The organism is Pseudoalteromonas phenolica, from assembly GCF_044788725.1.
Lineage (GTDB): Bacteria > Pseudomonadota > Gammaproteobacteria > Enterobacterales > Alteromonadaceae > Pseudoalteromonas > Pseudoalteromonas phenolica_C.
The window spans coordinates 288,358-346,028 of record NZ_CP173162.1; the positions used below are offsets into that span (position 1 = coordinate 288,358).

Consider the following 57,671-nt stretch of genomic DNA (forward strand, 5'->3'; position numbering starts at 1 on the left):
GCATAACGAAGAGCAAGTGATCGCGACGCTTGAAAGTGTAGAACCAGAGTATGTATTACTTGATATGAAGCTACAAACCTTATCAGGTTTGCACTTTATCAAACAGATAAAAGCGTTTAACAACAGCATCAAGCTTGTACTCTTAACTGGATTTGCCAGCATTGCGACGGCAGTTGAGGCCGTAAAGTTAGGCGCAGATGATTACTTAACTAAACCTGCAGATACGCTATTGATAGCTCAGACTTTGCTTGGTAAAGAAAATATTGAACAAGAAGAACTACCGAAAGAGCGAATGTCAGCTGAGCGTTTGGAATGGGAGCATATCCAGCAAGTATTGAAAGCTAATGAAGGAAATGTTTCAGAAACTGCGAGGCAATTAAATATGCATAGGCGAACTTTGCAGCGTAAATTACAGAAGAAGCCTGTACAAAAATAGCCGTTTATTGCCAGATTAAGGTTTCTTAACTAAATTTGAAATTACGAATGGTTTAGTGCTTCATTACTATGCAGTTGGCAGAACTTAATTATTGGGCAATTTTACTTGCTGCTTTATCCTCATTTATGCTGGGTGGTCTTTGGTATTCTCCTGTCTTATTTGGCAAGGTTTGGTTAGAAGGATGTGGTCTTACTGACTTAGACTTACAAAATAGTGATCCAAAACTAATCTATGGGTTAGCTTTTATATTGTCGCTGATTGCAGCATTTGTTCTCGCTTTTTTGTTAGGGCCTGATCCTGAGTTAATTTATTCAACTACTGTTGGTTTTGCAGTCGGTCTTGGCTTAGCTGCGAGCTCATTAGGTATTTCTTATATCTTTGAACAGCGGCCACTGAGTCTGTTTTTAGTTAACGGGGGATACCATACTTTTCAGTTTATTCTCATGGCTGTAATCTTGAGTGTTACTGGTTAATATTGAAAAGACTGATCGGATTTCATTACTTATCGTCAGGGCGGACATTTGCCCTGTTTTCATTTTGTCCTCTCATTTAACTTAGATACGTTTTGCTGTTTCAATGAGTGAAAGTAACCCTTCCCATGGAATGGGCCAGTATTCTCGGGTTAGCTAATCTTTTTATTGCTTAAAATCTAAAAGCTTTGAAGCAATTGATAGTGGATACAAAACGTGATTGATATTCTTTTTGATGTTATTGGTATGACTGGAACGGCGCTAGTAGTAGGCGCTTTTTTTATGTTGCAATTAGGCAAAGCAGAACCAACGGGTATTGTTTATAATTTAATGAACCTTTCAGGTGCAATACTTTTGTTGATCAGTTTATGCTACAACTTTAATCTTGCGAGTTTTGTGATTGAATTATTCTGGATTGCTGCATCTTTAATCGGTTTATATAAGTATTTCAAAGGAAAACGAATTCAAGCTGCTTAATAGTGGCAAAATAAAATTTAAAACTTGCACAGTCTGTTAACATTAGTATTATTAAAACTATGTAAATAGGCTGTGCATGGAACTGCACTTAGCTGCTCTAACATTGAAATAATGAGCCAAGCTATGAAAATAATAATATCCACCATTTCTTTATTATCTTTCTTGTATTCAGGATATACGTTTTCGAGTACAGAAAATGAAGATCTTTTTGACTTATCATTTGAGCAGTTATTAGACGTTAATATTTCTCTTGCCACTAAAACAGATGAAACCCGTTCGTCTGTCCCATCGAGTATTACCGTATTCAATCAAAAACACATTTCTTTACTTGGCGTTTCAAATGCTTATGAATTAATGAATTTCGTACCTGGTTTTCAATCTACTCGAGGTGACTGGGTTGGTGCGGTGCCAAAAGAACATACTCGAGGTATCTATCTCGACAGTGGTAATGTGTTGGTAATGATCAATGGCCAACGATTAAATGATCCTTCATTTGGTAAAGCTTCAGTCTATATGCCATTTATTCCTGTTGAGATGATAGAGCGAGTTGAGTTTATCCGTGGACCGGGCTCTGCACTCTATGGCAGTAATGCGTTTCTTGGTGTAATGAATGTCGTGACAACAACGAATCGTTCGCAAATTAGTGCGGCGATTGGCGAACATGGTGAAGTACAAGCAGGTTTATCATTCAACAAAAAGATCAGTGATGGATTAAAGTTTTATAGTAACTTTTCTTTTAATAAACGTGATGGTGAGCGATATTCATTTGGCACTAAAGATCCACTTGAAGCATATTTTGCTGAAGTAGGGTTTGAATGGCAAAAACTAAATGTCAATATGAGAAAGAACGTCACAGAGCTGGATGAGTTTATTAATCTAGCCGGGGCTTCAGAAGGTAATCATCACCACAGTGAAAATACAGCTTTGCACACAACCTATGAGTGGCTTAATGACGAGTATTGGCAGCTTACAACTTCGCTAGATTATATTCGCCACGAAATTGAAAGTAAGGGGCTAATTGTTTCTGCTGAAAATTCAGGCTTAGTAGGGGACTTTTTTGTTGGACCAGCTTGGTCAACAAGAGACCTAGCGGTAAAGGTTGATGGAAGTTATATATTTAGTCCGAATTTACAGGTTAATTTTGGCGCTGAGTATTCAGAAGAAGAGCAATTTAAAGCCGGGGTCATCAGTAGCTATTATGATTACAAAAGTGGTAATACGATTGTTCAAAATGAATTCTATTTAGGCGAAACTCGTAAAATTGAATCACACCCACCATTTAGTAATTTATTAGCCTCTTTCGATTCTTATGCTTTATATGCGCAAGCAAAGTACAAAGCAGCAAACAATTTAACGATGTTTGTTGGGGCGCGTTTTGATGAAGTGAAAAGTATTGATAGTAAATTATCTCCTAGATTGGCGCTTATTTATGACCTAAATGAAAAACATACTTTAAAGTTGCAATATGGTGAATCTTTTAGAACACCCGTTAGTAACGAACTTTACTCAAATGACGATGTTACTGTTGGTAACCCAGATCTGAAATCTGAGTATGTTAAAACGACAGAGCTGGTTTGGCATACTGAAAATGAAAATTGGCAAATGGATGTAGTATTTTTCAATAACGAATTGAAAGATTTCATAAATTTAGTGGCAACTGACCAGGCCCAAACCCGCTTTACGTTTGACAATGTATTTGAAGCAAGTATGCAAGGGGTTGAAGTCAATAGTAATTTTAACTTAACAGAAAGTACTTGGTTTGAAGCCGGTTTTACGCAATTATTTGATGAACCAATCAATCCGAGCTTTAAACGATTTGCTGCGGCTGCCATTACTCACCAATTTGATGTAATGCAGTTGAGTGTGAATACAATTTGGCGCGATGAGGTATTTGTTGAATCTGAAGACCAAACAGTTTCAGCAAATTTTAAACAGTCAGATTACTTCTTGCTAGGACTAACCGCCAGCTGGAATATTGATAGTGATAGCTCGATAATTCTCAAGGCTCAAAATTTACTCGATAAGCAATACAAAGTGTTTGATCCAAGAATGACAGACGGCATTGTGCCGACTCAATCAAGAAAGTTATTACTTCAGTATCGTCAAACATTCTAAATAATAAAATTTCAAAAAAAGCGCCGATATATCGGCGCTTTTTTGTTTTTAGCCTAATAATACCAATCCGCAATAACACTTAATCATTTTGAGGGATTAAACCTGATGATAGCTGCGTTAAAAATTTCTCATTTAGAACAACTAAATAATGAAATATTTGCCTAGCTACCAACAAGGTTTTCTTGCCTCAAAATAGACCACTTAGTTAAGCTGATTGGTATAAAAAGCTTTTAAATTCTCTCTAATATCCTTCAGTTGTACTTCTCATTAAATAATCGAATTCAAATAGAGCTGATCATATTTGATCTATATCAAAAATAAACACTACAAATAATGCAAATAAAAATAATTCTTGAATGCATTTGCTTGGTTCGTTAATATTTGCTGAATAATAAACTATAAACTGATAATTAAAGGGATAAGAGTGAAAAACTTTAAGAAATTTGCGCTTACGCTAGTTTGTACAGCAGTATTATCTGCATGTAATGGTGATGATGGTAAAGACGGCGTTGCAGGTGCAGTTGGTCCTCAAGGGGAGCAAGGTGTTGCAGGTCAAAATGGTGTTGCAAATTATGTAACAGCGGAAGATGTTGTTAAAACTAACGCACAGCATGCCTATGCTGTTTTTGCAGACTCTCTGGTTGCAGCAAAAACAATGCAAAAAGCGATTGATGAATTTGTTGCTGATCCGAGCGAAGCAAACTTCACTGCTGCAAAACAAGCTTGGCTTTTTGCACGTGAACCATATGGTCAGACTGAAGTTTATCGTTTCCGTGAAGGCCCAATCGACGCACTTACAGAAGTTGATGGTCAACCTGCATTAGTTGATGGCGAAGGCCCAGAAGGCGCAATTAATGCTTGGCCTTTAGCAGAAGCGTTAATCGACTACACAATTGATATGGACGGTCATCAGTCGCGTGGTACTGCTGCGGTTTATCAAGCCGGTGGTAATATCATTTCAGATCAAGAAAACTTCCCAGAAATTACTAAGCAGTTATTACAAGATAAGTTTGAATTAGATGGTGAAGAAGCCAATGTAACGTCGGGTTATCACGCCATTGAATTCTTATTATGGGGTCAAGATTTAAACCAAGATCTTACCTATACATCAACGCGTGACTACACAGCAGGTCACCGTAAAGCTTCTGATTTTTATACTGTTGACAATATGCCAACAGATTCAAATGGTGCAACTTGTACATCTGGCGAGCAAGGTGCAATTGACGCAATTTGTGCACGTCGTGGTCAATACTTAAAAGTAGCCGCTGAGTTATTAGTTGATGACCTGCAAGCAGTGACTGAAGCGTGGACTCCTGGCACAGGCTTCCATTATTTAGAGTATGTAAAACCTGAAAATGCAAAGAAGAACTTAGGTGCAATGCTTGAGAGTATGGGGCGTTTGAGTTTCGGTGAACTTGCAGGTGAACGTATGAGTATCGCTGTTCGCACCGATAGCCAAGAAGACGAACACTCTTGCTTTTCAGATAACACACACCGTGATATCTACCTAAATGCCAAAGGTGTGCAAAACCACTATTTAGGCAAATATACACGTATTAATGGTGAAGAGTTAGTAGGCGCAAGTATTCATGACCTATTAGTAAAAGAGGGAAAACCTGAGCTTGCTAACGAACTACGCGCTGCCTTTGAAGCGTCAATGGCAAGTGCCTCGGTTATTGATACGAATGCCAAGTTAGGTGTGTCATTTGACGTTCAAATTCAAAATGAAGACCGTAAAAAAGAAGTGTATGCGACTATCTCTGCACTTGCGACACAAACAGATCTGATCCAAAAAGCCATCGATGAGCTTGGCGTTTCAGCTGAAGACTTAAAACAAGATACAGAAGAAGATATCTAACTTAGTATGGCTGGCCTTTGGGTCGGCCTTTTCAGTTTCTGGTTACAGTAGTAAGCAGTTCAGGGGCACTGAATGAATAATAAAAAATCAATGCTAGCTTTAATCATCGCGCTTATTTCTCTGCAAGGCTGTGGTGGTGGAAGTAGCACGCAAGATACAAACTCTCCAACAAATTCAAACAATAGTGGCGACAATAATTCCGAAGGCAATCAAGGCAGTAAAGATAATCTGGCTTTTCCTGATCTCACCTTAAATGATGGCCTACCTGATTTACGCAAAGATACACCTGACGAGTATGAGCATTTAGCAGCAGGGGAAGCGTCGGTTAATACGTTCAATGAAGACGCATTTAGCCAAGCACTGCCTGAAATCGTTGATACGCCTAGACTTGATGCCGTATTCAAAGCGGGCGACCATGTTTTTCGCTCTAATCATGATGGGCAAGGCCCTATTTTTAACAACACAACTTGCCAAGGGTGTCACATCAAAGATGGTAGAGGCCTTGTGCCTAAATCTGCTAATGAGCCGATGATCAGCATGTTTTTGAGAGTAGGCGATAGTAAGGGCAATGTTGACCCGATTTATGGCGATCAAATTCAAGTTTTTGGCACCATAGATAATCAAACGGATGTATTAGCAAAACACAATGGAGCCATAGAAGAAGGGCTTGCTTATGGCGAGGCTTACACTTGGGTCGAATATGAAGAAGTGACCGGACAATTCGCAGATGGTGAAAATTACTCCTTAAGAAAACCCGTTTATAAAGTAAAAGACCTTGCATATGGTGAGTTTAATCAAGATGTACAGTTTTCTGCCCGCGTATCTCCCCATGTTTATGGTTCAGGTTTATTAGAGAGTATTCCAGCACAGAATATTTTAGCTTATGCCGATCCTGATGATACAAATAATGATGGCATATCTGGTAAAGCAGCCTACACAACTCACCCGATCAGTAATGAAAAGATGCTCGCACGTTTCGGTCAAAAAGCGGTAACAGCATCTGTATTACAGCAAATTTCTGGTGCATACCGAGGTGATATGGGGGTGACGAATACGGTTGCAACAGGCGAGCCTTGTACTGAAGCGCAATCTGCGTGCCTTGATCAAGCTGAAAAAGAACAAAACAAGCACCACGATGGCGTTGATTTAAATAACGTCGATTTGGCTCAAGTCGAGTTTTATAACCGTACACTAGCAGTACCAAATCGCCGTGGTTTTGATACTGAGAATAACCTTTGGAATGATGATGTATTAAAAGGTAGAAGCCAGTTTTTTGCTGCAAATTGCCACACTTGCCATGTGCCAAGGCATAAAACGAGTGAGGCGAAAGGGAGCTTGCTTGGTGATGTAGACCTAGTAACGATTACTCCTGAATCAAGAACTAACATTGACTCCTTAGAAGGTTTGGTTATTTATCCTTATACCGATTTACTTCTCCATGACATGGGCGGCAGTTGCAAAGTAACTCGTGAGTTGGCAAGTGGTGAAGCGTGTGAGAGCGGTGAAAGTTGCTATTACGTGCAGCGATGTGAGGGTCTTGCTGATGGCCGCCCTGAAGGTGATGCATCTGGCACTGAATGGAAAACGCCAGCTTTATGGGGGTTAGGTTTAGTGCAAACGGTGACGCCAAAAGCAACATTTTTGCATGATGGCCGTGCACGCACCTTATCTGAAGCGATCCTTTGGCATGGCGGTGAAGCCGAATCAGCAAAGCGAGCTTATTTAAAAATGGATAAACCAGCACGTGATGCGCTATTGGCTTTCTTGAATTCACTATGATGCTAAATCTACAAAAAAGCAGTTTGCTAACTGCCGCTCTTATTAGTTTGTCTATGTCTGTAACTGCATCACAAGCAAACGAGCAAGCGGCTAAGCCTGGCGGAGATGCAACAGGGCGATTGAATTATCGCTCTTTTATTGAACCCGCTAAAAATCTACCTCGCATGGAGCAGTTGGATTTTTGGGATGGCTTTTCTTTTTTTCGAGATCCTTGGGTTGCTTCACCTTCGATTACCAGAGACAGAGATGGGCTCGGGCCGCTGTTTAACGCGCGCTCATGCAAAACTTGCCATGCCGATGGTGGACGAGGCAGACCGTCAAAACATGGAGAGATAGCAGAGCCTGCATTGCTGTTTAGGTTTTTACAGGCAAATGCAAGCAAAGGAGATAGCCGATATGGCGGGCAACTTCAGCCTCTGGCAATTCGTTTATCTCATGAAAAGCTTACTAAGCCAGTTCAAGGTGAGGCACAAGTACGCGTATTTTATGAAGAAATAACAGGTCACTACGATGACGGTGAAACTTACACGCTCAGAAAGGCTCGTTACGAAATTGAAAACCTCGCCTACGGACCACTTTATAAAGGCACTTATCTATCAGCCCGCTATGCACCAGCTGTATATGGTATGGGCTTATTAGATGCAATTCAGGATGAAGACTTGCTTAACCTTGAAGATATTAACGACGCTAACAATGATGGTATTAGCGGTAAATATAATCAGGTCATAGATGCGGTAAGTGGTGAAAAGCGCATAGGTCGGTTTGGCTTTAAAGGATTACATAGCACACTGGAACAACAAGTGGCAGGCGCGTTTATTAATGATATTGGTATTACAAACCCTATCTTCAGCGATGAAACCTGTTTAGTTCACCAAGTCGCTTGTAAACAAGCGGCAAGTGTCGACCCTGAACATGTGCTGGACATTCCAAAAAAGCTGCATGATTTAACCGTGTATATGAGTCAACTAATTGCTCCCCCACCTGCTAGAGATTTACAAAGTAGTAAGTCAAAGCAAGGACAAACTCTATTTTACAAATTACGGTGCCAGCAATGTCATACCCCCAGTTTTATTACAGATACCTCTTACGAGGTAAAAGCGTTGGCAGGGCAAACTATTTGGCCTTATACCGATTTAGCCTTACACGATATGGGCGAGGGTTTGGCAGATAAAGGAGTTGAAAACCTTGCATCAGGGAGTGAATGGCGAACCCCGCCTCTTTGGGGGATAGGTTTACAGCATAGAGTTCAGGGCTTTTCTGCATTTTTACACGATGGTCGTGCACGCACTATAGAGGAAGCGGTGCTTTGGCATGGCGGTGAAGCTCAACCGCATCAACGAAAATTCAAATCCTTAACGAAGCAGCAACGAGCAGCGTTGTTGTACTTCTTAAAACAAATTTAATTCGGATAAACAATGAAAACAATCAACACTTTAATGCCTACAACAATTGCAGTCGTGCTAAGCCTTTTATTATCAGGTTGTGGTGGTGGCGGCTCTAACGAGCAAACACCTACGACGTCGCCAACAACAGATCAAGGAAGTGGGTCAACAGATAACTCGAATACTTTGACCGAAGCACAAGCGCTTGAAAAAATTACAACAGTGTTAGTTGATGATGTGATCTTACCGAGTTATCAACTCATGTTGACTGAAAGCGAAGCCCTGCAAAATACAACCAGTGAAGTGTGTGAGAAATCAGAATTTACAGAAGCAGACTTAACTCGTTTGCAAAACGCTTGGAACAAAGCCAATAGTGCTTGGCAGGTAGCACGTACCATTAAGTTTGGGCCTATATCTGACACCTATATTTACTCACAAATCCAATATATGCCAATCGAAGCAACTAAATTAGCCAATGATGTTGAGTCGATTTTGATTGAGGGAGAAACATTTACAGATGGCTTTCCAAGTTCAAAGCACCAACTCCAAGGTTTGCCTGCATTTGAATATGTTGTCTTTAATCAAGATGAAGCTAACGCATTTCTTTCATCTCAAAACCAAGGGCAACGCTGTGCATATTTAAATGTGATAGCAAGTAACACTGTCACACTGATGGATGAAGTAGTTACACAGTGGCAAGGTAAGTATGGCGAACAATTCAAAGCTGGAACAGGGAGTTTTAGCGGACATAAAGGCGCTATCGAAAAGTATTTAACATTTTGGTTTGAATACCTTGAGATTATCAATGATGAAAAACTAAAAGCGACACTAGATACATCATCACCTGGTAACCCAGAATTATTAGAAAGTCCGTTTGCCCATGTGTCTGTGAATAACATTAAAACTAACATCACCGCTTTAGAGCAGCAGTTTAATGGTGCAACTGAGTTTGGTTTTGATGACTTATTGGTTGAGTTATATGACCGAGAAGACGTCAAAAATGAAATTACTTTACACTTCAAAGCGGTTCATTCGGCCCTTGATGCACTCGAAAACGCAACTCTGGCTGATTTAATCGCAACTGAGGCTGGCAGAGCAAAACTGACTGCTGTTCGTACTTCGATCACAGAGCTGCGTGCGTTAATGGCATCTGATTTTGTACAAGTAACCGACTTAGCGCCTGGTTTTAATACCAACGATGGTGACTAATAGGGTGGCGTTATGAATCGACGTAGTTTTATAAAGGGCGCAATAGCATTAAGTGCATGTTCGACACTAATGCCATGGTTGTCGGCGTGTTCTGTATCGCCGAAAACCCTGTTTGCGAGTGCGTTCACAGATAAAGCAAACCGACATTACGTTGGTTGGTTTGACGAGCAGGGTCATTTACATGGACGAGTTGAAATTGCTGAGCGCGCACATGATTTAGCCTATATCAAATCGCAAAATAGAATAATCGCCTTTGCTCGAAGACCCGGCGTTAAGTTGCACGTTATTGATGTCGCATCGAAGCTGGTAGTTAAAGAAATTGACGCTCAGCCTAAGCATCACTTTTTTGGTCATGGTGTATTAAATGCTGATGAAAGCTTACTGTTCACCACTGAAAACTACTTTGATGAACATATGACAGAACGAGATGGTTTAATCACCGTTCGAGATACCAAAGACTTTTCTATTGTTAGGCAGTTTTCAAGTCATGGCGTAGGACCACATCAACTTGCGATGTTAAGTGACAATCAAACTTTGGTGATTGCTAATGGCGGCATTCATACTCATCCTGCTAAATCGAGAGCAAAGCTAAACCTAGATACCATGCAGCCGAACTTAAGTTATATAAGTACGCTAAATGGTGAACTTGTTGAAAAACATCAGTTACGCGACAAGCATTTAAGTATTAGACATTTGTGCGTGGCTAATGATGATACAGTTTACTTTGGTTGTCAGTATCAAGGTGCTGTATATCAGGTGAATCCGCTTATTTATGGTCATAGGATCGGTGAACAGATCCAGCCGATGCAAGCAAACGATAGTGAATGGATGCGTTTTAAACAGTACATTGCGAGTCTTTCAGTTAATGACCAAAATGAGCTGGCTGTTACATCTCCTCGCGGGGGCGTGGTGAGTATTTGGGATAGAAGTACGCGAGAATTAAAGTCTTTATTAACGCTGGATGATACTGCTGGCGTTGCGAGTAGCAAAAATACTTTTATAGCAACAACAGGGCGGGGTAATTTAGTTGGTGTGGACAAAGGGTTAAGTGCGATTAATCAACATGAGATCCGGTGGGATAATCACTTGATCAGTTTTATGGCTTAAAATTTTAAACCACTGAAAATTTAATTTTAAGCACAGGTAAAATTTGCTGCGTTTTCAGTTATTAACGACTGAAAGCGCATTTTCTCTTTTAGATCCCTCTTTTTTAGAGTTGTATCTTGTCGTTCCAAACCCTCTCATTCATACTCACTCCTTAATTTCGAAGTAATCTGCGCTCTGAATAGTAAATTTATCTCTAGCGGTTACTTTCAATACAAACGGCATTGAATGTATTTACAAACAAAATAACGAAAATAATAAAGTAATGTACGAATATGATTTCAGATAACAATAAAACACTTTTCCACTATATTTATTTATTACTCGGACCAGCCATTTTCTTATCAACCATTTTAATTGATACGCCATCCGGTATGCCTGACGTAGCTTGGAAAACAGCAGGTTTAGCCCTGTGGTTGGGTGTGTGGTGGGTGAGTGAGGTTGTGCCTATTCCTGTAACCTCATTAGTGCCCATTATTGCTGTGCCATTGGCGGGTATTAACGATATAAAATCAGTGACGAGTGTGTACTCTCATCCGCTTATTTTTCTATTTTTAGGTGGCTTTTTAATTTCTATTGCGATGGAAAAGTGGCATTTACACAAACGAATTGCCCTGATCACCATGCTGAAAAGTGGTAATAATCCAAAATTCCAGATTTTAGCCATGATGATGGTCAGTGGCTTTTTATCAATGTGGATCAATAACACAGCAACAACCTTAATGATGTTGCCGATTGCCTTGTCAGTTATCTATGTTTTACGAGAAAACAATAGTAGTTGTGACAATTACGGTAAGGCGCTGCTATTGGCAATTGCTTACAGTGCGAGTATAGGTGGTGTAGGAACCATTATTGGGACTGCGCCAAATGCACTGATGGCCGCTTATCTGTGGGAAAATCATCAAATCAAAATCGGCTTTGCTCAGTGGATGATGTTTGCTGTGCCATTCGTATTTACTATGATTGTCATTTGTTGGTATTGGCTGACTCGATTTGCTTTTAACGTGAAGCAAGTCGGCAATAATGCTCAGCTAAACACACTGTTTCAAAAACAAGTAGATGATCTGGGTAGCATGACACTCGCCGAGAAGAACGTTCTGTTTGTGTTTGTTTTTGCTGCGGTGAGCTGGGTGTTAAGACCTTATTTAGCAACTTGGACAGGGTTAAATATCACAGATACAGGTATTGCCATTATTGCGGCGTTACTGCTTTTTGTTTTACCAGCCAAGAAAGACAATAAAACCAAGGTGATGGACTGGGACGCAGCGCAAGCTGTACCTTGGGGTATTTTACTGTTATTCGGTGGGGGTCTTGCCCTTGCCGCTCAAATTAAAAGCTCTGGCCTAGCGCAATATATTGCGGATATGTTGGCTGGCGCATCTGCAATCCCGCTTATTTTAGGTGTGTTAGTGGTCGCGACATTAATTTGTTTTTTAACTGAGATCACATCTAATACCGCCACAGCCGCAGGCTTCTTGCCTTTACTTGGCCCTGTTGCAGAGCAAATTGCAGGCACACCACTGATTTGGGTGATACCAGCAGCAATTGCTGCAAGTTGCGCATTTATGATGCCAGTAGCAACACCGCCAAATGCCATTGTGTTTGGTTCTGGGGAGATAAAGATAAAAGACATGGTTAAAGCTGGCTTTATGATGAATATCATTGCAGTCTTGCTCATAACCTTGTTAACTATGACCCTCGGCTCTTGGGTATTTGGTTACTAAAACAGGCAGACTTTTGCAGCAAAAACTATCGACCAAACTATTTGTTTATTTTTTAGGTTTAATTATCGGGTTGTGCGCCATCTATCATGTTGGCGTGCAATACGATCTTAAACAGACTCGTCAAAACAGCACTGAAAACCTAGAAAAGCTTCATCAATATTTCACCTCAGAACTTGCACGTTTTACTTCAATTCCAAATTTAGTGCGACAAAACACGCATATGTTAAATTTGCTTGATGAAAAAACGACACATGATTTAAAGCCACTAAATGAATACCTTGCAGACATTCAGATTGCCAGTGGCGCATCTGATGTGTATGTCTTGAATGAGCAAGGGTGGGTGACTGCCAGTAGTAACTGGCAAACATCGCATAGTTACATAGGGAGTAACTTTGCTTTTCGAAAATACTTTTATGAGGCAGTTGAAAGCGGCAATGCGATAGATTTTGCTGTAGGGCTTCGCTCAGGTGCTCGAGGCATTTATATTTCTCAAGTAATAGAGCAAAAAGGTGAGGTCAAAGGCGTTATTGTCGTTAAGGTTAACGCCAGTCATTTTGAAGAGGTTCGTGACAGCCTAGATACGGGACATCAGCATAGTTTTATCTTGATGGATAAATCAGGCATTGTATTGATGTCCGATCAAGAAAAATGGCGATTAATCTCAACGCAACCTTTAAGCCAAACTGACATTGCTGAATTTGATGCTTCACGTCAGTTCTCAGGGCGTGAGATCAACGCGCAGCCTTGGCGCTTTGACGAGCAAGCAGAGCAGTTACAAATTTCGACAGAGGGGCGTTTAGCAAAACACTTTGTGTATGCCAAAAAGTCACTTGATCCACTTAATGCGTCATTGTATTTACTGTCAGCCATTGATGATGTGACAGCCAATCAATGGAGCCGCTTGGCACTGAGTTCAGTGTTATTGCTGGCATTGTTTATAATTTTTGAAGTCATTTTAGTTAAGCTGGCAGGCTACAAGCAGTTACTCTTTACTCAAAGAAGTTTAGAGGCGCAAATTAATGCCCGCTCTGAGCAGTTACTTGAAACACAGCAAGCCTTGCTGCGCGCCGCGAAACTGGCAACCATAGGTCAACTCAGTGCCGGAATTAACCATGAGATCAGTCAGCCACTTACGGCTATGAGTGCCTATTTGGCCAGTAGCAAGCGATTATTGCTCAAAGGTCAGTTTGAAAAAGTCCAAGAAAACTTAGTGTTGATTGAAGCCCTAATAAAGCGCACCCATACAATCGTTGCGCAACTGAAGCATTTTAGTAAATCTCAAAAGCCCAAATTGGCACTGCATAAACTTAAAGATTTGTTTGCTAATGCGTTAATTATCATAGGTCCTGAGCTTAATAAACATGATATAAAGTTGAGCCTTGAATTAGACGACATATCAGTGTGGGTTGACCCAATTTTATGCGAGCAAGTGATTGTGAACCTGCTTTCAAATGCGTGTCATGCGATGCAAGACGTTGAAGTAAAACAACTAACAATCTCTAACTACACCGAAGCAGGTAAATCATCAATTAAGATTTCTGATACCGGGACAGGTATTGAGTCACATACTCTTGAAAGTATTTTTGAGCCTTTCTTTACCACTAAGTCGGGGAATGGGTTGGGCTTAGGTTTATCTATTTCTAAACAAATTATACACTCCTTCAAAGGTGAACTGAGCGCAGAAAATAATTCTGATATCGGCGCGAGTTTTATTCTTACACTGCAAACATCAATCGGTTCAGAGCCACTTTCTAATAAGAAGAGAATTTAAATGAGTCATTCCAGCGTCATTGTTATTGATGATGAAAAGAGCATTCGTGATGCCCTAAAACAGCTATTAGAATTAGAAGGCTATGAGGTGTTTTGCTATGGCGATGCCAATGCCGCGTTGAGCAAATTAAGCCGTCGTTTTAATGGTGTGGTGTTAAGTGACATTAATATGCCTAAACTCAATGGCCTCGAATTTATTGAACAAGTTAAGCAATTCGACAGCGAGCTACCGGTTATTTTTCTAACGGGGTTTGCTGATGTAAACATTGCGGTTAAGGCCATGCACCTTGGTGCCTATGACTTATTTGAAAAACCAATTACCGACAAGTTGTTAGATTGCATAGCCAGAGCTTGTGAAAAGCGCGCTTTGGTGCTTGAAAACCGCGATCTTAAGCAAAGTGTGAAACAACATTCGGGACCTGGAGTGAGAATTTTAGGTCAAACACAAGTCATGCAAGACATGCTGCAACTTCTCGACGCTGTGTTAGATACCCCAGCTGATGTATTAATTGAGGGAGAAACTGGCACAGGTAAAGAGCTGGTGGCACGTTACCTTCATGAGCACAGTATTAGGAGTAAGCATAACTTTGTTGCCATTAACTGTGGTGCCATTCCTGAAGAGCTGATTGAAAGTGAATTGTTTGGTGCAAAAAGTGGTGCCTATACAGGGGCACGTAGCTCTCGTATTGGTAAGTTTGAATATGCGCAGGGGGGCACTGTATTTTTAGATGAAATTGAAGCTATGTCACCTAGCTTACAAGTTAAGTTATTACGGGTGTTAGAAGAGCGTAAAGTCACACCTGTTGGTGAAAACACGCCGATTGATTTAGATGTCAGAGTCATTGCTGCAACAAAAGTAGACCTACAAACTTTGGTTGATACGCAGCAATTCAGGGCCGACCTCTATTACCGTTTGAATTTACTTAAAGTGCCCATTCCTGCACTGCGTGAAAGAAAAGCAGATATCCCGTTATTGTATAAGCATTTTTGCTCTATTGCGGCGACCCGTTTTCATAAGACATTTGAGCCTATTACACCCGAGCAAGCCTTGCTCCTTAGAGAAAAGCCTTGGCCGGGTAATGTACGAGAGCTTAGAAACCACGCTGAAAGAACGGTTTTATTGGGTAAAGCATTGGCCCTTAAAGATTTAGAGCAAGCCTCTCAAACTGATGAGTCACTGAGCTTACAAGAAAAGGTCAGTTACTTTGAGCAATCATTAATTGAAGAAGCCCTCTCCCAATCACAAGGCAGTATCAAAGAAGCTATGGCGTTATTGCAATTACCACGTAAAACCTTATACGACAAAATGGCAAAGTATGGTCTAACCCGTACTATGTTTACCGAATCAGAATGAGTGTGTGGCTTTGGTGACAACTGTCGTAAAAGCGTGTGTGAAAATCCGCATATTATTTACGGCGTTGTTGTTAAGCAATTTCTTAACCTAATGAAATTAATGGCTTTTATCTTTTTGGCAACCATCTTGTAACAATAGGTCAGAATATAAAAAAGGTAAAACAAGATGACAGCAAGTAAAACTCTAATCGCACTCGGTTTGATGGCCACATTTTCCAGCACCGCTTTTGCAGCAGATTACAATGTGTATGGCAAAGCTGAAGTTCAAATTGCAGACACTGATAAAGGGCTAATGCGTTACACCAAAGCGGGCACGCAAATTGACGCGCCATTTTCACGTATTGGCATTAAAGGTGATCACAAACTGAGTGATTCTCTTAAAGTGGTGTTTAAATATGAAGTACAAGTAAAGGGCTTTGAAAACGACGACACTAAATCACCATTTTCTTCGCGTAACACCTATGTAGGTTTGGCTGGCAACTGGGGAACCTTGGTTGTCGGCCGTAACGATACGCGCTTTAAATACAGCGAAGGTAAAGTTGATCAATTCAACGAAACCCAAAGTGATATTGCGCAAATCTTACCGGGTCAAGACCGACTAGGCGATACCCTAACTTATAGCACTAAAACCTATAATGACCTGTCATTTTCTTTCACCTATGCACCGAAAGATGATGCCTCAAATGAAGAGACAGGGTTTGCTGCGACCGCAATTTATGGCGACCGTTCTTTAAAAGCTAAACCTTTTTATATCTCATTAAGCCACACTGATAGCTTGAATAATTTGGTTGCGACACGTGTAGTTGCGGCGTATAAGTTTGATGCATTCCAACTGGGTGCTATCGTTCAAGACAGTGAAAATCTAGATGGTAGCAAATCTGGCACAGGCTATTTGGTCAGTGCAAGTTATAAAACTGGGAATTGGGTGCCTAAAATTCAATTAGGTAAAGATACCAGTAAATTACGTCATGCCGAAGAAGCCACACAATGGACACTTGGTACAGAGTATATTCTCGATAAGCAAACAAATCTATACGCACTAGTGACACAACTGGACCTTGAGTCAGACGATGACACGTCAATCGCTGTTGGCATGAAGTATAAGTTTTAAGGGTTAAAGAATGTCTGATTATTCATCTGCACATCCAATCAAATATGCCATGTTGTTTTTAGGACCACTGGCAATGTTACTTACTTGCCTTGTGTCTCCACCCGAGGGCATGAGTGTCGAAGCTTGGCGAACAGCAGGTTTGGCCTTTTGGCTAGCCTCTTGGTGGGTAAGCGAAGTCGTGCCTATTCCTGCGGCATCTTTGTTACCTTTGGTGGTATCGCCACTTGCTGGCATCGCGCCAATTAAATCGGTTGCAGCACCTTATGCGCATCCACTTATTTTCTTATTTTTAGGTGGCTTTTTAATTTCAATTGCTATGGAAAGGTGGGGCCTACACAAACGTATTGCATTAAAAACCATGCTTTATGCGGGCTCGAAGCCAAGCGTACAAATTCTAGCTATGATGTTAGTGACGGCATTCTTATCTATGTGGATGTCGAATACAGCCACTGCGGTGATGATGTTGCCGATTGCATTATCGGTTATTCATCTTGTTAAGGAGCGTGACAGCAGCAACGAAGCGTTTGGAAAAGCGCTGCTGCTTTCGATTGCCTATGGTGCCAGTATTGGTGGTATTGCAACCTTGATTGGCACGCCACCAAACGCATTAATGGCAGCTTACTTAGCTGACAGTTATCAAATAGAAATTGGTTTTGCGACTTGGATGGCGGTAGGCTTACCTTTATCTGTCACCATGTTATTCATTACTTGGTTTTGGTTAACCAAAGTGAGTTATAAAGTTGATAACTCGGACGCAGAAGTCGATACCAAATCGCTGTTTAAAAAACAGCTAGATAAATTAGGTGACATGTCACGCGCGGAAAAAGGCGTTTTAGCAGTATTTATTTTCGCAGCCTTAAGTTGGATCTTCCGACCGCTATTGGGTGATTGGACAGGCCTTAAAATTTCAGATACGTCAATTGCAATTGCAGCAGCGCTATTATTGTTTGTGATCACCGCTGATAAGAAAACCGGTGAGCGTATCTTGGATTGGGATAGTGCGGCAAAAGTACCTTGGGGCATTTTATTGCTGTTTGGTGGCGGTTTGACGTTGGCTTCACAAATTAAGTCGTCAGGTTTGGCAACTTACATTGCTAACCTATTGGTTTCGGCTGACACCATTCCATTGGTAGTCAGTGTATTGCTAGTGGCTGGTTTGATTACTTTCTTAACCGAGATCACATCAAACACAGCAACGGCTGCAGGCTTTTTACCATTACTGGGTCCTGTCGCAGAGTCTATTACGGGCACGCCATTAGTATGGGTAATTCCAGCTGCCATTGCAGCGAGTTGTGCCTTTATGATGCCAGTTGCCACGCCACCGAATGCCATTGTGTTTGGCTCTGGCGAGATAAAAATGCATGATATGATCCGCGCAGGCTTTGTGTTGAATATTGTGGCGATTGTACTCATTACTGTACTAACTCTGACCGTCGCAAGAAGCGTTCTTTCTTTCTAATTTGAAACAACTAACAGGCTCATTTATAGTGTATTTATTCAAATACCGATAAATGAGCCATGTTGTGCAATACGAGATAGATCCCCAACTGACAAAGCAACTTGAATCTCTCAAAGTTGCTTTTATGCATCATCCTAATTCATCCGTAGAAACACGCATTTCTTTATTAAAGAAAATAAGAACACAGCTTGTTGCAGCCGAGCATGACTTTATTTCAGCCTCTAACAAAGACTTTGGAAATCGCTGTACGTTTGATACGCAAATGGCGGATTTTATGCCAGTGATTGGCGGGCTCGATCATATCATTAAGCATCTAAAATCTTGGCTTAAGCCCAGTAAACGCAAAGTCGGTATTCAGTTTGCCCCCTCAAAAGCCCATGTTGAATATGTGCCAAAAGGTGTCGTGGGTGTTATCTCTCCTTGGAATTACCCAATACAACTTGCCTTAATGCCGGTATTAACGGCCTTGGCGGCGGGTAATCGAGTCATGTTAAAGCTCAGTGAATATACGCCGGCAACAAATCAAGTTATCAAATCTGTTCTAGAGCCTTTTTCAGATCATTGCTGCGTTGTAGAAGGGGGCCCAGCTGTTGCGAAAAGTTTCAGTGCAATCCCATTTGATCATTTGTTTTTTACAGGAAGTACCGAAATCGGCAAGCACGTGATGCGTGCGGCGTCAAATAATCTAGTGCCTGTCACTTTAGAGCTAGGTGGTAAATCTCCCATTATCGTGATGGACGATGTAGACATAAAACACGCCGCAAGAAGTATTGTATTTGGCAAAACCGCCAATGCAGGGCAGATCTGCGTTGCACCTGATTATTTGATTGTTCACGAAAAATGTAAGAGTGACTTAATAGCAGAGATTAAAAAAAATTACAAAAAGCAATTTAAATTAGGTGCAAATTCAGACAACTTAACTTCAATTATCAATCAGCAACAGTATGAGCGACTTATTGAATTAATTGGTGATGCACTGCATAACGGCGCTGAATTATGGAGCGAACCACACAGCGAAAATAGTGAAACTCGAAAACTAGGCTTACATCTTATCGATAATGCCTCGGATCAAGCACGAGTTCATGGTGAAGAAATTTTTGGCCCACTATTGCCAATAAAAACCGTGTCTAGTTTTGATGAGGCCTTAAAAGTTATTAAAGAAAACCCAAATCCACTCGCGTCGTATTTATTTACGGAAGATAAGTCACTCATTAAACGGGCTGAGCGAGAGCTACAGTGTGGCGGTTTAGTGATTAATGATGTGCTTTTGCATGTTGCGGTTGAAGATTTACCTTTTGGTGGTGTAGGCGCTTCAGGTATGGGGCAATACCATGGCAAAGAGGGCGTATTAACTTTCAGCCACGCCAAAAGTGTTTTTAAAAGTGGCAGTTTAGGTAAGCCTAGAATGCAGCTATTGCTATCACGGTCGAAACTACTTACCTGGTTTGTGAAAACCTTGCAGAAATAATGTTGATATAAAAAAAGCGCCTTAGCGCTTTTTTTATTAGTCGATTTTAGAACCTGGGAAATAGGTTTTTTCTTGAATACGCCAATACAGTTTGTTGGCTTTTTCAATCGCTTTTTCTACTTGTGAAGGAGAAAGCTGTTGCTCGTCTAACTTTCGACTTTTTGCAGCTTGGCGGTTACCGTTGTATTCAGCCAAGGTGTTCCAAATGAATGATTTTTCGATGTTTTTCTCAACACCTAAGCCTTCATAGTACATCAAGGCGAGGTTAAACATTGCCAACGTGTAGTTGCTCGCTGCGGCCTTTTCATACCAGTCCATAGCAACAGCGTAATCTTTTAACACGCCGTCACCATTGGTATACATAACGCCAAGGTTGAATTGTGCAGCAGCTAGGTTTTTGTTTGCAGCCTGAGTGAATAATTCAATAGCGCGTTGTTTATCTTGCTTCACACCACGGCCTTCTTCATGCATAACCGCCAAGGAAAACATGGCATCAGCACTACCCAGCTTTACCGCTTTTTGAAAAAGTTCAGCGGCTTTACGGTGATTTTTAATAACCCCAAACCCACCTTCATAAAGCTTAGCTAGCTCATACACTCCTGGTGCATAGTTCATTTCAGCAAGATATTCGAACTCTTTCAAAGCAGTTTCAAAGTCACCTGCATTAGCTGCTTCTATTCCTTCTTCAAGACCTGCAGTCGCAGTGAAGCAAACACTCATTAAACCTATTAATGCAAATTTCTTTAAGTTATTACGCCACATGGGGATTCTCTCTTATGGTCGGTATTTTGAGTTTAAAAGCAACCTAAGGAAAATACAAACATTAAAGTGTAACTAAAGGCTTGGGTTTTGAGTCAGGCTTGGCGTAACTTAAACGATTGATTTTGCTTGTAGTATGATAACTGTCCAATCCAGTTATTGCGACGGTGTTTGCCGCTTCAATATCAATGAAACCATCAGGCTGTAAGATTGAGTCAGGACAGTGAAGCGCAACCAATTCACCAATCACTAAATGAGTTTGGTTTAGTTCAATAACTTGCTCGCTAACTAGTTTTAGACCCATTTTAATTTTAGACTCTTTGACGAACGGCGCTTTAAAGTCATTTAAATATTCTGCGGTTAAGCCTGTTTCAGTAAATTCTGATTGTTCTTTTTCGTAACGAGCTGATGTTTGGTGTGCTTGTGTGACTATATCTTCGCTCACATGATTTAGTGTATAAAAACCCGTTTCTAAGAGGTTTTCAAAAGAATGTCTTGGTACTGAATTAGGGCGAATGATCATACCTAGTAGCGCAGGATTTGCGCCTAAATGAAAAACAGAGCTCACAATAGATAGGTTTTCCTGACCATTTTTATCAACGGTGCCTAACAGGTTTGCACTCTTGAAACCTGACAAACTGTTTATCAAATGAGCACGATATCTTTGTTCTAATTCATTGAGAGATTGGGTATTAAAAAACATGATTCACCATTGTATAGGCTGGCCTTGCCAGTCGAGATAATTAATTAAATCGTTACTGTTCGATTCAACGATTTGGTTAAATAAGCACTTGGCAACAAACTCAGGTTCAAACAATTTGTCTGCCGGTACATTTTTTTGAAAAGGTTTAGACAGCGGGGTGTCTGTGGTACCCGGGTGGAAAAGTAACACCGTACTTTGAGGGCTTTGACGTTTTAATTCAATCGCAAAACTTTTCATCATCATATTAAGAGCAGACTTTGAGCTTCGGTAGCTGTACCAACCACCTAGTCCGTTATCTTCTATACTTCCCACACGGGCAGACAGTGCTGTGACTACACATTCATCAGAGCGCTTGAGCAATTTAACGAGATGCTTAAGCCAAAGCATGGGGGTAATGACATTCGAATTGAACAGCGACTGAGCATAAGCTGGGTCAAATTGTCGGATGCTCTTTTCTGGGCCATGGAAGTCTGAATGTAATTGACCATTAAAAAATGTGATGGTTTTTATTCTTACAGTTTCAGATAAATAAGCAGTTTGAAAAGTCGATACAGAGTCAGAGATTGATTCATCAGTGTAATTTGTGGTGAAGTGATGAATATTCTCTGAATCAAAATTTAATGACTTCTGGCTAAAACTGACCACTAAGTCATCAGGATTTTGTTCGTTAAGTTTATTAATAAACGCTAAAGCAATTTTACTGCTCGCACCGATAACAAGATGCAGTGATTTATCTTTGGCATTGTCCATTATTACACCCGTCTTTGACTATAAAGCGTGAAATCTTCATTCTATGTTTGGCAAAAAATAAATAGCCTTTATCGGCGAACCACTTTATTGGTTGTACTCTTAACAATTTCAACCAAGGGTATTTACCAACAGTTTGCCAAGCTTGTACGTTTGCGTCTAAGCCTAGCAATAACCTGCCATCATCAGCGTAGCCATGTAATATTTTCAATGTATCTGACTTGGTTATGTTTGGATAAAGTCGTTTGAAATCGAGCTCATGAATGTCATGTACATTTATTAACGTTAGCTTGTTTTCAAAATCATATTGTTTCAGCTTTTGCATCTCTTTAGCACAAAGTGGGCAAAGACCATCGTAAAGTAGCTGCATTATCTTTATGTCGCTAAGTAATTAAGTAGTTAAATTTACGCTTAAAATTCATAATGGGATCACTCGATTTCCCTTTAATTCTCTGTATAGTGAAGAATGATTTTTAGACAATTTGTATTTTTAGAAAAGCAAATAAAAGGAGTCATTATGGGAGAGCAGTACGAAAGCCTCAGAGCGAATGTAAGCCAGTTAGGTGGCTGTCTGGGTCGTATCATCCAGCAAACATTGGGTGAGGGGATGTTAGAAAAGATTGAACAAATTCGTCTTCTAGCTAAGTCATCTCGCCAAGGTGATACCGATGCTCGAGCTACATTGCTTGATACTTTACATAGCCTCACGGATCAAGAATTACTGCCCGTTGCACGTGCATTTAACCATTTCTTAAATCTCGCTAATGTAGCAGAACAGTTCCACACTATTTCAGTAACAGGCGCGCCTGATGGTATTTATAAAGCATTAAATGATCAGGTCGATAAGCTTGCTGCTATGTTAGCAATTGGTGAGTTAAATTCTGATCAAGTTGAGCAAGTACTAACTGGCTTAGATATTGATTTGGTTCTAACAGCCCATCCTACCGAAGTAACACGAAGAACCATAATCAACAAACATGTGCAACTGAGTGATTGCTTAGCTGCGTTAGAGCTGCAATGCTTAGACGTCGATGAACGTAAGATAATTATTAGCCGTATAGAGCAGCTAATCAGTCAAGCTTGGCATACTAATGATATTCGTGCTAAACGCCCAACTCCCCTAGATGAGGCTAAGTGGGGTTACGCGGTTATTGAAAACAGTTTATGGCATGCCGTACCTCAATTTATTCGTTACTTTAACCAAGTTACTCAAGAAAAATTAGGTATTCAACTTAAGAAAATTAATAGCCCAATTCGTTTTACGTCATGGATGGGCGGCGACAGAGATGGCAACCCATTTGTAACCTCAGAGGTAACCCAATCAGTGTTAGATCACGGTCGTTGGATGGCGATTGATTTAATCTCCCGTGACATAGATATGCTCAGTAGTGAACTGTCTATGTATCAAGCTGATGACGCAGTAAAAACATTGATAGGGGAGCAAAATGAACCTTACAGATATATTCTTAAGCAATTAAAGCATGAACTTGATGAAACTATTCAAGCGCTCGAGAACAAAATAAAAGGTGTAATGGGGTCAGAGCAAGAAGTGATCACACATATTGAGCAGGTAAAGTCACCGCTTACGCTCATTTATAACTCGCTCAACAACTGTAATATGTCGCAAATCGCAGATGGACTGCTGCTAGATACGTTACTCAGAATAGAGTGCTTTGGCATTAATTTATGTAGTCTGGATATTCGCCAAGATTCAGCAAGACATGCTGATGCGATTGCTTCTATTGTTGAACATTTGGAACTGGGCGACTATAACGCTTGGAGCGAAACGCAGAAACAACAGTTTTTAACTAAAGAATTAGCCTCTAAAAGGCCTTTATTGCCACAAAATTTTTCAGCGCCTGATGAAGTTAATGAAGTTTTAAAAACTTGCCAGCTAGTAAGTCAACAAACACCTGATAGGTTAGGAATTTATATCATTTCAATGGCGCAATACGCCTCTGATGTATTGGCCGTGAAGCTTCTTTTAAAAGAAACAGGTTGTGGCTTCAACCTACCCGTTGCGCCGTTGTTTGAAACTTTGGATGACTTAAACCGTGGGGCAGATGTTATAACCCAATTGTTAGCCTGTGATTGGTATCGAACTGATATCAATCACAAGCAATATGTGATGATAGGCTATTCAGACTCAGCAAAAGATGCGGGTATGATGGCGGCTGGTTGGGCACAATATCAAGCCATGGATAAGTTACTTAAAGCTGCGAAAGATTTTGGCGTTGAGCTGGTATTGTTCCATGGTAGAGGGGGAACGGTTGGTCGTGGCGGAGCACCTGCAGCACAAGCATTACAATCTCAACCTCCTGGCAGTTTAAGTAACGGATTGCGCGTCACCGAGCAGGGCGAAATGATCCGTTTCAAATATGGATTACCCAAAGTCGCTGTGCAAAGTTTCTCAATTTATACCAGTGCAATTATTGAAGCGAACTTAACACCTGTGCCTTCACCTAAAGCACATTGGATTGAGGTCATTGAGTTGATCGCTAAAGAATCTTGTGATTATTATCGCCAAGTAGTTAGAGAAAACCCTGAATTTGTTTCTTATTTCAGACAAGTCACTCCAGAGCTAGAACTTTCTAAGTTACCACTCGGTTCTCGACCTTCTAAACGTAATCCTAATGGGGGAGTTGAGAGTCTAAGGGCCATTCCGTGGATATTTGCTTGGAGTCAAAACAGATTGATGCTGCCAGCTTGGCTTGGTGTGTATCAAGGCTTACAAGCCGCAATTGATAAATACGGCGTTGAAATGTTGCATGAAATGCGTGAGCAATGGCCGTTTTTTAGAACACGATTAGAAATGCTTGAAATGGTGTTTTGTAAAACAGACAGCTGGCTTTCTGAGCATTATGAAAAAGTGTTAATGACCAAAGATGCAAAAGGCTTGGGCGAGCAATTAAGAGAAGATCTCAAATCAGCTCAAGTTCTGATAACGCAATTGGCACCTGATCATACATTATTACTTGAGCAGCCTTGGTTGAGGCAGTCTTTACAATTAAGAAACCCTTATATTGATCCACTTAACTTACTTCAAGTTGAATTGTTAAAGCGTACTAGAGAGCATGAAAATGATCTGATTGATCAAGCTCTTATGGTCACTATGACTGGGGTTGCAGCGGGCATGAGGAATTCAGGATAAAAACTCGTTAAACAAAGTGATAAGTTTTGATCAAATGTTAACCTAAAAGTAAAAGCATGAGTTTAAAACTCATGCTTTTTTCTATTTTTACACATGGAATTGGTTTTTTTGTATTAATTTTATTGACTGTTTAGTTTGTATACATAGAATCTCATCCGACGTCTGTGCCCGTCGTCATTCGAACTAAATTTGCTTCAATTTAAACAACACTTAAATTGTTCAAGTAAAGCAAGCCCTAAAATCGAATATCGTTTTAAAATCATTGGGAACTTTTGGGTAGAAGGAGAAGACGTTTATTAAGATGACACGTTATTCGAGGACCTATGCAAACGCTTTCTACCAGTATTACTTATGATGAATCAACTTCGCTTGTTATGATGACGCTTAGAGGCGTTGTGACAGCGGATGATGTGATAAAAACTTATCAAAGAGCCAACACCTATGCTCAAAATTATAAGTCTTCAAAATTGCTGATAGATGTTACTGAGCTTGAGCATAACTTTGCTGCTATCGATATTGTGTCATTAATGCCTAAAGTTGCAAATGCTTTACAAAATATAAAGCTGGCACGTGTTGTTAGCTTTGATGGCTATATGCATGATTTGTTTTTGCAAAAGGCAAAACGATTCGGCATTACAGTAGAAAACTTTGACTGTTTTAAGAGTGCAAAGCATTGGTTGTCTAACTCAGTATAAAGGGATAAACTATTCGGCCGTTTTCGCAGAGTGTGGCATTTTTATGCTGATCATTTCCAAAGAAATAGAACAAAAAATACAACAAACAGTTAAGAGTTCGAACGGTGTCTTACCAAAACCATTGCTAGATATGTTAATGGGTGAGTTTTCAGTAGACATCGAAACATTGTTGCAGTCTTTGTTACCAATAGCTGCTACATTTTCAATTGCGCCAGTATCAAATTTTAATGTAGGCGCGATTGCTTATAATAAAAATTCAGGTAACGCTTACCTAGGATCAAACCTAGAATTTAATCATGCAGCTTTATGTCTAGTTGTTCATGCAGAGCAATCTGCAATTAATACAGCATGGCTCAATGGTGAAACCCAGTTAACTCATCTAGCTATCACAGATGCGCCATGTGGCCATTGTAGACAATTCATCAATGAGGTTAATTTAGCTCAGCAGATACAAATTTTGCTACCTCAAGTGAGCACATCACTGAATGAATTATTACCGCATTCCTTCGGTCCGGCAGATTTGGGCAATAAAACCCGTTTACTTGACAAAGAAGAGATGCAAACTGTTGATACAAGCTTAGAGATATCTACAGAGCTCAAGTCTCATTATAATAGTTCCTATGCGCCTTATTCAGGTAACAAATCAGCGGTTGAGATAAAAACGGCTAAGCATGGAAGTTTTTATGGCCGCTACGCTGAGAATGTTGCCTATAACCCGAGCCTCTCACCATTACAAAGTGCGCTTAGCCAAATGGCGCTATCTGGACTGGATCTTGATGAAGTTGAAGTGGTCGAAATTACGTTGGTGGAAACTGAGCAATATAAAAATCAATCGGGTGTGGCCGATGTAGTATTGAACAGTTTTACGGGCAAATATGAAATAAAAAAAGCGTATGTGAGCTAGGCTTACATACGCTTTTTCAGAATTTTAGAAACTATTTTTCTAGTACAATTTCTGCAGCTTTTAGAACAACAGCAATTGCTTTTTGTTCAACCTCTTGATGGTCGACATTTGGAATTTCTTGACGTGTTCTATTCACTAGTACACCAGCAATACAAGCCGCCTTTAAGCCCAATGCTGCGCACATAGTAAATAAAGTTGCAGATTCCATTTCATAATTCATGACATTTAATTTTTGCCATTCTTCACAGCTGCCTTGGAATGCCTTATTCACATAACCAGAGTATGTATCGTAGCGCTCTTGACCTGGGTAAAAAGTATCACTCGAAGCGGTAATGCCAGCATGATATGTCACCCCAATTTCTTCACATGCTTGAACCATTGCAGAAGTCGAGTGGAAGTCAGACACTGCAGGGTAAGACAGTGGAGCAAAGTGCTGGCTTGCACCGTCAAGTCTAACTGATGCGGTGCTTACTAAGATATCGCCTTCATTGATATGAGGCTGGATGGCACCTGTAGTACCAATACGTAAAAAGGTTCTTACGCCAAGCTGAGCTAGCTCTTCTACTGCAATTGATGTAGAAGGCCCGCCAATGCCAGTTGAGCAGATCACGACAGGCTGTTGTTTTAATTCTGCAAGATAAACGTGAAACTCTCGAGTTTTAGCAAGGCAAATGCTTTTTTCAAGTTTGTTGGCAATACGCTCAGCTCTTTCAGGATCGCCTGGCACAATTGCTAACTTAGCACCTTTAAGTTGTTCGGTGCTTAGGCCCAAATGAAATACCTTATCCATAGTAAACCTTATTTGATTCTAAAGCCGTAGTTTGAAAGATTAATAATTAAAGTACAGGACAGATGTCCGATTAGTGTTGTGCCAGATCATACATTACCTTGCAAGATTGGAGTTGTTCTTCTAAACATTAATATAGACGCAACAATGAGGGTCCATTATGCCAGCTTCACCACCAATTGATAAACATACAGAATTTGCTCGCTGTCTCGAAAGTAACAAAATTAGTTCACTTGCACCATTTCATTGGCTATCTCTTGCTATAGCAGATATGGTGAGAGCACCATTGCTAAGCTTAATCTACGGGCTCGTTTTTACTGTTATACCGGTTACTATTTTATATTTAATTTACCAACTCGATACTCATTTAGTAATTCTACCCGCTGCCGTTGCGTTTGCATTGATCGGACCTGCATTTGCTGCTGGACTTTATGATGTTGCATGGGAGCTTGAAAAGGGTCACACGCCAACTTTGAGTCACAGCTTAAAATCTATGTTCAGAAACCCAGCTGGAGAATGGGGGTTTGCGATCCTGCTTATGGTTATTATGATTGTTTGGATGCGTTTAGCAGCACTTGTCCACGCCTTATACCCGAATGTACCAAACCCAACGTTTGAGCAACTGCAATCTTTCTTAGCACTAGGTAGTTTAATCGGCGGCATTTTGCTGGTTAGTGTTTTTGCTATTTCAGCATTTACACCGCAAATTATGATGGAGCGAAGAGTAGATATAATGACGGCAGTTGTGTCTTCGATTAATGCGGTCAAAAACAATGCTTCGGCCATGGTTGTGTGGGCATTGATAATTTTATTCTTAGTCTTATTTGGTTTTGTTACAGGTGGTACAGCCTTCATCGTTATTATGCCATTGTTGAGTTATGCAAGTTGGCATGGCTATATCGCAATTATAAAGACCAAGAAACCAAGGGGTTATGAGTAAAATATTCAGTTTCTTTGAATATAAAACCAAAGGCAGTTTTGTTCTGAAACTGCCTTTATTGACATAAAACGACAGCATGCTATACCTCTGCCCATAAACAAAAATTCTGTTTTACCAATTCAATCGCATTTATACATAACATACTGAATTTGATGAAGTAAAAAATTAATTCACGAGTTTGTAGACATATTTTGTTTGAACACAAAAAAGCATAAAGGTTTTGGTAAGGCATTTTTTCTTAACAAAGTTTTAGCATGAATATGCAAAAGCAAGCAGAGGTTTCTATGAGTATTAGCAAAGAACAATTTTATAATAAAATGACCCAATGTTTATGTCCTCCGGGAGATGGCGTGTTTACTGTTAATACCGCGAAAGAAAGAAAAGACGCATTAAGAACAAAACTTTATGGGCAAACAGAAGGCATTGAGCAGATCTGGAAAGAGTCGCTACTGAAGATTGAAGAGTCAGAGCATAAAGCAGCAATTTTAGGTATCAGCTCAGACTGCGGCGGCGGTATTTTAAGAGGCGCGAACTGGGGGCCATTATTTCTAAGAAGCACTTTAATTGAGCAGCAGCCTCATATCGATGCGTTTGATTTAGGGGATGTTCGTGTTATTCCACATCTACTGCATGATAAATATTTGAATGAAGGGACGATAGAGAATTGTCAAAAGGCGCTTTATCAAAGTACGGAAGAGGGTTATCACGTATCACCTTTATCAATTACTGAAGATGTGTGTGATGGTTTCTATCAGCATTATCCAAACAAGGGTATTTTTGGTATTGGTGGCGATCACTCGATTAGTTATCCATTAACAAAGTCGTATTTGAAAGCGAAAAGAGATGCGGGTAAACGTACTGCAATCATTCACTTTGATGCGCATACTGATTTATTGGTAGAGCGTTTGGGTATCGATTTATGTTTTGGTTCTTGGTGTACACACATTCTTGAGTTTTTACCTGCACCGCATCATTTAATTCAGTTTGGTATTCGCTCAAGTGGTAAAGATAAGTCTCACTGGGAATCTACGTTTGGTGTAAAGCAGCACTGGGCACATGAGATCAGAGAGCGCGGTGCTCAAGCAATAGTTGATGAGGTTATCGCACAGCTTCAAGCTGATAATGTCGATGAGTTGTATGTTAGTTTTGATATTGATGCATTAGATGAACAATGGGCATCTGCAACTGGTACGCCAGAAGGTAATGGCATGACCCCTGATGAAGCAATGACTATTTTAAAGGCACTGTCTGAACGCTTCCCAATCACAGGTGCGGACATGATGGAAATCGCCCCATTTACCGACAGCTCGCTAGTTGGACAATCTAGTTCAGAGACTACCTTAAGAGAAGGTGCAAAAATATCAGCATTTCTTCTAGATGCGATTAATAGAAGTTAAGCTATAGTATTAGGTGGTGGAATTTGTAATTCACCACCTTTTTATTTTATAGGGAGCGATATGAAAGCATCTTTGTTCTTAATTATATTTTTGTTATCAACAAATTCATTTGCTTTTACTTTGAATATTGTCACTGAGCAATTTCCTACCTACCAATATCTTGACGAAAATGGCAAATTGGTTGGGCCTTCGGTCGATAAGGTCACAGCAGTATTAGCGCACGCTGATGTTCCATATCAATTAAATGTAGAACCTTGGCATGTGGCTTACAATGCTGTAACGAGAAATCCTGAAACCTGTATTTTCTCAATTGGCAGGAATAATGAACGTGAAGATAAATTTAACTGGGTTTTTCCGGTTGGAAGATTTACGAGTTCATTCTACGCATTAAAAAGTAGACATTTGAAATTGTCAGTGCTTGAAGATGCCTTGAAATACCGTACAGCAGTGATTAGAAATAACTTTAGTCATCAGTATTTAAAAGAGAATGGTTTTACAGAGCAAGAGCAATTGGTGGTAATTTCGAGCTTCAGTAAAGTTCTTGAGATACTAGAGACGAGGAAAAACCAATTGGACTTAGTGGTGTTAGGAGATAGCCAAGTTCAAGATGCTTCTAAAAGCAATAAACTTATGCAGCATTTGGAGCCAGTGCTTAAACTTGACCATTTTGATGACCAGCTTTACTTTGCCTGTAATAAATCTGTTCCAGAGTATATTACAGACAAACTCATGAATTCATTCGAACAACTATCACTTCTTAATAGATGACCAGGTAAAGCCATGGAAAGTATCTATATAGAGCTGTTCAACTTTACCTCTAGCCCAAGGCGTTTTACGTAAAAACTTTAGGCTTGATTTGATACTTGGATCATGAGTAAAACAACGGATATTTACTATATTACCCATTTCTTCCCAGCCCAGTTTTTCTTCTAATCGGATTAAAATTTCTTCAAGCTTGATGCCGTGAAGCGGATTGTTTGGTTGTTCCATAAATAACTACGTCTTATTTAATTAATTCTGATTGATTTCTTTGATTTGTAGGGAATTACATGGCCATTATCATCTGCCATTCGCCATACAAGTTGTGCATTAGTTTGATTATCAAATTTACTTGCACAAATAAAAAGCTTATCTGCCATGACTAATAGTGCACCTTCACTATATTTATCATTTTTATACCAACAAACAGGACTTACATTTTCTAAAAATAAATTAGTTTTGTTACTGCTAGGATTAGCAGAACTTATTTGCAGGTAAAATGTCGAAACGAAAAACAGACAGATAAAACTAAATTTGTTGTAAGTCATGGCATAACTCCTATTTTTAGCTACTCTTAGTCTAGTTCATTGTTAATTGAACTCATATTACCACAACAACAATAATTTATTGGGAGAGGTTATGGCTATAGACAGTAATTTTATGGCTGAGTTGACTTTATTAGCAAAATTTCCGCGCTCTAGCATGCAAAAAGGGATTAAAATTCATAAAGATGCCGATCCTAGTTTGATTGACGCTGCAGAAAGGCTTTATAAAAAAGGTGTTATTGACAGTCCTGATGGTGGGTATTTAACTGACTTAGGGCTAGATTTAATCGGACATTTAGATCAAGTACATTGTGCGCTTCAATAAGCGCACAACGAGTTATTCACTATGCGGCATCAAATTGGTTTTCTGGTGCTGCATCTATAAATGCTTGAACTGTATTGCAATGTTTATAAACGGCGTCAATTTTAGGAAATTGGCTCATATCAACATTGAATCTTAATGCATTGAAAACTTGGGGTATTAAACAGGCGTCGGCAAGCGTTGGCTTATCGCCAAAACAGAATTTATCACCAGTAATCAGGTTTTCAATTTTCTTAAATCCTTCTATTACCCAATGTCTATACCAAGCATTCTTTTGCTCATCATCTACATTCAGTTCACTCGAAAGGTATTTAAGAACTCGCAAGTTATCTATTGGGTGAATATCACAAGCAATTGCATAGCAAAAACTTCTTACTTGGGCTTTTTGCCACGCATCGGAAGGTAATAATGGCGTCTCAGTATGGGTTTCTTCTAACCATTCTAAAATAGCTAAAGATTGAGCTAAAACACCTTGTTCAGTTTCTAAAGCAGGTAGTAAACCTTGACTATTTTTGTTGGTGTATTGTTCACTTGTTTGTTCAGCTTTCAAAAGGTTAACTGCTGACATTTCATGTGCAATACCTTTTAAATTTAATGCGATCCGAACTCGATAAGCTGCTGAAGAGCGAAAATAGGTGTAAAGTTTCATATTCAGTTCCTTAATCACGACAAAGGCACGCAATTGCGTGCCTAGAATTTATTACATTATAGAAAGCTTAAGCGCCTTTAAAGTATTTTTTGATACCTTTCCAACAGTCAAGATAGTTCTGTTGTCTTTCTTTGCCTTCAAGCGCATATTTTGTAGGAGATATCACATAACGTGACTCAAACATGAAGGCTAAAGTGTTCTCGTATCTTTGAGGCTCAAGTTCTGCATTTGACGCTTTTTCGAACACATCTGCTTCAGGTCCGTGAGGAGACATACAATTGTGTAAGCTCATGCCACCAGGGACAAAACCATGTTCTTTAGCATCATACACGCCTTCAATTAAGCCCATAAACTCACTCATAATGTTACGGTGATAATATGGTGGGCGGAAAGTATCTTCAGCAACCATCCAACGAGGAGGGAAGATCACAAAGTCGACATTGGCAACGCCGGCTGTACCAGAAGGAGAAGTTAATACTGTGAAAATTGACGGATCAGGGTGGTCAAAACTAACGGTGTTCATGACGTTGAAACGCGAAAGGTCATATTTATAAGGCGCGCTATTACCTGTCCAAGCTACAACGTCTAGTGGTGAGTGACCAATGTCACAGCGGAATAGGTTACCGTTAAACTTAGCCACAAGCTCAAAGTCACCTTCAAGATCTTCGAACGCTGCTACAGGATACTGGAAGTCACGCTCATTAGTGTAACCATTCGCGCCTACAGGACCACGCTCAGGCAGAATGTAAGGGTGGCCGTAGTTTTCACAAATATAGCCACGAATACTGTCGCCAATTACTTCAACTGAGAACTTGATACCACGTGGAATAACTGCAATTTCGCCCGGCTTTACTGCAAGTTTACCGCACTCAGTATGTAAAACCATTTCGCCTTGTTGAGGAACGAATAGCAATTCACCATCGGCATTATAAAAATAACGACCTTGCATTGATTTATTTGCAACGTAAACATGAATGCCAATGCCTACTTGGCCATTAGCGCTGCCATTTGCTGCCATGGTCACTAGGCCATCAACAAAGTCTGTTGCTTCACTTGGGATGTCGATAGGGTTCCAACGTAGCATAGTTGGTGGCGTTGGTACCTCAGTAATCGGCGCGGTTCTTAATAAACCATTATCCATCGACGTGTAGTCGCCTTGAACAACTGAAGGGCGGATACGGTAAAACCAATTTCGACGATTATCAGCACGAGGTGCTGTAAACGCTGTAACATTGAATTGTTCGGCATATAGATCATATTTTACTTTTTGAGGTGAGAATTGACCTATTGGTAATGCACCTGGTAAAGCTTCGGTTTCAAACTCGTTACCAAAGCCTGTTAGGTATTGAAATTCAGTACTCATTAATTCGACTCCGTTGATGTTTGCAATTAAGATACTCTCATGTGAGACTATATTCAATTTGAACAATGAAATTCACTTGTAAAATATAGTTTACAGTATTTTGTATATGCAGAATTTATAAGACACTTTATGTTAGAGAACACTCAATTTTTACCTTATCAACTTGTCCATTTAGCCAGCAAAGTGAGTGACAACTTTGCGCAAGTTTATAAGCAAGAAGCTAATTTAACGACACCACAGTGGCGAGTGATGGCACATTTAGCTAGGGGAAGTTTTAGTGCGAAGCAATTATGTGAATTTGCTCGGATAGATAAGTCAACGATATCTAGAGCAATAAAGCAGTTAGAAGAACGAAAATATATTGAACTGAAAACAGATATAAATGATAAGCGAAGTAAAGTTCTAAATCTGACTACAAAGGGGTTAGAAGTCTATGAGCGATTATCTGTGCTCGCACAAGAATGGGAGAGGGCTTTAATGCAAAGTCTAACAGAGCATGAGCAAACAACGCTGAAACAGGTATTAGCAAAGCTGAATACAAGCATATGAAAAAAGGCCAACATAAGTTGGCCTTTAGAGATTCTATCTAGGGATTAGATTAGAAATCGTATTTAACACCGATGCGAATTTCCCAAAGTGAAGGGCGTATTTCAAAATCAGTACCGCTTGGGTTGTTGAATTTAACAAACTCATATTGACCAAGGTCGTTGATCTTAGCTGTGACAGCGTCTTGCATTGGGTCACCTTTATAAAGTACACCCCAATCGTCATTTAAGAAGTTACCAACATTTTTGATTACGAAGAATGCAGAACCTTTATGACCATCAACAAAACCACCGAAGTCTTGCTCAACTTTTAAGTCAAAAGTTGTCCACCAAGCACCATCGACAGAGTTACGGTTAGTGATCTCACCACGTTTCAGACCTTCTTGAGCAACCCAAGAGTCAAATGCTGCTTTATCAAAGCCATCAGCATATACTACGCGTTCGTCGTTTTCTTCAGGAACATATAGCAGGTCACGTGCAGTATCAGCATAACCAAACATATGTGTATTATCGAATACATAAGAATACGGGTTAGTCTGGCTTGCTTGACCAAATAGGCTAAACTTAGTGTCAAGACCTTCAATTAATTGAGTTGTATATGAAAGTGACAACGTGAAACGGTGAGGAATTTCATAATTTGACGTTGTTAAGTTTGGTGCTTGAGAATTTGCCGTTGCAATACCATGATAATTAGAGAATGCAACAGAGCTCGTCATTGGATGAATATCTTTAGACACTGTATAAGCATAAGATAATGCAACATCTAAACCGTTATCAAATGACTTATTCATACCAAACGAAAGAATATGTGAATAAGCATCGTCACCCTTAACATTAGTCAGCATTAAGTCAGATTTACCGCGGTGCAAATCATCTGAATAAATCGGACGACCATCAGGAGCTACCCCTGATTTTGCTAATGTTAAATTACTCACGTAAGCTGAGTTACGCTTATCTGTGTATAGGTAGTCAGCGGTGAAAATATAATCATCTTGAGTGACGTAAGTTGCACCTAAAGATAATTTCCACTCAGATGGAATTTCAAAATCAGGGTCTGTAACGTTCGTGTTATCGTCTGTTACACCTGCAGAAATTACATCATATAACTCTTGTGGAATGGCATAACCTGCTTTACCGCCATCAACAAATGCAACAGCATCTGGGCCAAGTAGTTGCATATTTTTGATATTTTTCTGAATGTTTAGTACACCATCATTTGAATAACTATTCGAAATCCAAACGTTCGGGTTACCACCAGAGTAAAGACCAATACCACCACGAAGTTCTAATTGGTCGTCATATACCCAGTTAAAACCAAGACGTGGTTGTAATAAACTAACACCGTCTAGGTTTTGAGCGTTAGAGAATCCAAAACGGTTTTCGAAGTTTTGATTGTGCGTTGGTAAATCGTTACTAGTGTACCAGTCATAACGTAAACCTGCAGTGATAGTTACATCATAATCTTCAAGATCGAACTTATCTTGAACATAAAGAGTATTTAGCGCGTATTTGAATTCACCAGCTGCATCTACTGGGTTGTGTGATTTTGCGTTTCCGTAATAAACGCGTGCAAGGCCTTGTTTATAATATTCAACTCCTGAGACTGAACCATCTCTACTATTTAAAAAGCGATGTTCGCCTTCATTATGTTGAACAAACATATTAAATACATCTAGCTCTTCCATTTCGTAGCCGAATGTAATTTCATGCTCGTCTAGGTAATAAGTACCGCCTAGTTTTAGTGATAGGTTGTCGTACTTAAGCTTATTAGCTTGACGAGAGTCATCTGGACCCATGTAAACGGTAACGCCATTAGCAGTTTCAACTTGGAACTCACCAAAGCCAGACGCTCTATCTACAGATAACTGACGGTTATCAAGTTTAGAGTAGCCAACGCGTACTTCAGTTGAGAAATCGTCTGTCCAATCTGAATAAACAGTTGCTACATACGAATTTAATTCAGCACCACGCTCGTAGAAGTGATTTGATAGTGATAAACGAGAAGAGCCACCATCTGATGCACTCATTGAAAAACCATCATTCCAGTTATAAACGAACGTTGCACGGTGCATGTCGTTGATATTCCAGTCAAGTTTAACAAGAAGCTTTTCATCTTCAACAGGCATACTCGGGATCATGTAGCCAGGATCGTAATCATATTTTTCTTTTGTAATCGCTACAATTTCATCGATCTCAGCTTGAGTAATCTTACCGTTTGCAAAAGGAGAGTATTCAAATACTTGTGCACCTTCTAATTTTTCATAAGAAGTGAATAAGAAAAGAGTGTCTTCTACAAGCGGTAAACCCACGTTAAAACCGTAACGCTTTTCGTCATAGCTACCTAAAGCTTGCTTTTTGCCTTCAATCTTATCGCCAGATAATGAGTCGCTTGTGTAATCAAGGAACAAACCGCCTTTGATTTCATTTGAACCCGACTTAGTTACAGCATTGATATTACATGAAGTAAAACCGCCGTATTGCACGTCAAATGGTGCAAGCTCAACAACTACTTGGTCAATAGAGTCAAATGAGAAAGGCATTCTTTCTGTAGGGTAACCGTTTGAGTTAAGACCAAAGTTGTCATTCATACGAACGCCATCAACAGTTAAGCTGTTGAAGCGTGGGTTACCACCGGCACATTGAATTGCACCAGAACGAGATTCATCAACATAAATACGCGGATCTGCACGAACGATGTCTTTAAGATCACGATTAACCGCAGGTTTGTTTTGTAAATCAGCGAGAGAGAAATGCGTAGCTGGACCTGTTCCACCTGAGTTCATTGAAATTGGGCGACCTGTTACTACAATTTGCTCAATATCAGAAGGTGCTTTCAACTGAACGTTTACTGGGTATTCACTACCTAAGGTAAGGTAAACATTTTCGATAAGTTGGTCTTCAAACTTCGTTGAATCAACGATGATTTGGTATGGACCACCTACACGAAGACCCTTAGCAGTGAAATAACCCGCGTCGTTAACAGTGGCAACTTTTGTAGAACCTGTTGGTAAGTGCATGATTGTAACTGTAGTACCAGTAGCTGGGTTACCCTGAGGACCAACGATTTGACCTTTTACAGCTGAAGAGGTTTCGTTAGCAAACGCAGCGCCACTTGCACCAATGCCTGCGATAACTGCAAGCGATAGTGCCGTTTTGCGTAGTTGAGTTTTCATTTTATTGTTTCCCGTGTTGAGATTATTTAACTTACTTTGTTGCATGCCATTAACCGCGCTTTTTAATAAGTGCTTCAGTTAAAGGCTTTGCGTTTTTGTCAAAAATTTGGTTCAAAAGCCCAGCTAGTCGGATACCACCTTGTGATAAACGCTTTTTGACGATAGGCATTTGTTTATATACATACCCATAGCTAAGCTCTGTTTCATTTTGTTCGTAAATACGAGCAGAAATTTTATTCGATTCTAACAACCAGTCTGCGGGCTGGCTGTTCAAGTACGACTTTATAGTCTTTTTATTTGACGTTTTTATGAAATCTGCAAACTCTTTGAAAGATAAATTTTCATTTTCAACAAGATGCGTATCCCATGTGCTGTGTAAATTTGTTTCTTTACCGAAGAAAGACACTTTAATTAAATTGCCGCCACGATCTTCTGAACGACCAGCGTGAAAAGGCTGATGGCCATCGCCCACTAAGTGTACTAAAAACTTAAGAGCAAACTGTTGCTCTTCTAAACTACTTTCATTGTTTTTTAATACGTTAATAGAGAAATAAATGCCGTCTAAAATATGAGCAACTTTATCTTTTGAGTCAATAGAAGTGTTTACATATTGATGCATTTTTTTTGCATCTTTAATATTTATGTAATGCCATTTGCCAGATTCTTTACGCCAAAAGTGTTCAGGGGATGAACGCATTTCGTCAGGCCAAGTTGAAACCTGAGCGAGGGACTCCCCGTCTAATATAGGCTGTAGAGCAAGTTGAGTTGCCTCAGTTAAATGCATTTGGGCAATTTCACCGATAACACGGTGGCCATTTTGGCCCCATGCTACTGCATTATTTGAACTAACAGCAGTTAACATTGTCAGAGATAAAGCAAGAGTTTTTACTGTTGTTGGCAATTTGAACATGACTAACACGTCTCTTTCGTAATCTTATTAAGGTCAATTGTCCGTGTTTTTCAAGTTTGAATAAAGGACTCAATATTATTCATCATTACTTGTTAACAAAGTATATAAAACAGTAGCTTACATAATTTAAATAAACTTACCTATTGTAATAAGTAAGTAAACTTGCTCTAATAGCGCTGTTATCAACAAACTTACTTTTTATTTTGTTAAAAAAATATAAATTATCGTTAAAAACTATTCTCTTTTCCTCACTGATTGTTAGTACATGGCTAGCTTGGTTATTATCACAAGCCGTAGTGTCTAGTTCTCATTTGGTTTTGCAACCTGTTCAAAATCATAAATATGAGTGTGAAACAACATCATCTGAGAATCGTGCTGTGTTTAGGGTTAAGGTGCCAACCGATTACTTAGCAAAACAAGTGTTACCTGCTCTTTGCCAAAATGATGTTATCAAGCGTCAATACGGTCATGTAGAAGTGTTTTGGGGAGGCAGTTTAGCTGAGCAAATTGAATTCTTTGGAAAAGGAATCGCCGATCTAATACTGAGTAAAGACAGTATATTACAAGCATTAAGAGCTGATGCGACACATAACTATATGCCAATTATTGGTTATTCAAGCTATTCGGCTTTTTTCATATCAAATAAAGAAAAACCTAAACTTGAGAAAGCTTACTTTCTGGATAAAAAGATTGGTTTATTAGATTACCCAACAAGCCGTTCTGGCCATATATTGCCTAAGAAGGCATTTAAGTCGTTAGATTTAGACATTGCTAATTTAGATATTGTTTACGTAAGTTCTCATTCAGCATTAAGAGAAAAGCTTGCAAACAATGAAGTAGATATTATTGCTTCGTATTGGAATGATAAAAAAGATGAGACACTTTTTTCTCACAACTACATCACGCCTATTGGGGAAAACATCACAGGAAGCCGTTGGTATCTTAAATTGTCTGAAGAGAATACTGACTTGGCTTGTGCTGTTCAGTCGGTAACAAAAGAGATTGCTCAATCAGAAGGCACGGCTTATTTTGACTCGCTACATGAGTTTTGGCAATGCAACTCAATCCCTTATAAGTTTATTGGTGAGAATTGATTATGAAGCTTAAGCCTATTTATGCCTACACTTTATTTGTATTTATCTCCCTGCTTACAATTTTCTATTTAGGTCAAAATAGTAAGATACAAGGCATTATTGAACTAGAGAAGGCTCAAATTTCTAAACGTGTTTCTCTTGATGTAAATAGTTTGCCACTTGCAGAGCCTCTATTTAATTATGCTGGAAATCAACAAGAAGTTGACTTGTATATTGAAAGATTGAATAAACAATTGAGTGACTTATATGCGAGAGTGACTGTAAATGCTATTTCGACAAGTACGCCAATAGGTAACAGTTTTACTGAGTTGCAAGCAAATTATAAAACGGTATATGTCTCGTTTACTGAAAATAACACGCATATATTGTCTACATATATTGTCACGCTACTTATTACGCTTTTTAATGTTTGGTTATATAGAAAAGTGTTTGCAAAACACGTCGAAAATAAAGCTAAGCGTACAATAAGTACTGAGGTTAGTATAAAACCAAAACTGATTATTGATCTATATACTAAAACTTTATTAATAGATGGTAGGGAAGAGCAACAGAGTCAACTTGCAAACAAGCCATTGTGCTTTTATTTGGCAATGATCGAATTCAGCCAAGTTTACCCTAACATTAACTTACATTTGAATAAGGACGTCCCAGTAGAGTTGTTAGAAATTGCTGAAAAGTATTTTCATAGATTAGCAGTACTAGGTCATACAGTTAGAAAACGTCCTAACTTTTCGAATAGCTTAGAGAAAACATTAAGTGAGATCAGAGCATCTTTAGATGAAATCCTCAGAGAGTTTCCGGACCTTAAGGTTAAACTTTACCCGCCAAAAGCGCATGGTGAAGGGTCTCGCTCTAAACTCCACAGTTATGGTTTAAAACAGCTTTCTGAGAATGATTATGATATCAGGGGTAAATAATACCAATCCTCAATCACAGTTAGGGATGAGGATTGGCATAATCGCTAGAAATTATAACTCTGATACTTTGATTGGCGAGTGCTTTTCAATATAGGCTTTTAAAACTTCTGCATCTGTTTTTTCTGAAGGTACAAAGCCTTTCATGCCGACAATTGTAGGGTAGCCATCTCCGCCGGATGCATTGTAGCTGTTAATGCTCATTCGGTAAGTTTTATTCAAGTCTAATGCTTGATTGTTTATTCTCACATTAGTCAACTTGCCGTTTTTACGCTCAAAACTAATGCCTTCGTATTGTAAGTAGGCACCAGCATCAGCTGGGAAAGAGGTGACAACTTCAAGGTATTTTATCAGATCACTGCCTTGCCAATTCATAGCCGTAATTCGATTTTTGAACGGGTGCACTTTTAGTACATCTTTATAACTGATCTCACCTGCTTCAATACTATGTCGAATACCGCCGCCACTAATTAAACCAAAATCAGCATTAACAGCTTCTTTTTGGGCTTTGATAATTAGTCTTGCCAATGGACTTTGTTTGAATCTTACTGTGTCTCTTTTACCATCTAAATAGCCATCAGTATAACCAATAGGTAAACTTAACTGACCTTCGCCAATTTTTTTAAATGGTTGAAGAAAAGCTAACATTTCTTTGTCTTCAGCAATATATTCATTAACTAATTCACCCGCGTTATTTTTCAGATTAACAGGGATCAACTGATAACTTTCTAGTGTTATTTTTTCTCCTTCGATTTTAAACTCTGCTTTTCCGACATATTTTCCCCATTCGTGAGCCTGCATAATCCATGTACCATTTTGATTATCTGGTTTACATGTTTTACCGGGGGCAAAATTAATATCTGGGTTACCACTGCTATCGACACAGACAGGCTCTTGAGAGTGACCACCAATGATCATATCAAGGGCACCTTGAGGTAACTCTCTTGCAAGGGTGACATCACCTGGCGCATTAATACCGTACTTAGCATCGTGATAGTGGCCCATATGTGTCACAGCGATAGTTACATCGATATCTTTGTGTTGTTTAGATATTTGCTCTAGTGTGTTTTTAGCGGCAACACTCGGCTTAATAAAATCTAAGTGACCTATGTATTCAGGGTTTGCAATTTTTGCTGTGTCGACGGTCGTTAAGCCTATAACAGCAATTTTAAGACCATTTTTATTGATAATCGTGAAAGGTTCATACGCATTTTTACCATCTTTTTTATGTAAGATGTTTGCAGAAAGAATAGGAAACTGAGCCCACTTAATTTGTTTTTCTAAAATATCTAGTGGATTGTCAAATTCATGATTACCAATTGCCATTGCATCGTAACCAAGAATACGCATACCTTTAAAGTCAGGCTCAGCATATTGGAGATCAGATTCTGGCACTCCGGTATTAATATCTCCACCCGATAATAAAAGCACAGTACGATTTTTAGCTTTAGCTTCTTGACGTAAATTGTCGATAAGTGTTTTTCTTGCAGACATACCATATTCGCCTTTTTCATTTTGCCAAAAGCGACCATGGTTATCATTGGTATGTAGAACTGTTAAATATTGAGCCTTAGGTGACTCTATAAATGAAGTAGAGCAGCCTGATATTGCAATCGCGACTGCAGAAATTAGAAATTTGCGCATATTAGACCCGTGTGTAGTATTTGCGTGTCTAGTTTAAACTATATGCTCTAAAGCGCTACAGGTTAGCTTTAATTTCTTTTTGAACAACTATTAAACACTGCGCTTGCTCTTCTTTGTAATTCTTGTTTTGCAATTGCACACTTTTCATGTTCAATTTCAATCATCCAGTTCAAAAAACTTGCTGGTAGTTCAGTGTATTTCTCACCTTGATGAAGGCCAAAATCACAAATTGGTGACTCAATATCCATCTATCAACCTCGATGCCATTTAGATTCAAACGCATCGTATCAAAATAACATTAAATTTAAAGAATAAAACGTTACATAAAAGTTAATTTTAATAACTAGTTGTTTTGAATAGACTGCTTTACCTTAGCGAATAACAACCTAATGCAGAGTATCTTTTAGAAAGTAACTGATGTAGATTGTATACCAACTTAAAGAGTACGCTTAAAACAGCGCAAAGATAGTTTTGTAACAACTAGGATGAATATGGAATTTAGAAGCGAAAGATTGGTTTTAAGACAAGCAACGATGAATGATGCTTCTTTTATTCATGAGCTATTAAATCAAGACTCTTTTAAAGACAATATTGCAGATAAACAAATTAATAGTTTAGAAGATGCCAAGCAGTACATTGCAACTGCTTTTATTGAGCCATATAAGTCTAATACATTTGCCCCTTATGTAGTTTGTCTTAGAGATGAGGCAAGAGATTTTAAGGCAATTGGTATATGTGGTTTATATAAAAGACCAAACTTGCATTTTCCTGATTTAGGGTATGCGTTTTTAGATGAGTGGAGCGGGCAAGGGTTTGCTTCAGAAGCGGCACAAGTAATGATCAACTATACCAAAGACAGCCTCAAACAAGGGTATATTTGTGCGCTAACTTCACCTAAAAACCAAAGAAGCATCAGCTTATTGGAAAAATGTGGATTTAAGTTAGCAACACAAATTATTTTCAATAAAGATCAAGGTATCAGTAATTTATATCAGCTTTGTTTATTGTCTGAATAAACTAAAAGTGTTTGATTTAAGCTGCTGATTATTTTCAACCAACTCTGTTCATGAGCTTGTATTAATCCACTAAATCCCGAATTTTCAAGCTCAGTTGATACAGAGAAGAATTGTGTGTTCACTAAAACCTTACCTGTATCAGTTTGCTTATAAACAAACCACTGGCCTTCAATGACTGAGCCTAAGGTAAAGTGCCCAGCTAGTTTAGTCACTGTGATTTCAAGCAAAAAATCACCAAACTCTGGGTTCTTCTTATTTGCAGGTATTACAGAATAACCTTGGGTTTTATTAGCAAGTTGACGTAATAAGGAACTAGAAAGCGTGAATTTAGGGTGCTCAGACCAGAAATGATAGTTTGCAATATTGACTGAGCTATCACGTAAGATTTGAATGATTGCTTGTTGATCTGAAACACCTTGTACATCGACTTGTCCGATGTGAATGTGCTTTGATTTATTTTTTATGTTATCAGGCTCGCTCATAACTTCTTGTTGTACAAAATCATAATATTTGATTGCTGTAACTTGATTCGAAGTACAAGAAGATAAAAGCAAAATAAACAAAATGGTTGATAAAATACGCATCATTGCTTCTCTGGAATTGGGTCTGCTGGACTCTTTTTATCAAAAATTAGCATACTTGGTTGCTCATTAAGCCCTTTTGAGATTGGTTTTAAAGTATTAGAAAGGTTTTCTAATTCTTGCAATGTATTGGTTAGTTGATCGACAACACCAGAACCTTGCTGATAACCAGAAAGCGTCGTTTCAAATTGTTTTAAGCTACTTGTAAGTTGAGTAAGCGTTGTTTCTAATTGTGTTAAATTATTTGCCACTTTGTCTGCAGTCTCATTATTGTTTAATTCGTGGACCATGACCTTTAACTCTTCAGCAAGAGATTGATAAGCCGTTAAGGTATTGTTTAACGTGTTTGTTGTTTGCTCAAATGGTAATTTATTAAGTTTATTAACGAGCGCAGTCATTTGCTCTGATAATGCGGTAAATCCACTAGATATACTTGGAAGGACAGGGTACACGTCAGTTTTGCTGACAATATCCTTATCATTTGCATTACTATAAAAATCTAGATCTATATATACCGCACCCGTTAATAAATTACCACTTTTAAGTGAGGCCCTTAATCCTGATGTAATCCATTTGTCTATATTTTGTTGCCAGTATTGTTTAGCAAGCTGTTCATTTTTATATATGCGGCCATATTCAATTTTCACTAACACAGGAACTAGTGTGTTGTTTTGCTCAAAGTATATTGGCTCACCATTTTTTTCTATTTGAGCCGGTGCTTGTTCAACCGTGCCTATCCTCATTCCTCGATATTCAACGGGGGCTCCAGAGTGCAAACCTCGAATCGACTGCTCGAATTGCACAATGTAGTAATCGTAATCATCAAATCGTTTTTCTAGTGCCTGCGAGTAATTTTTATGTAAAGCGTAATTTTTGTTTGCTAATGCAACCTCATTAGGTTGCTGCTCAGGAGGATAATCAACAGAAATCCCGCCTTTTATTAGCTTTGAAAGGCTGCCTGTTGAAAATTGCACACCAGATGCATTGAGGCTGAAATCGACACCAGAGCTCACCCAAAAGATTGTATTGTTGGTAATTAGTTTATCGTAAGGAGAAAAGATGAATATGCCGTATTGCATTGATAAGTTATCAACTGTGAAGCGGCTGGATTCAACCTGACCTATTTTATAGCCACGGAAATATATAGAAGTACCAACATCAAGAACCTCTGCCGAGTTAGCCGTTAATTTAAAACGCTTACCTTCGATATCGTTACTTATTAATGCAGGTTCTTCTTGTAGGGTGAACAAATAAGCCAAAGATTCGCTTTGTCCAGGTTCTAGTTCGATATAAGCACCCGATAATAAGGTATTCATACCAGATATACCTGACTGATCAATTCGAGGTTTTACAACCCAAAATTTGGCATCCTCAGATAAAAGGTCACCATATTTGTTTTCAATTTTAACTCTGGCTAATACACCATTTTGTGCAAGATCTAATTCTAATTCTTTAACGAGTCCAACTTTAACACTGCGGACTTTAACTTCTGTTTTACCAGCGGTTATTCCATCAGCATTCGCCATCTTGATATAGATAGTATGCCCTTGGTCGGCTTGATATTTAAATAACATCCAACCGGTGATCAAAAGCGCGATAATTGGAATAATCCAAATAACGGTAAATTTTGGCTTTGATTCTATATAAGCGTGTTCATTCATGATTGTGAAATTCATCCCATAAAATACGAGGGTCAAAACTATTTACGGCGACAATCTGGCATAACACCATAATAGTAAAAAATACGATACCGATTTGTGGTTCTACACTTAACACTGTACCAAGCTGAACTAAAGAAACCAAAATGATCACAACGAAAACATCTATCATGGACCATTTACCCATAATCTCTAACCAACGATAAATTGTACTGGCACGCTTAGGGTGCGTACATCTTCGAGACTGGATAATTAAATAGAACAATGCACCAGCTTTTATGATTGGAATGCAGATACTTGCTAGAAAAATTAGAATGGCGATTGGGTAAGAGCCTGACTGCCACATAACAACGACACCAGAAAAAATAGTAGCAGGCGTATCGCTACCTAAATTAATGGTGTTCATAATAGGCAGAATATTCGCAGGTATCAAAAATACAGTTGCGGTTATCATCCATGCGATAGCCCGTTGTTCTGAATTCGGTTTGCGAAAATGTGTTTTTGTATAACAACGCGGACAGTGAGTTTCTCGAGTTAACTGAGAGCAAGTTAAGCACTGTTTTAGTTCTTGCGCCTTCGCGCTTTTACCGTCATGAAGTAATGCAGGTTGAAAGAGTATTTGTTGTCTTTCCCATAACTCAGTTTCATTTATTAAAGACAAAGTTTCTATAAAACAAACCACAAACAAGATGTAAGACCAAAAACCTAAACCAAACCCAATTTCTGCCAGTGACATTAGTTTGAATACGCTCACCAATACTGCGACTAAAAATATGTCTGCGAGATTAAGTGTTTTTGTTTTGTTGAGTAAGCGGGCGACATATCGCGCGTTGTGGGGATTTAAGTCCTGCCAATAATGGCTATTAGTAAGCAGCACTAAAAAGCAAATGAACATTGGAATTAAGAATGTGCTGAACATAAATATACCAGCTAGTACGGTACTATACTTATCAGCTAATAGAGAGAAAGCATTCCACAAACTAATATCTTGAACTAGACCATGTTGACTGAAACTAACAAAAGATGGGTAAAGGCTTGAGAATAAAAATAACAGGCTCGTTAAGCTAAATGCGATAAGCCATTGTTGTTGATTTGCTTGATAACTGACTATTTCGTTATTACAACATGGGCAAACAGCTCGTTGGTGTTCCCCTAAAGCGGAAACACGGACTAAAGAGTCACAATGTTTGCAGGCAAGAATCATAAGTTCAACGAAGAGTTCATTTAATGCAATTGTGATTGAGAGCTGCAAACAAAGCAAGATATATGCGATTAGCTCGTTTATTTGTATCTTAAAACGTCTATAAAACAGTCAAACCAAAAAAAATTTCAAAAAAATGCATTTTTTTTTATTTTTACGCTTGAATTCAAAAACACTGCCCCTATTTACAAGTCATCGTAAGTAAACAACGAATTTTGAAGTCGGAGAAGATTCATGGGTAAAATTATTGGAATCGATTTAGGTACTACTAACTCTTGTGTTGCAGTACTAGATGGTGATAAAGCACGCGTAATTGAAAATGCAGAGGGTGATCGTACAACCCCTTCAATTATCGCTTTCACAGAAGATGGCGAAACACTAGTTGGTCAACCAGCTAAGCGCCAAGCGGTTACAAACCCGAAAAATACATTATTTGCAATTAAGCGTTTAATCGGTCGTCGTTTTGAAGACGAAGAAGTGCAACGTGACATTGGCATCATGCCTTTCACTATTACTAAAGCTGATAATGGTGATGCATGGGTTGAAGTACGTGGTGAAAAACGTGCTGCACCTCAGATTTCTGCAGAAGTTCTTAAGAAAATGAAGAAAACGGCAGAAGATTTCTTAGGTGAAGAAGTTACTGAAGCTGTAATCACAGTTCCAGCTTATTTCAACGACTCTCAACGTCAGGCAACAAAAGACGCTGGTCGTATCGCTGGTCTTGAAGTTAAGCGTATTATCAACGAGCCAACTGCTGCAGCATTAGCTTACGGTATGGACAAAAAGCAAGGCGATAACGTTGTTGCTGTTTATGACCTTGGTGGTGGTACTTTCGATATTTCAATCATTGAGATTGACGAAGTAGATGGCGAGCACACGTTTGAAGTACTAGCTACGAATGGTGATACACACTTAGGTGGTGAAGATTTCGATAACCGCGTGATTAACTACCTAGTTGCTGAATTCCAAAAAGATCAAGGTATCGATCTTAAGAATGACCCGCTAGCAATGCAGCGTGTTAAAGAAGCAGCAGAAAAAGCGAAAATCGAGCTATCAAGCGCGCAACAAACTGAAGTTAACTTACCTTATGTGACTGCGGATGCAACCGGTCCTAAACACATGAACGTAAAACTAACTCGCGCTAAGCTTGAGTCTCTTGTTGAAGATCTAGTTACTCAGTCTATCGAGCCATTAAAACGTGCTCTAGCTGATGCAGATCTTTCTGTAAGTGACGTAAATGACATCATCCTTGTTGGTGGTCAAACGCGTATGCCTCTAGTTCAAAAGGCAGTTACAGAGTTCTTTGGTAAAGAACCACGTAAAGATGTTAACCCTGACGAAGCTGTAGCAGTAGGTGCTGCTGTTCAAGGTGGTGTACTAGCTGGTGACGTTAAAGACGTATTACTTCTTGACGTATGTCCTTTATCACTAGGTATTGAGACTATGGGTCAGGTAATGACTGCGCTTATCGAGAAGAACACGACTATTCCAACTAAGAAGTCGCAAACTTTCTCAACAGCTGAAGATAACCAGTCAGCAGTAACAATTCATGTGTTACAAGGTGAGCGTAAGCGTTCAAGTGATAATAAGTCACTTGGTCAATTCAACCTTGAAGGCATTCGTCCGGCGCAACGTGGTGTACCACAAATCGAAGTTACTTTTGATGTTGATGCTGACGGTATCTTACATGTATCTGCTAAAGATAAAGATACAGGTAAAGAGCAGAAGATCACTATCCAAGCATCTTCTGGTCTGAGTGATGATGAGATTGACCAAATGGTACGTGACGCTGAAGCAAATGCTGAAGAAGATAAGAAGTTCGAAGAACTTGTAGCTTCTCGCAACCAAGCTGATGCAATGGTTCACGGTACACGTAAGCAAATCGAAGAAGCGGGTGAAGCACTACCTGCTGAAGACAAAGCTGCAATCGAAACTGCACTTACTGAATTAGAAGCAGCAATTAAGAGCGATAGCAAAGAAGAAATCGATGCTAAAGTTCAGGCGCTAGCTGAAAAGTCTCAGAAACTAATGGAAATTGCACAAGCTAAAGCACAGCAAGCTGGTCCTGAAGCAGGCGCCCAGCAACAAGGCTCAGCGAAGCAAGATGACGACGTAGTTGATGCAGAGTTTGAAGAAGTAAAAGATAACAAGTAATTGTTGAACTTCAAGGGCGCATTTAGAATGCGCCCTTAGTCTATTCAAAATCTGTAAGAATTAATGTTCTGGTAGGTAAATCTACCCTCAACTGAGTAACAAAACTATGTCAAAACGTGATTATTATGAAGTGTTAGGTGTTGCAAAAGACGCCACAGAACGTGACATAAAAAAAGCTTATAAACGCTTAGCAATGAAGTACCACCCAGATAGAACTGCAGGTGATGCTGAGTTAGAAGCAAAGTTTAAAGAAGTAAAAGAAGCGTACGAAGTACTCACAGACAGTCAAAAACGTCAGATGTATGACCAATACGGCCACGCAGCTTTTGATCAAAACGGTGGTGGCGGCCATGGTGGCTTTGGCGGTGGCCATGGTGACTTTGGTGATATTTTCGGCGACGTATTCGGTGATATTTTTGGTGGCGGCGGTCGTCGTCAATCACGTCAACAGCGCGGTTCTGATCTTCGTTACAATATGGAACTTAGCCTTGAAGAGGCGGTTCGTGGTAAAGAAGTTGAAATTAAGGTACCGACTTGGGTAAGTTGTGAACCATGTGACGGCAGTGGTGCTAAAGCTGGCTCTAAACCTAAAACTTGTTCAACTTGTCATGGTGCTGGTCAAGTACAAATGCGCCAAGGCTTCTTCGCTGTTCAACAAACATGTCCTACATGTCAAGGTACTGGCTCTGTTATTTCAGATCCATGTAATAGCTGTCATGGCCAAGGACGTGTTGAAAAGACGAAGACGTTATCAGTAAAAATTCCAGCAGGTGTTGATACTGGTGACCGTATTCGCCTTACTGGCGAAGGTGAAGCTGGCATGCACGGCGCACCTTCTGGAGATTTATATGTTCAGGTTTCTGTACGTGAACATCCAATTTTCACTCGTGATGGCAATAACCTGTATTGTGAAGTACCTATTAGTTTCACTACAGCAGCTATTGGTGGCGAAATTGAAGTGCCAACTCTAGATGGCCGAGCAAACCTTAAAATTCCTGCAGAAAGCCAGACAGGTAAAATGTTCCGCATGCGTGGTAAAGGTGTTAAATCTGTGCGAAGCGGTTCAGTCGGTGACTTAATTTGTAAAGTGGTAATTGAAACACCTGTAAACTTAAATGACAGACAAAAAGAGCTGTTAAAAGAGCTAGAAGAGAGCATGGGTGCAGATAACGGCAAGAATAGACCGAAAGCACAGGGCTTCTTTGACGGTGTTAAAAAGTTCTTCGATGACTTAACAAAGTAAAATTTGTTGAACCAAAAACGGCGCACAGCGCCGTTTTTCTTTTTTAATCTAAAATTACTAGATAGTCTTGTTCACCCTCACATCGACATGCTTGTGATTGACCATCCTTTTGACCAAATAAATTTCCTGATTTACAGCCAAACAATTGGCATTTCGCCTCACAGGCCATTGCATCTCGCCATGTGACATACTCGTCATTCATGAAACTAAAAGCAGAAGTAACCGTCAGCATGCCTATGAAGAGGGTGAGCACATTAAGCTTTGATTTAAGCCACATGCGATACCTCTTTTACATAAACATTAGACTTTAGTCTAATGCTTAAACGCCATTGTTCAAGTAAGAGTCATGTTATATAGGCTCTAAATTCTAACTGTATTTTGAAACTGTTATGTCTATAACTAAGTGACTAACATCTCATTCCTTAGCTATCAAAACTAGGAGTGATTGATTTTTAGACTAAAATTACAAATAAAGATTTTAACGCCGACTTTGCTACAAATTTTTCTGTTGTTTTAATAACCAAAACTTGCAAGTTAAAATATTTATATTCAAAAATTTTCTAAGTTGAGCTTACACGTGTAAGCCTATCTATTTCAATGACTTAAACTACCATTTGCAAAGGCGTAGTAATTTTCTTGTTAAATAATTGCATAGAGTAATTGATCTAACGCGTTTTTTGTGCCGTAATGTAGGTATATTCAACTGGTCTGATGAGTTAGTTATGAGTTTAAGAACACAATTTAGAAAAGTATTACCAAGTATCTCAATTACAGAACAAGAAGCGCTTGATGCGGGTGATGTTTGGTTAGAAGGTTCAATCTATCAAGGTAAGCCTGATTTTAGCGCGCTTCGTGCCGTGCCAGAGGCGACACTTTCTGCAGAAGAGCAAGCTTTCATTGACGGTCCAGTGAAAGAGTTAATGGCTATGATTGATGATTCTGTTATTCAAAACAGTAAGCATCTTCCTGAACATATTTTAGATTTCTTGAAGAAAGAACGATTCTTCTCTTTGATCATTCCAAAATCTTACGGTGGCCGTGAGTTTAGCCCTTATGCTAATTCAACTATCGTAGGTACAATCGCAACTAAATCTTCAGCAGTTGCTGTAACTGTCATGGTGCCAAACTCATTAGGTCCGGGCGAGTTATTAATGCACTACGGTACTGAAGAGCAGCGTGCGCATTACTTACCTCGTTTAGCAAATGGTACTGATATTCCATGTTTTGCACTTACCAGCCCTGAAGCAGGTTCTGATGCCGGTGGTATTCCAGATCAGGGTATCGTAACTAAGGGTATGCACAATGGTGAAGAAGTTCTAGGATTAGAAATTACGTGGGACAAACGTTATATCACTCTAGCACCTATCGCGACAGTACTTGGTCTAGCATTCAAAGTATTTGATCCTGAAGGTCTATTAGGTGGTAAAGAAGAGTTAGGTATTACGTGCGCGTTAATTCCAAAATCACATCCAGGTGTCGAGCTTGGTAATCGTCATGACCCTATGGGTATCCGTTTCTACAACGGTACTACACGCGGCAATAAAGTGTTTATTCCAATGGAATTCATCATTGGTGGTCAGAAAAACATTGGTCGCGGCTGGCAGATGCTTGTTAGTTGTCTTGGTGCAGGTCGTGGTATTTCGCTACCGGCACTAGGTGTTTCTACAAGTCAGGTAGCGCTGAAGTCAGCTTCAGAATATGCCGCGGTTCGTGAACAGTTTGGTCTATCAATTGGCCAATTTGAAGGTATTCAAGAAAAGCTTGCTGATATAGCAGGTAAAACTTATCTTCAGGAGTCTATGCGTGTGTTAACCACTGAAGGTTTAGGCATGGGCCTGAAACCATCAGTTGTTACTGCAATCGCAAAATATCATATGACTGAAATCGGTCGTGATGTGCTTGACTCGGCAATGGACATTCTAGCTGGTAAAGCTATACAAAACGGTCCACAAAACACGCTTGCGAGTGGTTATGTTGCTCAGCCAATCGCTATCACTGTTGAAGGCGCAAACATTCTAACTCGAAACCTGATGATCTTTGGTCAAGGTGTTATGCGTTGTCACCCGCATCTTCAAGAAATGGTCGAAGCAATTCATAGTGAAGAAGCAGATGCCGATAAGAAGTTTAATAAGAAATTCCGCCAAACTGTGGGTTACGGTATTTCGAATGGCTTACGTGCATTCGGGTTAGGCTTAATGCCATTTATGGCCGGCAGTCAGAGTTCATTGTCTGAAGTTAAGCCATATGAGAAAGCGGTTATGCAGTTATCATCTCGTTTAGCTCTTTTTGCTGATTTCTCATTATTAGTTCTAGGTGGCAAGTTAAAGCAAGCTGAAATGTTATCAGCACGTCTTGGTGACGTAATGAGTTATCTATATGCAGCAATGGCTTCAATTAAGTACTATGAGCAGAAAGTATCTGAATCAGAGCGTGCACAAGCGGCACCTTATTTCCATTATGCAACGCGCTGGGCATTACAAAATGCTGAAAACGCATTACATAAATTCTTAGATAACTTCCCAGCAAGTTTTGCTCGTAAGTTCTTACGTGTAGCAACACTACAATTTAGTCACAGAATGGCAAAAATTGATGATAATTTAATTCGTGAATTAGCGGCAGCGGCGCAACAAGACACTGCATTTAAGTCACAAATCACCAAACTTGTTAAACCAACAGCAGGTGATGGTCACGATATTAACGAGCAGGCTTATAAAGCGAAAATGGCTTGCCTAGATTTACTTAAAGTACTTAAGAAAGCACTTCGTTCAAAACAAGTAAAACCAGGTGTGCGTTTTGCTGACACGTTAGATAACGCTCTAGCCGCGAATGTTATTACTAGCGAGCAATATACTAAGTTAATTGATTACAACAAGAAACGTGAAAAAGCGATTCGAGTTGATGAGTTTGATTTCGACTTAAACCTTATTGATGATTGTCCGTTGAATGCTGATATTCAGCAGGCCAGTTAACAATCGTGGAGAACAACGCCCAGCAATTCGCTGGGCGTTTTTATTTTAGGCGCGTACAATAAATCTAAGTTTAATAGTATTTTAAAAGTAATTACTTTGAGTACACGTCATTTAGAAAAGCATATACCTGAGCTTACGCTCACTGATTTATCAATCTCACTCTGGAGTGGATGCGGACAAATTCAATCAGGTTTATATAACTCCCAGCCAGTGGTAGTTAAACTCAGTGAAATTCCTGAAAACATAAATCATCAAGTCATCAATCAATCTGATTTTGCTAAACAAAGAAAAGATAAGTCTTATCTGAATGAAATCAGTTTTTATAACGCCCCGAGAACTCAAACAGCTTTTGAGAATGTAAGACCCCGTTGCTATTTTGCAAAGAGAATAGGTGCTTTAAATGTTTTGATCTTAGAAGACTTTAAATCAAAGGGTTTTCAAAATATCGATGATTATAAAATTGAACATATCTATGCAGTTGTGAAATGGTTAGCCCAGTTTCATGCGCATGGGCTTACCCTCATCAACTCAGAACCATTTCCACTAGGCGGATATTGGCATTTAGAAACAAGGCCTGACGAGTTTGAAAAGATGGAGTTCATTGATTTAAAACGCCGTGCAAGGTATTTAGCAGACTCACTTTATAAGGCAAGCTATCAGACGTTAATACATGGAGATTCTAAGTTAGCAAACTACGCATTTGATAAAAGTTATAATGTACTTGGCTATGATTTCCAATATGTTGGTTCTGGTATTGGGTTACAAGATGTCATGTTGTTTATGACCAGTGTGTTTGATGGTGAAGAATGTGCAAAGTATGAAGGATCAATACTTTATTTATACTTTGAAAGTTTGAATAAAGCACTTACTAATACCATGAGCATAAAAGAGTATGAACTTTTAGAGCATGAATGGCGTACTCTATGGCCTATAGTGTGGTCTGATTTCTATCGTTTCTTAAACGGCTGGAAACCTGAACATAAAAAAATAACGCAATTCATGCAAAAAAAATTTGCAGAAGTTCTAAATAATATATGATTTTTTCTTTTCTAAGTGCGCTTTGCTGGTCTTTATTTGATATCGCAAGAAAAGAGCTAGCCCAGCATGTCAATCCAAAGTTCTTGTCGCTGGCGATGAGCGTCAGTGTTCTGCCTTTGTTCTTCTTATTGTGGGGATTTCAAGGGTTTCAATTGCCGAGCAGTTCTTATTATTTTCCTGCAACCATAAGTGGTGTTCTAGCTGCAATAGGCAGTGTTTGTTTTATGTTAGCGATATCAAAAGGCAAGCTTGCTATTGTTTTATCTATCACTGCTTGTACACCGTTTATTTCAGCAGTGTTCTCATTCTTTTTCTTAGACGAAATACTTTCTAAGTTAGAGTGGTTAGGTATAGTTTTGGTTGTGTTTGCAACCATGCTCCTTGCTGGCACATCAATTAACACTCGTGACAAATCAAGCTTGTATGCAGTAATCACTGCAATTGCATGGGGCACCTGCATTGTATTCGATAAACAAGCATTAACTCATGGCTCTAATTCGTTTCACGGCATGTTTCTGACATTTATAATAATTACTGTTTTGTCTATTAGTTTGCGAATTGACTATCAATGGCGAGACTTGCTGAGAAACTTTAAGTGGTGGCTTATTGCAGTAGTCGTGTTTTTTGGTGCTGTATTTCTTCAATTTTCCGCGCTTGAATATCTAAACCCGGGTGTAGTTGAGGCTATAAAACGCGGAATTGGTATTGTACTCGCTGTCATTATTGGTCGCGTGTATTACCAAGAAGTTTTATCTAATAAACAGGTCGTGGGAGTTTGTTTGGTTTTATTCGCGACTTATTTATTCATGTAAAGGGGCTTTACAAAGCGCTTTTTTATTTTTCTAGAAAACTTATAATGTCTTCTCGATTATTCGGAGTTTATATGAAGTATTTAGTTTTATTGTTTTTGTCAGCCAGTATCTTCAGTTTTAGTACCTCTGCACAGACAAGCGATTTATCTGTAACAATGAAAAACATAGGGCATGCTTACAAAAAGGCAGTGCGTTCGACAGATAGTGAAGAAATTATTAGCCAGATTGATGAAATGATTTCTTTAATTGAAGAAAGTAAGAAAGCCAATTTCAAAGCCGATTTAAAACAGCAGTCCATTAAAGGGCTAAACGAGGTTATAGAGCAATTAGAGTTAGCTAAGGCTCAACTATCTAAAGGTCAGTTAGAAGAAAGTAAACAAGCGCTACAGAAAATTGACGAGCTCAGAAAGCATTATCATAAGCTTCATGAGCCCCCAAGTATTTGGCAAGTTATATTTGGCTAAAACCTATGCCAGCTTACGTTTAGTTTTATGCGCCTTTCGTTTGTAAAAGGCGCATCTTCATCAGCTGTTGTTCTATATAGTTTATTAAGTAAGTTAGTCACACCCATTGAGATTTCAAGCTCTTCATTTATAAACCAACGCGTATTAATATTTGCTGAAATCACGCTTGCTAATGTTGATTCAGCAGAGCCAACTTCTGAGTGTTTTCCGCGATAATAAATGTCAGTTATAAACTGAAAGTTATCTAAATTAACTTCTGTGATAAAAGACATCTTTGTTGGTGAAATATCATTGAGTGTATTTCCGACCTCATTTTCACCTGTTTGCGTAGAGTAAGACAGAGTGCTTTTGATGTTTTTATCGAACATATATGCTGCCGATAACTCGAGACCGGAAATCTTGGCTTTATCCAAATTAATATAGCTGCGAGTATTTTCGTTTAGGCTAATTCTCTCAATATAATTATTTAAACGTGTTTTGAAATAGACCCCCTTAAATTCAACCTCATCAAACTTGATTGAATGAGTCAATTCGTAACTTGTACTACTTTCAGTTTTTAAGTTTTGATTACCAAGTGTAACGCCTCTAGGCGTTACACCATTGAAGTATAATTCTGTAAGGGTTGGAAATCGAAATGCATTACCAACTGAAATTAAACTCGAGTGTTGATTGTTAAAGTCATATTTTGCTGAAATATTGCCGCTTAAGAATTGCTCTGTTCTGCTGTCTTTTAAGTTATTTAACTGGATTGCATCAACTCGAGATCCTGCATTAAATTCAATTTCATTAATTGCAAAAGCCCCTTGTATGAACGAACCGAAATTATGGTAGCTCCCATCGATTAATGCTTTTTCGTAGAGTGAATCGGAAGAAAAGCTTTTTTCTTTATCGTTGATTTTTACACCAACTCTGGAAACCCAATCAAAACCATATCTGATCGGAGCTGATAGGTATTTATCTTCTTTATAAAAAGAAGAACCGATAGTATGAGATTGATGACTAGTGAGATTTTCTCTTTTTCCAACTCTTGTTACTTTACTATCCCAATTTTGATAATGGTCAAAAATGTTTAATACCCAAGAATCAGATACCAATGATATATCTGTGAGTGAGTGAATATCTTCAGGGTATATTGAATGCTTTTTTAAAAAATCATCAGCACTGCTTTTTTGAACATCCTTTGACAAAGAACCAAGCCATCTTGTCTGCAGTGTATATTTATCGTTTATTTTAGTTTTATTTGTGAAGCTAGCAGATGACTGTTCATATGCTGAGTACAATGTTTCTTTATTTGCTGCCTGACCTTCGTCAGCTAAACGGTGGGCAAAGGCAAATGATGTTTTGTCACCTCCATTCGCTACAAGTATTGAGCGAGCATTATCACTATTGGTTACTGATAACTTGATTGTGGGGGCTTGGAAAGTCGCACTTTCAATTGATACAACACCTGCAATGGCTCCAGAGCCATATAGCATTGAAGAAGGGCCAGCAATGACAGATGCAGTATCAATGAGTGAAGGATCGATAAATGATGCTGAGTTACCCGCTCTTCTATCAGTTAAAACCGGTATGTTGTTTATGCTTGTTTTAATCCGCCAACGGCTCAGTCCCCTCACACTATAACTTTGATACAAACCTCCTTGACCATTTAATGAAAAGCTTGGAATTTTTGTAAGCCAATCGGCGATGGTGTTATTTGCAGTTGTTACTTTATTCGAACTAACAACGTTGGCTTTGGTGTGGTTGAAATTGTTTGTGTGTAATAAATCTTTAGCTGCTATGACCTCAATACTTTCTATAGAAGTGTTTGAGGTCATCAGAATTGGCAGTAATAGGGTGGGAGTCATGTACAGCTTACTCTTTAATATCTTATGTAAACACTTGTAAATATCTATGTATTTATGTTTCTAGAAAGTGCATATTTGTTTTTTCAGTGTGAACGTACCTTAATGGGTTACATAATTCTCAAAAAATCGATGAATAACAGTGAAAATTTAAATTCAATAACTAACTAGTATCTTTTAAACATACTAATTGAAACGCTAGATAGTACTCGATATTTATATATTCGCACTTGTGGCCCATTAAATAATTATAAAATTAAAGGAACCATCATGAAGTTACTTAGCCCAGTCAGTTTAGCTGTTGCAATTGCTTTAGGTAGTGCGAGTTATGCCGCTTTAAATCATTTCAATCAAGAAGTGTTAACTCAATATGAAGCAAAGAAAGATTATTTAGAGAAAAAATATCAAAGTAAGCTTTTTAACCCGAAGCGCTATGATAAGCCAAAAGAAGCACTAGATTTTTATATCGAACAGCGTTTGCCTATTGGCCTTTCAGCTTTACCAGTCGAAAGGTATTCTCAGGCGATATCTGAAATAAAAGATATGCCGCATTATTCTTTTAAAACACTCGAAGTTATCGAAAGCTATGATCCAGCACTTAATGCACCAGATGGAGAAACTCAACAGTTAGGTGACTGGAAAGAGTTAGGGCCTGGAAATATAGGTGGACGTACGAGAGCACTTGTCATCCACCCTACATCACCTGAAATTATGTATGCAGCGGGCGTTGCTGGTGGGGTGTGGAAAACAGATAACAGTGGTGAATCTTGGCAACCACTGAGTGATCTTGCTGCTAATTTAGCTGTCACTACAATTAGCTTAGACCCGAATAATCCTAATGTTATTTTTGCTGGCACTGGCGAAGGTTTTTTTAACTCAGATGCACTGCGAGGCGATGGCATCTTCAAATCAGTAGATGCCGGTGTTACTTGGGAACAGATTGAAAGTACATCAAGTAATTCTAACTTTCACTAT

At 39.2% G+C, this 57,671-nt stretch carries 51 protein-coding genes (2 of these 51 only partly in view); 33 read left to right on the top strand and 18 right to left on the bottom strand.

What is annotated here, in order from left to right:
• The 15 genes from ACH784_RS18910 to ACH784_RS18980 form a co-directional block, all read left to right on the top strand.
• Nucleotides 1-436, top strand: partial view of a response regulator transcription factor gene (locus tag ACH784_RS18910; protein WP_404396586.1) — the 3' portion only. It extends 89 nt beyond the left edge of the window; 436 of the gene's 525 nt are visible here — the last part of the coding sequence; the start codon falls outside the window, past its left edge; its stop codon occupies nt 434-436.
• Nucleotides 437-504: 68 nt separating this feature from the next.
• Nucleotides 505-909 (top strand): DUF1761 domain-containing protein, encoded by a 405-nt coding sequence (locus tag ACH784_RS18915; protein WP_404396588.1) that lies wholly within the window; start codon nt 505-507, stop codon nt 907-909.
• 213 nt (nt 910-1,122) lie between these two features.
• Nucleotides 1,123-1,383, top strand: a complete 261-nt coding sequence (locus ACH784_RS18920) for a hypothetical protein (RefSeq protein WP_404396591.1) — start codon at nt 1,123-1,125, stop codon at nt 1,381-1,383.
• A 123-nt stretch (nt 1,384-1,506) separates the two neighbouring features.
• Nucleotides 1,507-3,498, top strand: a complete 1,992-nt coding sequence (locus tag ACH784_RS18925; protein ID WP_404396593.1) for a TonB-dependent receptor plug domain-containing protein — start codon at nt 1,507-1,509, stop codon at nt 3,496-3,498.
• 424 nt (nt 3,499-3,922) lie between these two features.
• A complete protein-coding gene (locus tag ACH784_RS18930; RefSeq protein ID WP_404396596.1) occupies nt 3,923-5,356 on the top strand; it encodes an imelysin family protein in 1,434 nt (477 codons plus the stop codon).
• Nucleotides 5,357-5,428: 72 nt separating this feature from the next.
• The gene (locus tag ACH784_RS18935) at nt 5,429-7,135 is read left to right on the top strand and encodes a di-heme oxidoredictase family protein (RefSeq protein WP_404396599.1); all 1,707 of its coding nucleotides are present in this window, start codon (nt 5,429-5,431) and stop codon (nt 7,133-7,135) included.
• Entirely contained in the window at nt 7,132-8,538 is a 1,407-nt protein-coding gene (locus ACH784_RS18940; RefSeq protein WP_404396602.1) for a di-heme oxidoredictase family protein, read from the top strand. The genes ACH784_RS18935 and ACH784_RS18940 overlap by 4 nt, the downstream gene beginning before the upstream one ends.
• A 12-nt stretch (nt 8,539-8,550) precedes the next feature.
• Nucleotides 8,551-9,726, top strand: a complete 1,176-nt coding sequence (locus ACH784_RS18945) for an imelysin family protein (RefSeq protein ID WP_404396605.1) — start codon at nt 8,551-8,553, stop codon at nt 9,724-9,726.
• A gap of 12 nt (nt 9,727-9,738) precedes the next feature.
• Nucleotides 9,739-10,833 (top strand): DUF1513 domain-containing protein, encoded by a 1,095-nt coding sequence (locus tag ACH784_RS18950; protein ID WP_404396608.1) that lies wholly within the window; start codon nt 9,739-9,741, stop codon nt 10,831-10,833.
• 272 nt (nt 10,834-11,105) lie between these two features.
• Nucleotides 11,106-12,554 (top strand): SLC13 family permease, encoded by a 1,449-nt coding sequence (locus ACH784_RS18955; protein WP_404396610.1) that lies wholly within the window; start codon nt 11,106-11,108, stop codon nt 12,552-12,554.
• 13 nt (nt 12,555-12,567) lie between these two features.
• Entirely contained in the window at nt 12,568-14,325 is a 1,758-nt protein-coding gene (locus tag ACH784_RS18960; RefSeq protein WP_404396613.1) for an ATP-binding protein, read from the top strand.
• The gene (locus ACH784_RS18965; protein WP_404396615.1) at nt 14,326-15,678 is read left to right on the top strand and encodes a sigma-54-dependent transcriptional regulator; all 1,353 of its coding nucleotides are present in this window, start codon (nt 14,326-14,328) and stop codon (nt 15,676-15,678) included.
• 165 nt (nt 15,679-15,843) lie between these two features.
• The gene (locus ACH784_RS18970) at nt 15,844-16,788 is read left to right on the top strand and encodes a porin (RefSeq protein ID WP_404396618.1); all 945 of its coding nucleotides are present in this window, start codon (nt 15,844-15,846) and stop codon (nt 16,786-16,788) included.
• Between the two features lie 10 nt (nt 16,789-16,798).
• Nucleotides 16,799-18,247, top strand: coding sequence for an SLC13 family permease (locus tag ACH784_RS18975; RefSeq protein WP_404396621.1), 1,449 nt, complete (start codon nt 16,799-16,801; stop codon nt 18,245-18,247).
• Nucleotides 18,248-18,311: 64 nt separating this feature from the next.
• On the top strand, nt 18,312-19,715 hold the full coding sequence (locus ACH784_RS18980) for a coniferyl aldehyde dehydrogenase (RefSeq protein WP_404396624.1): 1,404 nt from the start codon (nt 18,312-18,314) through the stop codon (nt 19,713-19,715).
• Between the two features lie 36 nt (nt 19,716-19,751).
• On the opposite strand, the gene ACH784_RS18985 is transcribed toward ACH784_RS18980, so the two are convergent.
• From ACH784_RS18985 to ACH784_RS19000, 4 genes are all read right to left on the bottom strand, one after another.
• Nucleotides 19,752-20,477, bottom strand: a complete 726-nt coding sequence (locus tag ACH784_RS18985; protein WP_404396626.1) for a tetratricopeptide repeat protein — start codon at nt 20,475-20,477, stop codon at nt 19,752-19,754.
• Nucleotides 20,478-20,538: 61 nt separating this feature from the next.
• Nucleotides 20,539-21,177: a flavin reductase family protein gene (locus ACH784_RS18990; RefSeq protein WP_404396628.1), complete on the bottom strand. Its 639-nt coding sequence runs from the start codon at nt 21,175-21,177 to the stop codon at nt 20,539-20,541.
• Between the two features lie 3 nt (nt 21,178-21,180).
• Nucleotides 21,181-21,927 carry an SDR family NAD(P)-dependent oxidoreductase gene (locus ACH784_RS18995; protein WP_404396631.1) on the bottom strand — a complete coding sequence of 249 codons (747 nt, stop codon included), beginning with the start codon at nt 21,925-21,927 and terminating at the stop codon, nt 21,181-21,183.
• A complete protein-coding gene (locus ACH784_RS19000; RefSeq protein WP_404396633.1) occupies nt 21,908-22,294 on the bottom strand; it encodes a thiol-disulfide oxidoreductase DCC family protein in 387 nt (128 codons plus the stop codon). The genes ACH784_RS18995 and ACH784_RS19000 overlap by 20 nt, the downstream gene beginning before the upstream one ends.
• A 147-nt stretch (nt 22,295-22,441) precedes the next feature.
• On the opposite strand from ACH784_RS19000, the gene ppc reads away from it, so the two are divergent.
• The 3 genes from ppc (at nt 22,442) to cdd (ending at nt 26,674) form a co-directional block, all read left to right on the top strand.
• On the top strand, nt 22,442-25,075 hold the full coding sequence (ppc, locus tag ACH784_RS19005) for a phosphoenolpyruvate carboxylase (RefSeq protein ID WP_404396635.1): 2,634 nt from the start codon (nt 22,442-22,444) through the stop codon (nt 25,073-25,075).
• 323 nt (nt 25,076-25,398) lie between these two features.
• Nucleotides 25,399-25,770, top strand: coding sequence for a hypothetical protein (locus ACH784_RS19010; protein WP_404396638.1), 372 nt, complete (start codon nt 25,399-25,401; stop codon nt 25,768-25,770).
• 43 nt (nt 25,771-25,813) lie between these two features.
• Nucleotides 25,814-26,674 (top strand): cytidine deaminase, encoded by an 861-nt coding sequence (cdd, locus tag ACH784_RS19015; RefSeq protein WP_404396641.1) that lies wholly within the window; start codon nt 25,814-25,816, stop codon nt 26,672-26,674.
• Between the two features lie 31 nt (nt 26,675-26,705).
• Here cdd and udp read toward each other — a convergent pair whose 3' ends face one another.
• Complete coding sequence (gene udp / locus ACH784_RS19020; RefSeq protein WP_404396643.1) at nt 26,706-27,464, bottom strand: uridine phosphorylase; 759 nt, start codon at nt 27,462-27,464, stop codon at nt 26,706-26,708.
• 157 nt (nt 27,465-27,621) lie between these two features.
• On the opposite strand from udp, the gene ACH784_RS19025 reads away from it, so the two are divergent.
• The 3 genes from ACH784_RS19025 (at nt 27,622) to ACH784_RS19035 (ending at nt 30,566) form a co-directional block, all read left to right on the top strand.
• Nucleotides 27,622-28,401, top strand: a complete 780-nt coding sequence (locus ACH784_RS19025; protein ID WP_404396646.1) for a DUF2189 domain-containing protein — start codon at nt 27,622-27,624, stop codon at nt 28,399-28,401.
• Nucleotides 28,402-28,685: 284 nt separating this feature from the next.
• Entirely contained in the window at nt 28,686-29,798 is a 1,113-nt protein-coding gene (locus ACH784_RS19030; RefSeq protein WP_404396989.1) for an arginase family protein, read from the top strand.
• A gap of 60 nt (nt 29,799-29,858) precedes the next feature.
• A complete protein-coding gene (locus tag ACH784_RS19035) occupies nt 29,859-30,566 on the top strand; it encodes a substrate-binding periplasmic protein (RefSeq protein WP_404396648.1) in 708 nt (235 codons plus the stop codon).
• On the opposite strand, the gene ACH784_RS19040 is transcribed toward ACH784_RS19035, so the two are convergent.
• On the bottom strand, nt 30,549-30,788 hold the full coding sequence (locus ACH784_RS19040; RefSeq protein WP_404396651.1) for a VF530 family DNA-binding protein: 240 nt from the start codon (nt 30,786-30,788) through the stop codon (nt 30,549-30,551). The two genes, ACH784_RS19035 and ACH784_RS19040, sit on opposite strands and share 18 nt — an antisense overlap.
• Before the next feature lie 17 nt (nt 30,789-30,805).
• On the bottom strand, nt 30,806-31,105 hold the full coding sequence (locus ACH784_RS19045) for a DUF1496 domain-containing protein (protein ID WP_404396654.1): 300 nt from the start codon (nt 31,103-31,105) through the stop codon (nt 30,806-30,808).
• 91 nt (nt 31,106-31,196) lie between these two features.
• Between ACH784_RS19045 and ACH784_RS19050 the strand changes: the two genes are divergently transcribed.
• The gene (locus ACH784_RS19050) at nt 31,197-31,427 is read left to right on the top strand and encodes a TIGR02647 family protein (protein WP_404396656.1); all 231 of its coding nucleotides are present in this window, start codon (nt 31,197-31,199) and stop codon (nt 31,425-31,427) included.
• A gap of 19 nt (nt 31,428-31,446) precedes the next feature.
• On the opposite strand, the gene maiA is transcribed toward ACH784_RS19050, so the two are convergent.
• Nucleotides 31,447-32,073: a maleylacetoacetate isomerase gene (gene maiA / locus ACH784_RS19055; RefSeq protein WP_404396659.1), complete on the bottom strand. Its 627-nt coding sequence runs from the start codon at nt 32,071-32,073 to the stop codon at nt 31,447-31,449.
• Nucleotides 32,074-32,140: 67 nt separating this feature from the next.
• Nucleotides 32,141-33,436, bottom strand: a complete 1,296-nt coding sequence (gene hmgA, locus ACH784_RS19060) for a homogentisate 1,2-dioxygenase (RefSeq protein ID WP_404396662.1) — start codon at nt 33,434-33,436, stop codon at nt 32,141-32,143.
• A 129-nt stretch (nt 33,437-33,565) separates the two neighbouring features.
• Here hmgA and ACH784_RS19065 point away from each other — a divergent pair, with 129 nt between their 5' ends.
• Nucleotides 33,566-33,985, top strand: coding sequence for a MarR family winged helix-turn-helix transcriptional regulator (locus ACH784_RS19065; RefSeq protein WP_404396665.1), 420 nt, complete (start codon nt 33,566-33,568; stop codon nt 33,983-33,985).
• Between the two features lie 49 nt (nt 33,986-34,034).
• Here the strand turns inward: ACH784_RS19065 and ACH784_RS19070 are convergent, their stop codons facing one another.
• Together ACH784_RS19070 and ACH784_RS19075 are read right to left on the bottom strand one after the other, a co-directional pair.
• Entirely contained in the window at nt 34,035-37,154 is a 3,120-nt protein-coding gene (locus tag ACH784_RS19070; RefSeq protein WP_404396668.1) for a carboxypeptidase regulatory-like domain-containing protein, read from the bottom strand.
• 49 nt (nt 37,155-37,203) lie between these two features.
• Nucleotides 37,204-38,064, bottom strand: a complete 861-nt coding sequence (locus ACH784_RS19075; RefSeq protein ID WP_404396670.1) for a S1/P1 nuclease — start codon at nt 38,062-38,064, stop codon at nt 37,204-37,206.
• A gap of 203 nt (nt 38,065-38,267) precedes the next feature.
• Between ACH784_RS19075 and ACH784_RS19080 the strand changes: the two genes are divergently transcribed.
• Complete coding sequence (locus ACH784_RS19080; protein WP_404396672.1) at nt 38,268-39,158, top strand: PhnD/SsuA/transferrin family substrate-binding protein; 891 nt, start codon at nt 38,268-38,270, stop codon at nt 39,156-39,158.
• 2 nt (nt 39,159-39,160) lie between these two features.
• Nucleotides 39,161-40,075 (top strand): hypothetical protein, encoded by a 915-nt coding sequence (locus ACH784_RS19085; RefSeq protein WP_404396674.1) that lies wholly within the window; start codon nt 39,161-39,163, stop codon nt 40,073-40,075.
• A gap of 51 nt (nt 40,076-40,126) precedes the next feature.
• Here the strand turns inward: ACH784_RS19085 and ushA are convergent, their stop codons facing one another.
• Both ushA and ACH784_RS19095 read right to left on the bottom strand, forming a co-directional pair.
• On the bottom strand, nt 40,127-41,716 hold the full coding sequence (gene ushA, locus ACH784_RS19090) for a bifunctional UDP-sugar hydrolase/5'-nucleotidase UshA (protein ID WP_404396677.1): 1,590 nt from the start codon (nt 41,714-41,716) through the stop codon (nt 40,127-40,129).
• A 68-nt stretch (nt 41,717-41,784) separates the two neighbouring features.
• On the bottom strand, nt 41,785-41,964 hold the full coding sequence (locus ACH784_RS19095; RefSeq protein WP_404396680.1) for a hypothetical protein: 180 nt from the start codon (nt 41,962-41,964) through the stop codon (nt 41,785-41,787).
• Nucleotides 41,965-42,207: 243 nt separating this feature from the next.
• On the opposite strand from ACH784_RS19095, the gene ACH784_RS19100 reads away from it, so the two are divergent.
• On the top strand, nt 42,208-42,732 hold the full coding sequence (locus tag ACH784_RS19100; RefSeq protein WP_404396682.1) for a GNAT family N-acetyltransferase: 525 nt from the start codon (nt 42,208-42,210) through the stop codon (nt 42,730-42,732).
• Here the strand turns inward: ACH784_RS19100 and ACH784_RS19105 are convergent.
• The 3 genes from ACH784_RS19105 to ACH784_RS19115 are packed head-to-tail and all read right to left on the bottom strand — an operon-like array spanning nt 42,708 to nt 46,175.
• Nucleotides 42,708-43,319 (bottom strand): membrane integrity-associated transporter subunit PqiC, encoded by a 612-nt coding sequence (locus tag ACH784_RS19105; protein WP_404396685.1) that lies wholly within the window; start codon nt 43,317-43,319, stop codon nt 42,708-42,710. The two genes, ACH784_RS19100 and ACH784_RS19105, sit on opposite strands and share 25 nt — an antisense overlap.
• Complete coding sequence (pqiB, locus tag ACH784_RS19110) at nt 43,316-44,974, bottom strand: intermembrane transport protein PqiB (RefSeq protein ID WP_404396687.1); 1,659 nt, start codon at nt 44,972-44,974, stop codon at nt 43,316-43,318. Before pqiB ends, ACH784_RS19105 begins: the two co-directional genes overlap by 4 nt.
• On the bottom strand, nt 44,967-46,175 hold the full coding sequence (locus ACH784_RS19115; RefSeq protein WP_404396690.1) for a PqiA/YebS family transporter subunit: 1,209 nt from the start codon (nt 46,173-46,175) through the stop codon (nt 44,967-44,969). The genes pqiB and ACH784_RS19115 overlap by 8 nt, the downstream gene beginning before the upstream one ends.
• 231 nt (nt 46,176-46,406) lie before the next feature.
• Between ACH784_RS19115 and dnaK the strand changes: the two genes are divergently transcribed.
• Both dnaK and dnaJ read left to right on the top strand, forming a co-directional pair.
• The gene (gene dnaK / locus ACH784_RS19120) at nt 46,407-48,326 is read left to right on the top strand and encodes a molecular chaperone DnaK (RefSeq protein ID WP_404396693.1); all 1,920 of its coding nucleotides are present in this window, start codon (nt 46,407-46,409) and stop codon (nt 48,324-48,326) included.
• A 106-nt stretch (nt 48,327-48,432) separates the two neighbouring features.
• On the top strand, nt 48,433-49,569 hold the full coding sequence (dnaJ, locus tag ACH784_RS19125) for a molecular chaperone DnaJ (protein ID WP_404396696.1): 1,137 nt from the start codon (nt 48,433-48,435) through the stop codon (nt 49,567-49,569).
• A gap of 43 nt (nt 49,570-49,612) precedes the next feature.
• Here dnaJ and ACH784_RS19130 read toward each other — a convergent pair whose 3' ends face one another.
• On the bottom strand, nt 49,613-49,846 hold the full coding sequence (locus ACH784_RS19130; RefSeq protein WP_404396699.1) for a hypothetical protein: 234 nt from the start codon (nt 49,844-49,846) through the stop codon (nt 49,613-49,615).
• Nucleotides 49,847-50,291: 445 nt separating this feature from the next.
• Between ACH784_RS19130 and ACH784_RS19135 the strand changes: the two genes are divergently transcribed.
• The 4 genes from ACH784_RS19135 (at nt 50,292) to ACH784_RS19150 (ending at nt 54,852) form a co-directional block, all read left to right on the top strand.
• Nucleotides 50,292-52,538: an acyl-CoA dehydrogenase gene (locus ACH784_RS19135; RefSeq protein ID WP_404396702.1), complete on the top strand. Its 2,247-nt coding sequence runs from the start codon at nt 50,292-50,294 to the stop codon at nt 52,536-52,538.
• A 96-nt stretch (nt 52,539-52,634) separates the two neighbouring features.
• Complete coding sequence (locus ACH784_RS19140; RefSeq protein WP_404396705.1) at nt 52,635-53,576, top strand: kinase; 942 nt, start codon at nt 52,635-52,637, stop codon at nt 53,574-53,576.
• Nucleotides 53,573-54,388, top strand: coding sequence for an SMR family transporter (locus ACH784_RS19145; RefSeq protein WP_404396707.1), 816 nt, complete (start codon nt 53,573-53,575; stop codon nt 54,386-54,388). Before ACH784_RS19140 ends, ACH784_RS19145 begins: the two co-directional genes overlap by 4 nt.
• Before the next feature lie 71 nt (nt 54,389-54,459).
• Nucleotides 54,460-54,852, top strand: coding sequence for a cytochrome b562 (locus tag ACH784_RS19150; RefSeq protein ID WP_404396709.1), 393 nt, complete (start codon nt 54,460-54,462; stop codon nt 54,850-54,852).
• On the opposite strand, the gene ACH784_RS19155 is transcribed toward ACH784_RS19150, so the two are convergent.
• Nucleotides 54,849-56,699: a TonB-dependent receptor plug domain-containing protein gene (locus ACH784_RS19155; protein WP_404396712.1), complete on the bottom strand. Its 1,851-nt coding sequence runs from the start codon at nt 56,697-56,699 to the stop codon at nt 54,849-54,851. The genes ACH784_RS19150 and ACH784_RS19155 overlap by 4 nt on opposite strands.
• Before the next feature lie 267 nt (nt 56,700-56,966).
• Between ACH784_RS19155 and ACH784_RS19160 the strand changes: the two genes are divergently transcribed.
• Nucleotides 56,967-57,671 carry the 5' end (the start) of a cadherin domain-containing protein gene (locus ACH784_RS19160; protein WP_404396714.1) on the top strand. Its footprint extends 2,706 nt past the window's final position, so the window shows 705 of its 3,411 coding nt (coding positions 1-705); the start codon lies at nt 56,967-56,969; its stop codon lies beyond the right edge, outside the window.

Bases quoted from the DNA above. Each gene is read 5' to 3' on its own strand.
- ACH784_RS18915 (WP_404396588.1), top strand. From the start codon at position 505: ATGCAGTTGGCAGAACTTAATTATTGGGCAATTTTACTTGCTGCTTTA.
- ACH784_RS18925 (WP_404396593.1), top strand. From the start codon at position 1,507: ATGAAAATAATAATATCCACCATTTCTTTATTATCTTTCTTGTATTCA.
- ACH784_RS18935 (WP_404396599.1), top strand. From the start codon at position 5,429: ATGAATAATAAAAAATCAATGCTAGCTTTAATCATCGCGCTTATTTCT.
- ACH784_RS18940 (WP_404396602.1), top strand. From the start codon at position 7,132: ATGATGCTAAATCTACAAAAAAGCAGTTTGCTAACTGCCGCTCTTATT.
- ACH784_RS18945 (WP_404396605.1), top strand. From the start codon at position 8,551: ATGAAAACAATCAACACTTTAATGCCTACAACAATTGCAGTCGTGCTA.
- ACH784_RS18950 (WP_404396608.1), top strand. From the start codon at position 9,739: ATGAATCGACGTAGTTTTATAAAGGGCGCAATAGCATTAAGTGCATGT.
- ACH784_RS18955 (WP_404396610.1), top strand. From the start codon at position 11,106: ATGATTTCAGATAACAATAAAACACTTTTCCACTATATTTATTTATTA.
- ACH784_RS18965 (WP_404396615.1), top strand. From the start codon at position 14,326: ATGAGTCATTCCAGCGTCATTGTTATTGATGATGAAAAGAGCATTCGT.
- ACH784_RS18970 (WP_404396618.1), top strand. From the start codon at position 15,844: ATGACAGCAAGTAAAACTCTAATCGCACTCGGTTTGATGGCCACATTT.
- ACH784_RS18975 (WP_404396621.1), top strand. From the start codon at position 16,799: ATGTCTGATTATTCATCTGCACATCCAATCAAATATGCCATGTTGTTT.
- ACH784_RS18985 (WP_404396626.1), bottom strand. From the start codon at position 20,477: ATGTGGCGTAATAACTTAAAGAAATTTGCATTAATAGGTTTAATGAGT.
- ACH784_RS18990 (WP_404396628.1), bottom strand. From the start codon at position 21,177: ATGTTTTTTAATACCCAATCTCTCAATGAATTAGAACAAAGATATCGT.
- ACH784_RS18995 (WP_404396631.1), bottom strand. From the start codon at position 21,927: ATGGACAATGCCAAAGATAAATCACTGCATCTTGTTATCGGTGCGAGC.
- ACH784_RS19000 (WP_404396633.1), bottom strand. From the start codon at position 22,294: ATGCAGCTACTTTACGATGGTCTTTGCCCACTTTGTGCTAAAGAGATG.
- ppc (WP_404396635.1), top strand. From the start codon at position 22,442: ATGGGAGAGCAGTACGAAAGCCTCAGAGCGAATGTAAGCCAGTTAGGT.
- ACH784_RS19010 (WP_404396638.1), top strand. From the start codon at position 25,399: ATGCAAACGCTTTCTACCAGTATTACTTATGATGAATCAACTTCGCTT.
- cdd (WP_404396641.1), top strand. From the start codon at position 25,814: ATGCTGATCATTTCCAAAGAAATAGAACAAAAAATACAACAAACAGTT.
- udp (WP_404396643.1), bottom strand. From the start codon at position 27,464: ATGGATAAGGTATTTCATTTGGGCCTAAGCACCGAACAACTTAAAGGT.
- ACH784_RS19025 (WP_404396646.1), top strand. From the start codon at position 27,622: ATGCCAGCTTCACCACCAATTGATAAACATACAGAATTTGCTCGCTGT.
- ACH784_RS19030 (WP_404396989.1), top strand. From the start codon at position 28,686: ATGAGTATTAGCAAAGAACAATTTTATAATAAAATGACCCAATGTTTA.
- ACH784_RS19035 (WP_404396648.1), top strand. From the start codon at position 29,859: ATGAAAGCATCTTTGTTCTTAATTATATTTTTGTTATCAACAAATTCA.
- ACH784_RS19040 (WP_404396651.1), bottom strand. From the start codon at position 30,788: ATGGAACAACCAAACAATCCGCTTCACGGCATCAAGCTTGAAGAAATT.
- ACH784_RS19045 (WP_404396654.1), bottom strand. From the start codon at position 31,105: ATGACTTACAACAAATTTAGTTTTATCTGTCTGTTTTTCGTTTCGACA.
- ACH784_RS19050 (WP_404396656.1), top strand. From the start codon at position 31,197: ATGGCTATAGACAGTAATTTTATGGCTGAGTTGACTTTATTAGCAAAA.
- maiA (WP_404396659.1), bottom strand. From the start codon at position 32,073: ATGAAACTTTACACCTATTTTCGCTCTTCAGCAGCTTATCGAGTTCGG.
- hmgA (WP_404396662.1), bottom strand. From the start codon at position 33,436: ATGAGTACTGAATTTCAATACCTAACAGGCTTTGGTAACGAGTTTGAA.
- ACH784_RS19065 (WP_404396665.1), top strand. From the start codon at position 33,566: ATGTTAGAGAACACTCAATTTTTACCTTATCAACTTGTCCATTTAGCC.
- ACH784_RS19070 (WP_404396668.1), bottom strand. From the start codon at position 37,154: ATGAAAACTCAACTACGCAAAACGGCACTATCGCTTGCAGTTATCGCA.
- ACH784_RS19075 (WP_404396670.1), bottom strand. From the start codon at position 38,064: ATGTTCAAATTGCCAACAACAGTAAAAACTCTTGCTTTATCTCTGACA.
- ACH784_RS19085 (WP_404396674.1), top strand. From the start codon at position 39,161: ATGAAGCTTAAGCCTATTTATGCCTACACTTTATTTGTATTTATCTCC.
- ushA (WP_404396677.1), bottom strand. From the start codon at position 41,716: ATGCGCAAATTTCTAATTTCTGCAGTCGCGATTGCAATATCAGGCTGC.
- ACH784_RS19095 (WP_404396680.1), bottom strand. From the start codon at position 41,964: ATGGATATTGAGTCACCAATTTGTGATTTTGGCCTTCATCAAGGTGAG.
- ACH784_RS19100 (WP_404396682.1), top strand. From the start codon at position 42,208: ATGGAATTTAGAAGCGAAAGATTGGTTTTAAGACAAGCAACGATGAAT.
- ACH784_RS19105 (WP_404396685.1), bottom strand. From the start codon at position 43,319: ATGATGCGTATTTTATCAACCATTTTGTTTATTTTGCTTTTATCTTCT.
- pqiB (WP_404396687.1), bottom strand. From the start codon at position 44,974: ATGAATGAACACGCTTATATAGAATCAAAGCCAAAATTTACCGTTATT.
- ACH784_RS19115 (WP_404396690.1), bottom strand. From the start codon at position 46,175: ATGATTCTTGCCTGCAAACATTGTGACTCTTTAGTCCGTGTTTCCGCT.
- dnaK (WP_404396693.1), top strand. From the start codon at position 46,407: ATGGGTAAAATTATTGGAATCGATTTAGGTACTACTAACTCTTGTGTT.
- dnaJ (WP_404396696.1), top strand. From the start codon at position 48,433: ATGTCAAAACGTGATTATTATGAAGTGTTAGGTGTTGCAAAAGACGCC.
- ACH784_RS19130 (WP_404396699.1), bottom strand. From the start codon at position 49,846: ATGTGGCTTAAATCAAAGCTTAATGTGCTCACCCTCTTCATAGGCATG.
- ACH784_RS19135 (WP_404396702.1), top strand. From the start codon at position 50,292: ATGAGTTTAAGAACACAATTTAGAAAAGTATTACCAAGTATCTCAATT.
- ACH784_RS19145 (WP_404396707.1), top strand. From the start codon at position 53,573: ATGATTTTTTCTTTTCTAAGTGCGCTTTGCTGGTCTTTATTTGATATC.
- ACH784_RS19150 (WP_404396709.1), top strand. From the start codon at position 54,460: ATGAAGTATTTAGTTTTATTGTTTTTGTCAGCCAGTATCTTCAGTTTT.
- ACH784_RS19155 (WP_404396712.1), bottom strand. From the start codon at position 56,699: ATGACTCCCACCCTATTACTGCCAATTCTGATGACCTCAAACACTTCT.